A 57,671-nucleotide genomic window follows, 5' to 3' on the forward strand; every position below is an offset into this window, starting at 1 on the left:
CTGCTGGTGTAAAACCTTTAGCTCAGGCGATGAATGAAGCAAAAGCAAAAGTTATCGACGAAAAAGCGCGTAAAGCTGTTCAAGCAAAAATTGCTACAATGCTAGCTGAATTTAAAACTCAACCAGCAGATCAAGTAGTTGCTAAAAATAAAGTAGCATTTGAATCGGCTGGCGTATTTAGTCGTTCACAAGGATTAAAGCGTGAAATTGAGCGTGCAGCATTTAGTGCAGCTACACCTAAGCCAGGTATGTGGTCTGTTACAACAGCAAATTTACCAAATGAGCTAGTTGTTGTTGCGGTTTCAAATGTAAATTCATCTGCTGCTAATGCTATTCCTGCTGATCAGTTACAGCAGTTAAAGCAACTTTATCGTCAGTCACGTGGTCAACAAATATTGGAAGATTACAGTCAATATTTAAAATCACATGCGAAAATTAAATAATAATTTGATTCAATAAAAAAAGCGCCTCGGCGCTTTTTTTATTGGCAGTTAATCTAAGCTGTGCCCAATATATTGCTGTCTATATTGTTTAGGAGATAAATCAAAAATTCGCTTAAATGCCTGACTAAATGCTGTTTCAGATGAATAGCCAACCTTATTTGATATTTGCTGAATTGATAAGTTGCTTGTTCGTAAATACTGACTAGCTAAACGGAAACGATAATGTTGTAAATAAGTTAGAGGTGGCTCACCAATAATGCTACTAAACAAATTTGCAAATTTAGAACGTGACATACAACATTGTTCAGCTAAAGATTCAACTGTCCATGTAACTTCTGGCTGGCTATGAATAGCAGATAGGGCATTGCTTAGTTCGGGATGAGTTAAGGCACTTAACCAGTTTTGTTGATCTGTCATCTGTTGAATATGATCACGAATACATTCAATGAGCAAAATACTGACTAAGTGATCAATAATTTTGTCGTGACCAGGTCGAATTTTTTGAGTTTCAATTGCTAGAAAATAAAGTCCAATTTGTAGCCATTCGGGTGGAGTGGTTTGATTTTCATGCTGAATATGCATGATCGATGGCAGGGCATTAATGAGTGGCCCAGCCATATGGGTATCGATTTGGCAGCGTAAAGATAGCAATAATGTATTATCTGGAGATGAAGTACCAAATTCGATGGCATCTTGTCTATGACCATTAAAAAGTGACGTTATATCTAAAGAATCTACCAACTTACTCGCTGTTGATTTTGAGTCAGTCGCACTATGTGCTTTCCCCGAAGGAATTAAAATAATATCGCCAGCAGTCGCAGTTATTTTTTCTGAAGTGTTAAGTTGAATATATACAGAACCAGTTAAAACAATATAAGCAAGTAAAGCAGATTGATCTTGTGTTTTAAAAGCCCATTCTCCTTGCGCTTTTAAATAGATGTATTCAGACTTATTCAGGTGAATATCATCAAAAAATTTACTTAGTGCATCCATATTTAAATGATCAATCATTATTTTAATAAAATTATAGTGAGCTATAAGAATAGATCAACATGTGTTTTTAGGACAGAAAAGTGGAAGAAAATGCCAAAGACTTTAACATAGGTTTTTTGGACGGTTACTACTGTTAACTAAACACTATTTCTTTAACTATATAGACATATAGAAAAAGGAAATATAGCTATGAATGCACCAGTAAATGTTCAGCACGAACTTATGCCAGTGCCTGCGTCTATGCGTGAAATAGATCGCAAACGCTTTTTATGGATGATTAGTCCTGCTTTACCTGCTATCGGTTTAGCTATTTTAGCTGGTTATCAGTTTGGTCCACGTCCTTTGAAGAAAGTTTTCGCATTAGGTGGTCCACTTTTATTACATGTCGTGATTCCTGCAATTGATACTATTATTGGGAAAGACGCTCGAAATCCGACAGATGAAGAAATTAAGCTTTTAGAAAAAGATCCATATTATTCACGTCTTGTGAAGAGCTTTATTCCTCTACAGTATGCTGCAAATGTTTATGCATGCTATTTAACAAGTCGTAAAACGACATCTTTTATTGATAAGATTTTACTTGGAATTTCAATGGGTGCAATCAATGGTATTGCGATTAATACAGCCCATGAGTTAAGTCATAAGCACGATCGTATAGACCATATTCTGTCTCATCTTGCTTTAGTTCCAACTGGCTATAATCATTTCCGTATTGAGCATCCTTATGGTCATCATAAGCGTGCAGCAACACCAGAAGATCCAGCTTCATCACGTATGGGTGAAACATTCTATGAGTTCTGGCCACGTACTGTGATTGGTTCTTTTAAGTCTGCAATAGAAATTGAAAAAAATCGTTTAAAACGTAAAGGTAAAGAGTTCTGGTCTTCAGATAATGAACTATTACAAGGCTGGGGAATGACTGCTGCTTTTCATGGTTCTATGGTTGGAATTTTTGGTAAAAGTACAATTCCATATTTAGCGACACAAGCATTTTATGGCATTAGTCTTTTTGAAATTATTAACTATATTGAGCATTATGGTTTATTACGTCAGAAAAAAGAAAATGGTCAATATGAACGTACAATGCCAGAGCATAGCTGGAACAATAATAACGTTGTAACAAACTTATTCTTGTACCAATTGCAGCGTCATTCAGACCATCATGCTTATCCGACTCGTCCATTCCAAGCATTGCGTCATTTTGACGAGGCACCAGAGCTACCAAGCGGTTATGCCAGTATGTTATTACCAGCATTAATCCCTTCATTGTGGTTCAAAATAATGGATAAGCGAGTTTTTGATCATTATAAAGGTGATTTAAACAAAGCAAATATTTCGTCAAAACGACGTGCAAAAATCTTTAAGAAATTTGGTGTAGTTGATAAAGCGTTAGACAGTACAACTGCCGAATAAATAAAAATGTAAATTCCTGAAATACGAAGCCCTCTAGTTTAATCGCTAGAGGGCTTTTAAGTTTTTAAATAAAAAGCTAATAAAAGAAGGGAAAATTTCCCTTAATTATTATTTTAGTTCGCTAGAGGATTTACCCAGTTCTCGGCGGGCAATGATTAATTGCTGGATTTGCTGAGTACCTTCAAAGATATCGAGAATCTTCGAATCACGTGCCCATTTTTCAAGTAACTCATCTTCGTTATAGCCAACACTTGCTGCCAATTCGACACATTTTAAAGTGATCTCATTACCCACACGACCTGCTTTTGCTTTTGCAATAGAAGCTTCCTTAGAGTTTGGTTTTTTGTTATCTGCCATCCACGTTGCTTTTAACATGAGTAGGCGAGCGGCTTCCCACTCAGCTTCCATACGGTAGATTTGAGCTGCAAGGTTAGAAGCATGTAGGTAGGGGGTAGAGTAATTAGGATCGAGTTGATCTTTAAAAATCTCTTTAATACGTTCTAGTGAAGCTTTGGCACAACCGATCGCCATTGCTGCAACTAAGGGGCGAGTATTGTCAAAAGTTTCCATTACTCCAGCAAAACCTTTAGCGACATCTACTTTAGCATTACCTAAAAGGTTTTCGGCTGGCACACGGCAATCAATAAAACTAATCACTGCCGTATCTGAAGCTTTAATTCCTAATTTATGTTCGAGGCGTTCAACCTTCATTCCTGGTGTACCTTTAGGTACCACAAATGACTTAATAGCTGCACGTCCAAGTTTGCGATCGAGTGTGGCCCAAACGACGACTGAGTCTGCACGTTCGCCAGAGGTCACAAAAATCTTTTCACCATTTAAAATATAGTCATTGCCATCTTTGGTTGCAGTGGTGCGGATCGCAGCAGAGTCAGAGCCGCATCCTGGCTCAGTAATGGCCATTGCTGCCCATGTTCCATTGAACCGCTCTAATTGCTCATCATTTGCCACAGCAGCTATTGCTGAGTTCCCAAGCCCTTGACGTGGCATACTCAGCAATAAGCCTGTATCGCCATAACACATCTCAATAATTCCAAGAGCGGTCGACATGTTGGTTCCGTTACGAATACCTTCATTGTCTATATCACTGCGCTTTCCAGCACCTGCAGCTCCAGCATTAATACCTTCGCCACCTTCATTCATACCATCAATGAGTGAAGCGAGCATATCCAGCTCTTTGGGATACGCATGCTCAGCCTTATCATATTTACGAGAAATAGGGCGTAAAACATTGATCGCAACATCATGTGCTTGATCAATCATCATTTTGAATTTTTTAGGATTTTGTAAATTCATTAAAGTATCCTCTGATTGATCATTTAAGCATGTAAGCCAGATTGTAAAATTGCAGTAGCGCGTAGATCACGGTACCAGCGTTCAACAGGATGTTCTTTTGTGAAACCATGCCCACCAAGAATTTGCACACCATCTGTACCGATTTTCATGGATTTTTCAGCACAAAGTAGTTGGGCTAGATAAGCTTCGCGGTGAAATGGCTTGCCTGACTCTGCAAGGCTTGCTGCGTTTAAAAGCAGCATACGCATTGCATCAATTTCAATAGCCATATCTGCAATCATGAAAGCGACACTTTGGCGATGAGAAATTGGCTCACCGAAAGCAGTTCGTTCATTGGCATATTTAATACAATAAGCTTTAACAGCTTCACATGTACCTACAGCCATTGCACACCACATTAAGTTACCCAAATCTAAAAAAGCAGTGTAATCAAAGTCTGTTGCGCCTAGTCTAAGAGCAGGTGTGTGATTAAAACGAAGAGTTGCAGTTTCTGTGGCTTTAAGACCCATGGCCGGAGTGTTTTTTATTGAAATTGTGTCATCGCATTGCACGACAAATACGTCTGGTTTGCCGTTAAAGTCTGCACTTACTAAAAATACATCAGCTAAATCACCTAAAATCACTAATGTTTTTTCGCCATCAATAAAAAACTGATCATTTTCAAGTGATGCTTTTGTTTTTAAAGCATAAGGATTAAATGCTGGAGTTGCCTCTTGAACTGCAAAGGTTGCTGTAATGTCTGAGTCTTCTGCAAAACAGGGTAGGTACATTGACTGAACTTCAGCAGAACCCCAACGTGTGATTGCATTGATAACGCTAAATGTACTGAGTAATCCTGCTGTGAGGCTAAAATCACCTTCAGCTAGTTTTTCAGCTATTAATAGATTACTTACAATATTTTGTTCGGTCGCGACACCGCCTAATGCCTCTGGAAGTGCATAGTAGTTAAGACCTAAATCTTCAACATATTGCCAAAGACTTTCAGGAAACTGAGCATTCTGGTCAGCTTCATGTGCTAATCCTAATAGAACCTCTTGAGCAAATTGAGACATTGCATCAGAGGTCATTTGTTGTTCTTCAGTTAGGCTTAAATCAAATAGATTTTTTTGTTGGCGAGGTAATCGCTGTTGGGAGATCTGTTTTGGTTTAAATGCTTTTTGAGTCTGGCTTAATGCTTTAAAACCAGCTTTTGAACCTTGATAAAGAGATTTTTCAACAAATTTACGCAACTTGAGTTGATCAAGTACATCGCTTCCAGCCAATCTGGTAATTAGCGATAAACCCAAACCCTGAGCTTTATTGATCATACTTGTCATGATTATGGTGTCCTAACACGTTGTTATCGTTTTATGCTGACACGCCTCATATTAAAAAACTATGTCGTTACTGACATTCAAAAAATGAGTAGATAAATGGCAAATAGAAAATAATAAAATTATAAGTTTTTGATTTTATTTGTTTAAAAATATTTGATGATTGGGTGGGTTCAGAGGTATTGACTAGAATGACATGGAATCATTCTAGTCCTTTATTAAATTAAGCAAAGTTACGAATCATACGTCGCACATTTGTTTTTGCATCAATAACTGTCATAAACGTATAGGCCCCAATAAACTTACGGCTAATAAACATAAATTCTTTTGGAGGAACTGAGAAATAACGTGACGCCATTGATTTGCTTGCTTGCTGCATAACACGGCTATGTAACTGGCTTTTCTTCCAGTCATAACGCTCATGTTCATCCATAAGGCCAGCGGGCATATCTGGATTATTTGCAGGGGTACTAAATGCTTCTGTCGCGATTAAAAACACATCGGCCATGCCAGGTTTAATACTTTCAGGCATTGCATCAAAAAATTCATATCCAGTCATGGCTTGTACCATCGCATTTTTATCATGCTGATAACCTGCCTGAATGAGTTGACGTGCAACTGCTAACAGATGTTCATCAAACTGACGGATAGCACCAAAATCTAATAGCACAATTTTGTCTTGAACGTCTTGGCCATTACCCAAACGAACAAGGTAATTACCAAAGTTAGGGTCAGTCTGCATTTCACCCCATTCAAAAATTTCACGAACTGCAATTTCAAGTGAAGCTTCGCCGAGCTGATTACGACGTTCTTGAGGCAAAGACAACATCACAGGGCTATTGATTGGAACACCGCGCTCGAAAGTCATGCAAAGTACTTGATTGGTGCAGTATTCATCTACAATTGTCGGAACAATATAACGCTCGTCATCTTTTAAGCGTTCACCGAAACGACGGGTAGTGGCAGCTTCAACATCATAGTCAACTTCGCGATGCATCATTTCACGTACTTCATCAAACCACTGATCAAATTCACGGGTTTGTGGCACCATACGTGTCAGTTTAAGCATGTTTTTAAACAAGCTCATATCTGAATCAATTGCATTTGCAACGCCAGGATATTGGATTTTTAAAACTAACTCTAAGCCGTCTGATTTACGTGTTGCACGATGTACTTGTGCGAGAGATGCAGTACCAATTGGTTCATGATCAATCGTTAAATCATTTAATTTAGCACCCAGTTGCTCTTGTAGATGTGGCTTAATTGCAGGCCAATCTAAGGCAACGGTTTGGTTATTTAGGGTATTTAATGCTTGTGTAATCTCTTCTGGTAAAAAGTGTTCACCATAAAGAGCCATCATTTGGCCAATTTTAACAATAGAACCCTTAAGTTTACCTATTTCAGAAACCAGATAATTAGCTTGTTCGCTCATCGCTTTTTTGCGTTTCTTTTCTTTTTCTTCTTCATTAGAAAATAAAGAAGAGGCACTTGCAGTTGCCCAACGTGTTCCTGCAAGTAAAGAAGCTTTCGCGATTGATAAGCGTCGATCCATGGAAGAAGTTTTTAAACTCTTAAGCTTATCTTTCTGATTTGACATGAAAATAGAATCCTATGCGCATCATGCAGCCAAACGCTGGTGATCTAAAATTGTAACGAATATTACATGTTTTGAGCGTATTAAAATAGTTCTCTCAGACTGAATGATAGGCCGAAATGGTCATCTTTATTCCAATAATTCTTAAATAGCCTAAGCAATTTGGAAATTTAAGAAATTAAAACAATTCAGATGAGTAAAACTAAGATAAAACAGATCTTTGATAACAAAATGGATTACATTTTAAATTGAATCTTTAATTCAGATTTCTGCATCAAATGCAGACGATTGGTCTGAATATGTTGCAATAACATCTGTTTGACTGAATCATGCATAAAACCAAGTGCATGAGCTTTTACAATAATGATGCTAGGAAGGGTGTAAAAGAAGTACTTAACATCATCAAGAGTTGCATTATTAAAAATACCTTGTTCAATTAACGTCTGCTGCAAAAACTGCTTTTCGTTTAATACAGAATCTGAAGATTCATCCCAAAAACGGTGACGCATCGCCATCAGATTGTTGTGTTTATAACTCATAAAATTGTCAGCTCAGACTTCAAATCTAAATAAAATATATGGAGTCGAGCAACGAATATCAAGTTGAGATTATTTTTTCTTCAGTTGCTGTTTGAATTTTTATGTAACTCTTGTAAATAGCCTAAGCAAATTTAAAAATTTTTCTAAAAAAACTATAATCGAAACAATTTCATCTATAACACCACTTATCATGACTCCTGCATGTAGATTGTTAAAAAGTAATAAAATCGAATTTTCTATTCATGAATATGAACATGATTCAAATGCTAAAAGTTTTGGATTAGAAGCAGCCGAAAAATTAGATTTAGATGTAAACGAAGTATTTAAAACTCTAATGGTAAGTGACGATAAAAATTATTTCGTTGCTGTCTTACCAGTTAATCATCAATTAAATTTAAAAAAAGTAGCTACGGCGTTTGGATGTAAAAAATTACAGATGGCTAATCCTAAAGATGCTGAACGTTTAACAGGATATTTAGTAGGAGGGATTAGTCCTTTAGGTCAAAAGAAACGATTAAAAACGGTCATTGATGCATCAGCTCAAAACTTTAATAAAATTTATGTAAGTGGGGGAAAAAGAGGGCTAGATATTGGTTTAAATCCAAAAGATTTAGCTCAGCTTTTAAATGCTCAATTTGTTGATGTACTTGATCAATAATAATGGCTTAAAAACTTACTTTAAGAACTAACCATGATTCTCTATCTATATTGAGAAAATACTTTGTACAGATCTTTTTTTAAAAGAGAGAAGCACAAATAATGAAGAAAAAGCTTGAACTGTTAAATGAAAATGATTATCATTATTGATAATGGCGGTGTAGCTATTTTCTAATAAGGAGCAAAGACATTGGTTGTAATATCAATCTTATATTCTATTCGTTCATGCTCATTTTCTTATGAATTTTAGAGTTATACCAGAAGCACCAACAATGAGAATAGCGAAAGGTGAGTTGATTTCTGGTATGTGACACCTGCGAGACATTATAAAAATATGCAGGTTCAAGTAGCGGTAAATGGAACTAAGAAAAATAAATACTATCAGCGCAACAAAAAGAATAAATCAAGAACGGCAAGCGAGGATGGCTTGCCGCTCTTGCATTTACACTTAGCTTCATACTTATTCATATTGTTCAACCTTTTTAGAGTATTAACGCTACTCAGTAACAGATCTCTTATATTTTTGATTGAAAAATAACCACTAATGTTTCATTTATTAATATCCTGTCTTTTTAACCAATTTTTTGTATACCCTGAATAAAACATGATCAAAAAAGAGGTAAAAGCGTGCTTATTTTTCATGGAAAACCTGTTCATGGAGCAATTTTTGATATGGATGGGACAATGTTTGATACTGAGAGGTTGCGGTTTCAAACATTGCAACATGCATCTCAAGAACTCATTGGACAGGAATTTTCACACGAATATTTAATGCAATGTTTAGGTTTAAGTGCAACTACTGCTGAACAATTGGCTCAACGTTTATATGGCGTAAATGTTCCCTATAAAGAAATACGAAAAAGAGCCGATGAGATGGAACTCGAATATATTCGAAAACACGGCGTACCGATTAAAAAAGGTTTAGTTCAAGTTTTAGAACGTTTACGAAAATCTGGCTTAAGAATGGCTGTTGCGACTTCAAGCCGTAGAGCAATTGCCGAAGAATATTTAATTAATGCGAATGTTTATAAATTTTTTGATGTGATTACCTGTGGTGATGAAGTCGAACAAGGAAAGCCGCATCCTGAAATCTTTTTAAAAGCTGCTAGTCAACTTCACTTGGATGCTAACCAGTGTCTTATGTTTGAAGATTCTGAAAATGGTTTAACTTCAGCTCACACCTCAAAAGGTTTAACCATTTTATTAAAAGATATTAAAGAACCAAATGACGAAATGCTGGACAAAGCACATTTTTATTATGATCAGATGTATGACTTGTTAACTGATCTCGACCAATTTATTCCTGTTATGGATATGCCAGAGATGCAGGAGCCTTTTCCGCAAAGCCTAAATCAACTGACGGTTGGAATACATGGTTTCGGCGCTATTGGTGGTGGTTATATAGCGCAAATTTTGTCACATTGGGATGGGTACACAAAACCAAAGAGAATTATTGCTTCAACACGTAATAGTCTTTTTCGAGAAGCTGTGAATGCATTTGGAACTTATAGTATTCGCTATGGACAGTTTTCTTATGATGAACGTATTGAGAATATGACCATTGTTGATTCTGACAATGAACAACAAATGTTAGAGATGTATACACATTCAAGTTTGATTGCACTTTGCTTACCTGAGCAAGCTATAGAGGCTGAGTCAAAAATAATTGCAAAAGGATTATATGGACGTTTTAACTCGCCCCTTGAAACATGTATTGAACCGCTAACTTTTCTAATTATTTTAAATAAAGTCGGTGCGAAATATTTGGTTATGAAGCATCTTAGAGAAGCTCTACTAGAGTTAACTAACGATGAAGACGTAACTGAGCATATTTTAAAAGAACATTACTTTTGCGACACCGTTGTAAACCGCATGGTTTCAAAGCTATCTAATCAAAATTTATATCGCCAACTTCGCATTAAGCATCACTTTCTTGAACAGCATTTATCTGATGTCGAGCATGAAGAACAAGTCGAAATTGAAGATTGCAATAAACTGTCCCAAGATCAGCAAAATCAGGCATCTTTATATGTTGATAACATGCGCCGTAATTTCCAGCCAGGTCATATATTACAAAGTATGGACCTAATTCTGTTTCATAGCGAAACGGATATGCCAATTTATGTAGAAAAAGGCAGCCCTTTACTCGAAAAGTTACGTCAAGTTGTCTTGGTTAATCAGATTACAGATATTCAATTAATCAAAAACCGACTATGGAATGGCGTGCATGCCATGCTTGCTTGGTACGCATCTTTACTAGGTTATGAATCTATTGGTGTTGCCATGGGTGATCATTCAGTTAAAGCCTTTGCAGAAAACTTAATTAGAGAAGTAAAGCAAGGGCTTGCAATTGTATTACCTAACTATGCAAAAGATTTGGATCGTATGGCACAAAGCTTTCTAGACTCATGTGAATATGCTTTTAAAGACCCTTGTCAACGAGTTGCTAGAGATCCACTTCGCAAATTAACTCATAATGAAAGAGTAATTGCGTCAATTGGGGTGAATATAGGTCATGATTTGCCTTATAAAAACCTATTAAAAGGCGCTGCGCTAGGGTATGCCTATGCGATTCAATATTTAGAAATTGAAGAGGCTGATGCGATTAAACATTTACAGCAGCAAATTCAGAAATTGGATATGAGTACTGCCCAAAAAAGACAACTTGAAGTTGAGTTAACGCAATTAGTTCAATATTTATTTTCTGAACAAGGCAAACAGCCTTTAAATATGAATATTACCAACGCCAAAAGTACGCGTACTCAGTATGCTTAAGTTCGTTTAAATAATTAATGTTCTACAACGGAAAGGTAAACATGCTTTAATACGAAAATTGAATGATTTTGAATTAAAGCTGTGCTGCTAAAACCTTCCACGTTCATGATGCCAACATCTATACGGGATTATCCCGAATGGCATCTTGGGCGCCAAAATTATGCTTTATGGTATTTAGAAATTAATGATCAAAAAGTAGTTGATTATTTAGATACCTTGCGCGCGCATTTTTCAGAATTCTTATTAGAACCCAATAGCCGTCAATATCATATCACGCTGTTTATATGCGGATTTTTAAAACACGAAACCAAAATCTATTGTGATGACTTTATTTTTAGTGAATTTGAGCAGCAAAGGGAAATTTTAAGAAAAGAAGATTTTGCTCCGTTTCATTTAAAAATTGGTTTAGTCGATAGTTTTAGTAGTGCTTTATTTGTAGAAATCCAAGACACCGAAAATATTTTATCTCTAATACGGCAAAAGTTAGGTTTAGTTTCTAATGAAATTGCGGCTTTAGAATATTGTCCGCATATTACATTGGGGTTGTATAAAAAAGACTATAGTAGTGATTTGATTTTACATAAAATTTCTGAATTACCTGTACAATACAAACACGCTGAATTTGATCTTAAGATCGAGCATTTAACTTTTGGTTGTTATCAAGCTCAAACTTTACAAGGTAAGTTATATCCATCTCAGCATTTGTTCTTAGGTGATTCATGTTGCAACTGATTTTGGGTGGAGCCCGTTCTGGCAAAAGCCGACTGGCTGAACAAACAGCAATAAATACGCAATTAGCTGTGACTTATGTTGCTACGGCGCAAGCGCTTGACTCAGAAATGCACAGTCGAATTGAACACCATCAAAATCAGCGTCCTGCTCACTGGTCTTTGGTTGAAGAACCATTATTTTTAGCAAAAGCTATGCAAAAAATTGATCGACCTAATCAAATTATTCTGGTGGATTGTTTAACACTTTGGCTAACCAATTTGTTACTTTTAGATGATCAAAGTGTTCAACAACTTGAGTGTGAGCAACTATTAAAAGTTTTACCTACGCTTGAGTCAGAAGTTATTTTAGTAAGTAATGAAACGGGTTTAGGCGTTGTGCCACTCGGTGAGATAAGTCGACGATTTGTCGATGAAGCTGGCAGACTACATCAAGCTCTAGGGCAAATTGCAGATAAGGTTGTGTTTTGTGTGGCGGGTTTTCCAATGATTTTAAAAGGTGAGAAATAAAATGAACTGGTGGTTAGAGTCTGTACAGCAACCAAATTTGGACGCAAAACAACAAGCAGAGCAACATCAACTCCAACTCACAAAACCTACTGGTGCCTTAGGTGATTTAGAACTGATAGCAGTTAAACTTGCCAGTTTACAGTCAAATGCACATCCACAAGTTAGCCATCCCTGGATTACGATTTTTGCGGGCGATCATGGCGTGGTTGAAGAAAATATCTCTGCATACCCTCAAGCCGTAACTCGTCAAATGCTGCAAAACTTCACAACTGGCGGGGCAGCAATTAGTGTCATTGCCAAATATCATCAAGCTCATTTGCAAGTGATTGATTGCGGAACCGTAGGTGAAGCGTACGAATACGCAGGCGTTGAACGTCATTGTATTCGTGCTGGTACGGCAAATTTTGCAAAACAAGCTGCAATGAATGCAGATGAATGTCGTGCTGCTTTAGAGTTAGGTAAAAATAGTGTAGACACAGCTAAAGCCGACGGTGCAGATATTTATATTGCGGGTGAAATGGGAATTGGAAATACTTGTTCTGCTTCTGCCGTAGCATGTCTTTTATTAAATGATACTGCCGAACAATTAACTGGAGTAGGGACAGGAATTGGTGCCGATCAGTTAAGACATAAAATTGAAGTAATCGAACAAGCAATTGAACTTCACCATAAACATGTTACTGGTGATGCATTCAAAACATTGTGTGCTGTAGGTGGATTGGAAATTGCAGCAATTGTAGGTGCTTATATTCGATGTGCACAGATGGGCTTACCTATCATTGTAGATGGTTTTATTAGTTCAGTAGCTGCTTTATGTGCGGTACGAATGAACCCTAAAGTACGTGACTGGATGTTGTTTGGCCATCAATCGGTAGAGTATGGTCACCGCCGTATTTTACAAGAACTCAATGCAGAGCCGATTTTAAAAATGAATTTGCGGTTAGGTGAAGGCAGTGGTGCAGGTACCGCCTTAGCATTAGTTAAAATGGCATGTGTATTACACAACCAAATGGCTACCTTTGCTCAAGCTGCCGTAAGCGGGGATAAAATTGGGTAAATTCAGAATTGATTTGCTCAGACATGGCGAGAGTCAATATAGCCATACTTTACGTGGCCATTTGGATGATGAGTTAACGGAAAAAGGTTGGCAGCAGATGCAGTCAACCATTGAACAAGTTGCAAATCAGTCATGGGATGTCATTATAAGTTCATCATTAAAACGTTGTGCTTGTTTTGCTGAGCAACTTGCAAAGACAACTCAGCTATCTTTACTTTTAAACCATGACTTAAAAGAAATGTATTTTGGTGAGTGGGAAGGTGTCTCAACTCAGCAAATTTATGAAACTTCACCAGAATTACTGGCAAATTTTTGGCAAAAACCGAGTCAGTATTGCCCACCTCGTGCAGAAACATTAATGCAGTTTCAAACAAGGGTTCTTAAAGGTTTTCAGGAACTACTCGTAGAAATGCAAAACCAAAATTGGCAAAATGCATTGGTTGTTACACATGGTGGTGTGATTAAGCTATTGGCTTGTTTGGCTGGGCAATACCCTTTAGATGATTTACTGAAAATGCCGGCAGAGCTTGGGAAATTATATTCATTCGAATTTTCTGAAACAGGTGGTCAATTAACTTTCATGTTGAGATAGCACTTTTATACTTCTATACACATGTAAGTTATTATTTTTATAAAGATATTTGAGTGTTTGTAATAGAACTGTCATTGCTAAAAATTAAGCTATTGGCATTTCTTATTAATCACTCATCTGGCTTATGAATATTTTATTTAAAACGACTGTGCTCGCAGCATCATTATTACTTGTGGCTTGTAACAATAATTATGATCAAGACATTCAAACAACTGCCCCAACAAATTCATCAAAATATTATCAAACTAAAACACCTTACCAGCCACAACAAGAAATAAAAAACTATGAACAAGCACCCAATGGGTTCCAGCCAGTTTTTACAGAGTTAGTGGCACGTCACGGTTCAAGAGGCCTCTCAAGTCTAAAATATGATTTGGCACTTTATAATTTATGGAAACAGGCAAAAGCAGAAAATGCCTTAACACCATTAGGCGAACAACTGGGTGCAGATTTAGAAGCAATGATGAAAGCCAATATCTTATTAGGCTATGGCGTGGAAGGAATTCGCCAGTATGGTTATGGAAATGAAACCATGACTGGTATTTTAGAACACCGTGGCATTGCAGATCGTTTATTACAACGCTTACCAAGTCTTTTAAATTCGCAAGGATCTATATTGGTACAAAGTTCTGGAGTGGATCGTGCAGTAGATAGTGCTAAATTCTTCACGGCTGAACTCATTCAACAACAACCGCACCTTAACGATAAAATTGTGCCAACGTCTTATATTGATTTATCGAGTGCAAGCGTTCCAAGTGTTGAAGATGGTGGGGTTGATCGTTTTAAACTTTATTTTCATAGTTTGAATGCAGATGAAGATTTAACTCAGCCATTGAGTCCTAATCAACAAAAAATTTATGATGCTAGTCAGGCCTATCAAGATTTTGAAGAAAATAATAAAGATTTAGCCCAAAAGTTAGATGAGTTATCAAAAAATACAGCAGCTGAAAAAACTGCCCAAACTGTACTTAATCCGATTTTTAAAGCAGACTTTATTAAAAAAATGGGTACAACAGGTTATAACTTTAGCAATACCGGATCCTTTACGGTAACTTCACCAAAAGGTGAGCAAATTACAGAAAAAGGTAAGGGTAAAAATACAATTGCCAGTGCAGTTGATGCAGCAGCTTATATTTATGAGCTCTATTCAATTTCTGGTGGCATGAAAGATGAGTTAAAGGGTATCGATTTTGATAAATATATGCCGTTATATGCTGCAAAATTCTACGCTGAATTTAATGATGCAAACGATTTTTACGAAAAAGGTCCAAGTTTTACAGAGTCAAATCAAGTCACAAGTGAAATTGCTCAAGGACTTAAACAGGATCTGTTCCAACAAGTTGACGCCGTAGTGAATAAAGCTCAGCCTTACAAAGCAGTTTTACGGTTTGCCCATGCTGAAATTATTATTCCTTTGGCAACGAGCCTAGATTTACATAATATGATGCAGCCTTTACCACTACGTCAGACTTATAATTACTCAACCAGCGCATGGCGCGGTGAAGTAGTTTCACCTATGGCGGCAAATGTCCAATGGGATATTTACCAAAATAGCCAAGGCAATACTTTGGTTAAAATGCTTTATAACGAAAAAGAAACTTTGTTCAAATCTGCATGTAACTATGCACGTTATACACCAACTAGTTTTTACTACGACTACATTAAATTGAAACAGTGCTATCAAATTCAATAGATTTTCAGTTTTTGGAGTCTTTAATGGGAATAGGGATTGCTATTCCCATTTTTATTTATTCATAATCCAATTTGCTTTTAAATATAGATCAGTTAGAGACTTGGATATGACACCTTTTTGGATTGCATTGCAATTTTTAACTGTTCTGCCTATTGAGTTAAAGACAATGCCGACGGGGCAACAAAATGGTCGAGCTATTTTGTTTTATCCACTGGTTGGGCTGATTATTGGTGGGATTCTATTTTTTATTGCCTTTCTTTTTGCCAAATTACCCGTTCTTTTGCTTGCTGCCATCATAATGACTTTATGGATTTGGCTGACAGGGGGATTACATTTAGACGGGCTAGCAGATACGGCAGATGCATGGGTAGGTGGTTTTGGAGACAAACTACGTACTTTACAAATCATGAAGGATCCAAGTTGTGGTCCAATTGGCGTGCTAAGTTTAGTTATTATTTGCTTGCTCAAGTTTGTACTGATTTATGTGTTGATTGAACAACATCAAACGTTATTTTTAGTCTTTGTTCTCGTAGTAGGTCGTGTTGTGCCATCTATTCTGTTTTTAACTACACCATATGTCCGTGAAAAAGGTTTAGGTCGTTCGTTGACTGATCATTTACCTAAAACGACTTCTTGGATAATAGCTGGGTTGGTTCTGCTATTGGCTTTATATTGGGAATGGCAAGGGCTTATTGGCATCATTGTGTTTTTAATTAGCCTTGTTTATTTAAGGCATCTCTTTATTAAAAGAATTGGAGGTATTACAGGTGATACAGTGGGGGCAGCGATTGAGCTTAGCGAAACCGTGCTGCTTTTTGCTTTTGTCGTGAGTTATTTTTATTTATAGCTAGATAAAGGTTTGTGGCCAAATTGATGACCACAAACTTAAAGTTGATTAATCACCAAAGTGATAGCGTAGACCTAATAAATAAGTACGTGGTGCAGCTGGTGTATAGCTCACTTCATTATTACTAAAAGAAGTACTTTCAGCATAATGAGTATCTGCCACATTTAAAATCTGACCATATACCTCATAAGCTTTTTTACGATAGTTCGCACGAAGATTGAGTACTGTGTGTCCGTCATATTTTTGTGTATTAGCATCATTAATCCAATATGAACCTACATAGATACCTTCTGCTGAAAGTAGTAGTTCTGGAATTGGTTTAATTTGATATTCCAGCGTACCAAAAGTTTTTGGGGCACTCGGCATATCATTACCACTATAGTCGATAGTGGATGATGGCTGAAATTGTTCATAACGATGGTGAGCCCAGCTACCTGATAGTTTCAGTTTTTGGTCAAGCTGATCGGAAATTTGCCAAGTTGCACCCACTTCAATACCTTCGTGACGAGTTTTACCCGCATTCCGTGGTTCACGGCTATTATCTGGCTTGGTATAACTAATTACTTCATCTTCACCATTTAAACGATAAAGCGTAATTTCACCGTCCAAACGATCATTCAATGTTTTAAAGCGAATACCTGTATCAATATTGGTAAAAGTTGCTTCAGTCAAATTTGGTGTGACTAAATTTGCGCCGTAAAGGCTACTAACTTCTGGTGGGACAAAGCCTTGTGACCAGTTTGTATAGAAGTCAATTTGTGGTGTTACGTTCCAAATTGCACCTAGTTTCGGACTGGCCTTATGAAAGTTTCGCGTTTCATCAGGTGCGCCCGTAACATTAGATGGAGTTAAATTATTTTGATAATCATAACGAATCCAGTCATAACGAGCGCCGCCGACTAAGTTTAAAGTAGGTAGAGCTTGCCAGTTAGCTTGGGCGTAGATTGCTTCATTATCAACATCGACATCAAAATCACGTAAAAGTTTTCGCTGTTTAAAACCGGTATAAATACGGGTAACTGGATCTCGAAAAACTTCAATGTCATTGGTTCGACCTTGGGTCGGAGAATGCTCAGCCATGCCACCGACAACTAACTTAACTTGGCCTAGCGTTGCTGAATGCTGTAAGTTAAGCCCATAGGACTGAAAACTATTGTATGTTGTTTGTCCGCTGTATGTTCCTGTTGCAACTCCATCTTTCTTATCTGTTTTTATGTTATAGCTTGGGTTTTGCTCAGTTGTATTGTCTCGATAATATAAAGTAATTTGGCTTTGCTGCTGATCATTCCAGTCATGGCTAAGCTGGGAAGACAATCGAGTTGCATCTACTTCACGGTAGGTAAATGTCTGATAGCTATAGCCAGGGCGTTGACTATAATCTTCAGCATTTAAAATACCTGTCATATCTGCATATAAGTGGTTATAACTAAAAATGTTTTTCAGTTTAGTTGTGTCTGAAATTTGCCAATCATGACGTAAGGTAATGCTTTGTTTATCTGATGCGGCATGATCTTGCCAGCTATCACCGCGATCACTGGCATAGGCAGAAATTCTTAAACCATGTGTTCCGTTGTTTGTATTAAAAGTATCAGATGCCCCTACATCTACACGGCGATAACCTTCGCTACTCGCACTCAGGCCAATATCAGCTGTTGGTGTTGTACTTGGCGCCTTTGTTAAAAAATTAATAGTTCCGCCAATGGCATTGCTCCCATAAACACTACTCGCAGGTCCACGCAAAATTTCAATATTGTCCACGCCAGCCATATTCATTTCGTATAGGGCATTGTGGTTAAACACGCCTACAGGGCGAATTGAAAGACCATCTTCTAAATATTGATATACAGCTGCGGTTGTCATGGGTTGGCGTATGGACATCATGTGCTGCTCATTACCAAGGTCATTCATTAAAACCCCTGGTGTCTGGTTCACAAGTTGTCCAATAAACATGGCATGTTTATTTTCAATTTGCTCGTTATTAATTTGGCTAATAGCTGCTGGTGTTTTACCGAGTGTTTCACCTTCACGGCTTGCTGTGACTACAATCGTTGCTAAAGTTTTTGTGTCACTATTTGCTGGTGTTAAATCTTCAGCAAAAATAATAGAGCTGGTTGAGGCAGAAAAGCACGCCACACTTAAAACAGATAAGCGGAATTTGAGGGATAACATATTTTGACCCTATAAAAAGCAATAAGTTTTGAGTCCTTGAAAATCAAGGATGGTAAAAGTTGCGTTTTACAGAGCAGCAGGTGGAGCGTGTTTAATCGGTAAAATATAGAACGTAGGGGGAAGTTCTAGCTGTATTGTCCATGTATGGCACAGGCATCGTACACGGGTAAACCAACGTAAAATTAAAACAAAAATCAAAGCAATTAAAGGAATTAAAATTGCTGCATCTAGACCATGCGTACAAAGTGGACAATGCTTCATGATTTGAGTAGCTAGAGCAAAGACTTCTTGAGCATGCGAACTATGAAATTTATCTTGAACAGATTCCATCTGGTGATGGGCATGTGAAGAGTGATGCTGCTGAGTATTGAAATTTTGCTGGTGAAATGGATGCTCTAGTGTGACTGGCTGACAGTGACTAGGCATGGTGTATAACTCAGGTACGATGCCAATTTGCACTAAAGTAGGCAAAAAAATGTGCCATAGTAAACACAGCAAAGTGATAGCACTTAAAAGCGTGCGCCACTTCAGCAAATGTTGACGAAAACTCAGCACCATATTCTAGGCGGTCGTAGTGGAAAAGCTCGCCGAAGTATAATCAAAAAAGAAAAGTCATCATAGCTAAATTCCGACAAAGAAAAATAAAAAAGCCCTCAAAAATGAGGGCTTAATTGATTTTCTTAAAAAGATGTATTAACGATTTGGTAAAACGTCTTTTAAAGATTCATGCATTTCAAGTAATGTTTTTTCAGTCGTTTCCCAGTCAATACAGCCATCAGTCACTGATTTACCATATTCGAGATCACAAAGATTCTCAGGAATATCTTGGCGGCCGCCTTTTAAGTGACTTTCAACCATAAGACCAACAATTGACTTATTACCATCTAAAATTTGTTCAGTAATATTTTTAAGAACAAGTGGTTGTAAGTACGGGTCTTTATTTGAGTTTGCGTGGCTCGCATCAATCATGATTTTAGTGCTAACTTTTGCTTTTGCTAAAGCATTTTCTGCTTCTTCAACAGAGCCAGCATCGTAGTTTGGCTTGCCATTACCACCACGTAATACTACGTGTGCGTAAGGGTTACCGCTTGTATTAATAATCGAAACTTGTCCGTCTTCATTAAGGCCTAAGAAGCTATGACCATATTTAACAGACTGCATCGCATTGGTTGCAACAGTTAAACCGCCATCTGTACCATTTTTAAAACCTACTGGTGATGATAGACCAGAAGACATTTCACGGTGAGTTTGGCTTTCGGTTGTACGTGCACCAATTGCAGACCAAGAAATTAAGTCTTGGTAGTACTGCGGAGAGTTCGGGTCAAGTGCTTCAGTTGCACATGGTAAACCTTTTTCATTTAATTCAAGCAAAAGCTTACGACCAATACGTAAACCTTTTTCAATATTAAAAGAGTCATTCATGTCAGGGTCGTTAATGAGACCTTTCCAACCAATTGTTGTACGTGGTTTTTCAAAATAAACACGCATAACTAAATATAGTGAATCTTTAACCTTTTCACTTAATGCTTTTAAACGATCGGCATATTCGTGAGCAGCTTTTGGATCATGAATAGAGCAAGGACCAATAACGACAAACAAACGCTTATCTGAACCATCTAAAATATTACGAATGGTATCGCGACCTTTTAGAACAGTTTGTGAAGCAACATCAGATAAAGGAAGTTCTGACTTAAGCTCAGCTGGTGTTACAAGAGTTTGAATGCTTTTAATATTAACGTCGTCGATATCTGGCTTTGAAACGGAATTTGAATGTGTAGTCATTGCTGTCACTGGTTCGATCATACTAAAGGTTGTTTTGTGTACTGAATATACCATGAAATAATTATGAAAATCCTACATCTCATGGTATTTCAGTTTGGAAAAATCTTATTGATTTTGCTATCTTTCAGTTGAGTTGCTTGTTTTTTCGGCAACTACAGCTTGTTGTTGTACCACAGGTGCTTTCGGTTTTGCTTTGACTGGGTGAACCATAAAGTTAACACCGAGGGCAAATAGGGTAATCCCTAAAATTTTTCGGATTAATCGTTCTGGCATACGAGAACTAATTAGCGTACCAACAATAATTGCAGGAATTGAACCCACCAATAACCACATAAGAAGCGTAAAGTCGACGTTACCAGCACTCATATGTCCAAGGCCAGCTACTAAAGTAAGCAATACGGCATGTACAACATCTGACCCAATAATTCGAATCATTGGTAAGTTCGGGAACATGATCACGAGTGCCATAATTCCAAATGCACCAGCACCGACTGATGAAAGCGTTACGAATACACCTAAGATGATACCCATCACCACGATAAAGCTACGTTTCTTATGGATAGCTAAATGCTCAGTCTCAGTTTGAGTGACTTCTTTACTTCTAAAACGACTAAAGAACTTCTCAATACGAGAGCGGAAAATGATAGATACACCAGTTAAAGTCAGCATAAAACCTAACACCATGGTGAGTACAGCTTTATAGTGTGTTGACTGACTTAAATAATGCTCAAGTACCCATGTAGTACCGAAAGATGCAGGAATACTACCTACTGCTAACCATAAAACAATTGGCCAGACAATATTGAGCTTTCTAGCGTGAACCATTGATCCACAAAATTTTGAAATTGCGGCATAAAGTAAATCGGTACCAATTGCGATATGAGGTTCAATTCTAAAAAGGCCAATTAAAATTGGTGTCATTAATGATCCACCACCAACTCCTGTAATCCCTACACAGAAACCAACTAACATACCCGCTAAGATAAATTCAAAAGCACCAGACATCTTTATCGCCACTTATCACGAAACGCACATATCTTATTCCTTTTAGAGATAAACAGTTGTCATGAATAATGATTTGCTTATGCAAAAAAAAGCTAAGCAATCAAAATATTGCTTAGCTTGTTCTATTTTTCATCATTTTTTAAAGAAAATCTTATTTTGAAGACTTTAGAGGATTAACTAAAAGTATAAGAAGAAAAGTTAATGGCGTTGCAAAGATCCACCAACTGACAAAACCAATTGAAAATTTATAGTGTTGAATAAGAATAAATGCACATAAACCAAATAGCATGAGTGCAGCTATCTTAATGTGTCGGTAATATTTTTGAGCTATCGATTTGAAATGTCCTGTCGATTTCGGTGATCGATATTTTTCACTCGCCATAAATAGTAAATACATCCCTAATAAGATTAAGATGAAAGCTATAAGAATCATGAGCTCACCTCAGTATTTAGTTTATTCAGCTTTTTTTGAATTTTTGCGACAGCTTTATGCTGGATAGGTTGAATTTTGCAGAATATAAAAATTGCTAAAGCTGCAAAGATCCACAAAAATACATCTACACGTGCAAAGGTCCAATAATCTCTGAGGCTTTGAACATACTCATGTTTAAGTAAATAACTTAGATTTAAGATGGGAAGTGCAATACAAAGCATAATAAAAACGCAAAGTTGAGTTCGCCACAAATGCTGCTTTTTAGTGAATAAAGCAATGATCAAGCTGACTAACCAAACTAAGAAAAAACTATAAATTTCATAATTGATCGTGGTTGATGTGACTGTAAACAATCGATTCGCGCTTAAATAGGCGACAGTTGCACAAGGTAATCCAACAAACGCTGCAACATTCAATCGGTCAACTAAGTAGTGCCCGAAATGAAACTTACTATTCTTATTTTGAATTTGTCGTTTAAGACTCCACAGTAATAAACCAGAGGCAATCATTACACAGCCTAAAATGCCTGAGAAAAAGAATCCTAAACGAAGTAAAGGCTGAGCAAATGTCGCCATATGTAGCCCATAGACACCCGCATTTAACGTTGCAATAGGACTATTATTACGTGTGTCTTCTAAGACTTTGCCGGTTGAAGCATTTAATGTAATTTGAGCCTGATTACGGGTAATAGAGCAGTCTTCTTGCTGAATAAATGTAATTTGCGCCTGGTTGGTATTCGGATTTTTTACACTAATCGTTGATAAAGGTTGATTACCCCAACTTTGTTGAACTTGACTCAATAGCTTATCAATAGCTAAGTTTTGAGCAGGCTGAATTGATTGATTCTCAAGCACAGTCTTTGTGCGTATCTCGGTAAAATATTGATAAGGGTTTTCAGGGTAAATCTTTTGCATTCCCCAAGGCAGATATAAATAAAAGAAAATAGCTAAGCCTGTAAATGTAATGGTTAAAAAGAAGGGCAGAGCAACGACTGAAGAAATATTGTGAAAGTCTAGCCATGAACGCTGAGACTTAAATGTACGTAAAGTAAAAAAGTCAGTGAATATTTTTTTATGGGTAATAATGCCCGAAACCAAAGCAATCAGCATAATAAATGCGGCAAGACACACGACTAATCGCCCAACTATTATTGGAATGCCAAAAAGTTGGTAATGGAATCGATAAAAAAAATCGCCGCCTAGAGTTGCCGAAAGTTGAAGTTCTTTTCCCGTGTTAGCATCAAGTGTGGCATTGCCATAACTGCCGTCAGCTTTTTCCCAATACATAGTGTTGACGGGACTTTCTGGTGTAGCAACTGTTAAATACCAAGATTTGGCATCTGGAGCGTTTTCTTGTAAATATTGATATGCTGTTTTAATGGCAATATCTTGTTTTACTTCATATTGTGCAAGTGCAGGCTGCATCCATAAATTAATTTCATGGCGGTAATAGGACAAACTTCCCATTAAGAAAATGGCAAATACGAGCCATCCAAATATTAAGCCAGTCCATGAGTGTAGCCATGCCATAGATTGACGTATACCTTTATGCATAACCCACCATACGCGTCATAAAAAAGAAAAGGGCACACAAAACAATTGATAGCCCAGTGAGTTTCAAAAGTGATTGAACGCAGAAACCAACAATCACAAAGATGACGTAAAATAGAATTGCTATAAATGCTGCGAGATATATAGCTTCAGCTTTGTCGAGGGTCAAAAGGAAAATTCCAATGAGTCCAAGACTTAAATACGCCATACAGGCAAAGCCCATACCGAAAACGAGCAAGAATCGATAGAAAACTTTTATACGATATGACACTGGGAGATTTACAGTTTTGGACATCTTTACTGACACATACACAAAGAATAATAAGTAAAGCCAATCCCTAAATTGGGATTGGCTACGATATTAATATTTAAACTTTACAGCAACTGTATAGTTGGCAGAAGGACCATAAAAAGCTTGGCCATCTGGAAAACTATTTAAATATTTCTTGTCAAAAATATTATTCCCATTTGCCTGAAGCGTAATATGATCGTTGACTTCATAGCTCGCCATTAAATTAACTAAAGCATATGCATCTTGTTTAATCGTACTGTTAACATTTGAATCATATAACTTTATCCCATCTTGCCATTGTAAGCCTGCACCAACTTTTAGCTTCGGTAAAACTGGTGGCGTGTAGGTGGTTAGCACGTTAAGTGTTTGGTTTGGATTATAAGTTCTTGCCTCGCCGCCATTTTTAATATCTTTAATACTAAATTGAGCATAGCCGAAAGAAAGATTCACATTATTTGTGATTTGACCTGATAAGCCGACTTCTACACCTTGTGACTCTAAATCACTCGTTGGTACTTTTCGATTAAGTGGATTTCCATCAGAGCTGCGTAGAGGGTAATTATTTTGTTCAGTTTTAAATACTGAAAGTGTTCCTGTTAAACGGTCATCTAGCCATGAACTTTTTACGCCCATCTCATAGCTTTTACCATCAATAGGTTTTAAAGCTTGATTGGTATCTTTATCAATACCAGTTTGAGGACGGAAAATTGAGGTGTAACTCATATAACCTGTATATTCAGGTGTAAAGTTATAAGTTAGTCCAACATAGGGTGAGACTTTACTTTCACTATATGACATTGGGGAACCATAACTTTCGCCTTTACTTTCAGCTTGGACATAGTTTGCACCAAGTAAAAGTTTTAAATCTTCATTAAGATGTAAGCGTGTCGCAGCATAGATGGAATTAATATTCTGCTTATAGTTTGCAGCTTCTGTGAAATCTGACCAAGTTACAGATTGCGGTGTCCAACTTGACCAATCAGTAGTGGTTGATTTTATAACGTTACTATCGTTAATCGTTCCTGTAGATTGTTTATCTTGCTGATGATTACGTACATAGCTGTAGCCTAAAGATGCTTCATGTTCTCGATTGAAAAGTTTATATGTTCCTTCGAGATTAAAATCGACAGCATGTTTTTCTTGGTGCTCTTGACCACCCCAAGGAGTTAGAGAAACACCTGATCCATCAGCTTTTGGATAACCATAATAATAAAGAAGACGACTATTATGCTTGGTATCAAGATAGTTATAGGTCAGCTTAGCGGTCCACTGATCATTAATTTTTTGCTTTAATTCAACAAAAGCATTTTGTGTTTCATTATCCCAGTGTGCCCAGTCAGGGTTAGGGTTATATGAGCGGTCATATGAAATTTGTTTACCATTGGCATCTAACAAAGGCAGAGCACCCCAGTTGTTTGCATTGGGTTTATTTTGTTCTTGGCTATAACCTGCGGTCAGTAAAGTACTATCTGTCAAATCAGCTTCAATAATACCTGCGAAACCATTTCTCTCTGATGAATATCGATCAAGGTAAGAATCACCAGTTTGCTCATAGCCCATAATACGGCCACGTACTTTTCCACTCGGTATTATTGCGCCAGAGACATCAGCTTCATAACGCTGCGTATCCCAAGAACCATAACTTACACCGCCACTTGCTTGGAATTCTTGAGTCGGACGTTTTCTAATATTGTTGATTGTTGCGCTCGGATCACCGAAGGCGTTAGTTAAAGAATCAGCACCTTTAACGACTTCTACACGATCATAGAAATAAGTATCAGGATTCGTATTGTTATAGTTATAACCTGAGAGGGGAAAACCCACGCCGTCAGTTAATATATTTGAAATCTCGAAGCCGCGAGCCATATAAGTAGTTCGCTCAGTTTCTTGATTAGATACGGTTACACCAGGAGTATTTTTTAAAACATCTCGTGTACTGGTAAGTCCGAAATCTTCAATTTGCTGACGAGTAACGACATTAATAGTTTGAGGAGTTTCTTTAGCCTCAATATTAAGCTTGGTTGCGCTACTTGAGTTCTTAACATTATATGCTTTGGTTTGTTCAGAAGACTGCTCAGCATTTGATGCTTTAACTTGGATCGTCTGTAAAGATTGTACCTCTGAGTCTTGAGCATAAGAGAGGTTCGCATAACAAATCGCACAGGCGATTACAGTAAGCTTAAATGGTCGAGGTGGGATATTCATAAGATTAAGGATAATGTAAATAATTCTCATTTATTTTATTGTTTGTAAATGTAAGCTACAATTCAAATTGCATTGTTAATTTAGATTAAAATATGGTGAATGAATGTAATTTTAGATAGCTTGTGCTGTAGCTGCTCTTGATAAGTACATATAGATCAAGTTCAAGATTGATAAACCTCTATGCTAGAATGCATTATTTCAAATTCTTGGGTAAATCGCCTTGGCAAACCGAAAACTTAAAATAGGCATTGTAGTTGGGGAAGTTTCTGGAGATACGCTTGGTGTGAAACTTATGCGTAGTTTTCGAGAACAAGGAATCGATGCCGAATTTGAGGGAATCGGTGGTCCTCAAATGATTGCTGAAGGTTTTAACAGTTATTACCCAATGGAAACTCTGTCTGTGATGGGGATTGTTGAGGTATTAAAAGACTTAAAAAAATTATTCGCCGTGCGGGATGGTTTAATCAATCAATGGACTCAAAATCCAGTTGATATTTTTATTGGTATTGATGCGCCAGACTTTAACCTCAGACTTTCTAAAAGTATTAAAGAAAAGAATCTTCCAATAAAAACAGTTCAATATGTCAGTCCTTCAGTTTGGGCATGGCGTCAAGGACGTGTTCATGGCATTAAACAGAGTATAGATTTAGTACTTTGCTTATTTCCTTTTGAAAAAGTTTTTTATGAACGATATGAAGTTCCAGCAGCATTTGTAGGCCACCCGTTAGCTAAACAATTGCCACTTGAAAATCCAATTCAAATTGCTAAACAGCAATTAGGTCTTAATGAAAATCAAAAACATATTGCTTTGTTACCAGGTAGCCGAAAAGGTGAGGTAGAACGACTTTTGCCTATGTTGCTTGGAACTGCCAATATTCTGCACAAGAAATATCCAGACATTCAATTTTTAATTCCCGCAATTAACGATGCCCGTAAGCAACAGATTGAGCAGGGTGTTGAACAATTAGCGCCTAATTTAGAAACTGTAATTCATATTTTAGAAAATACAGATAGCGAGTCTAAAGTTGGTCGTATGGTCATGAATGCAAGTGATATCATTGCTTTAGCTTCTGGGACTGCAACATTAGAAGCCATGTTGATGCATAGACCAATGGTCACTTTCTATAAATTGCATTGGTTGACCTATATAATTGCTAAGCTTTTGGTGAAAATTCCTTATTATTCTTTGCCTAATATTATTGCGGGTAAGAAAGTCATTGAAGAGCTGATTCAGGCTGATGCAACACCAGAACATTTAGCCGCTGAAATAGAAAAGCTAATGAATGTTGAGACAGCTCAAATTCAGGTGATGCAACATTTAACCATGCATAAACAACTTATTTCTGGAAATACAGAAGATCCAGTACAGGCAATTTTGCAATGTTTAAATAGCTAATTTTTAAGATTTGATTGGCTAATTGCTTTTAAGCCAGCTAAAGAAAATTTCTTAAAATGCTCAACTAAATCGTGTAATGGCATCTGAGCAATATTTTTAAGTGGCTCAGGTGCTTGAGCATTAGGTCCTGCAATAATGAGCATCATGCAAGGTGTCATCACGCTTAAAATACAAGGCAAAACAGCCGGATCATTTTCATCTAAACCAGCAACTTGACTAATGAGCTTACGAATAAGAAAAAATTTTCTCATGCCTGCAAATTCAATAAAATTTAATAAATGCTCAGAAGGTGAAAAGAGTTCACGAATAAAGACTTTGCCATGCCAAACATCTTTTTCGGTTAATTTATGAAGCAAGGTCTCAAGTAATAAGCTTAGCTTTTCTTCTGGTGACTGAGTGCTTTCAACAAGTTCTAGTAAATATTTTTCATCTAAATAGTGAGCTTGGGCTTCCACTAACACAGCTTGATATAATCCGTCTCGACCATCAAAGTGATAATTAATTGCAGCCAAATCAACATTCGCAGCGTTAGCAATTGTTTTGTTCGCTGTCTTTGCAAAACTATATTGGGCAATTAAAGGTCCTGCTGCCTCAATAATTTTGGACTTGGTTAAGTCACCATCACTTCGTCTAGATCTGGACATATTTAACCCTAATTTTCGTTCACCATAAAAGTATATCTTTTATTCAAAGATTGGAGTAATTTAAATTTAAATTGAATTTAAACTAATAAAATTTGAATTTAATAAGAAGGCCAATAAGATGAATAAAAAAGTGATTGCCGTTGTCTTGGTTGTTATAGCTGTGGTTATCATCGGCTTTTGGGCATGGAAATATAACAATAAAAATCAAAAAGATAATGTATTAACTTTATATGGAAATGTTGATATTCGCCAAGTTTCACTTGCATTTGAACAGTCTGGTCGTATAGAGAAACTGTTAGTACAAGAGGGTGATAAAGTTAAAGCTGGTCAAGTACTAGCGGCTCTTAATACCAATGCACTACACATTCAGGCAAAGCAAGCTCAAGCACAGCTTAAAGCTCAACAAGAGACAATTGTTAAACAAGATGTGGGAGCTCGCCCAGAAGAAATTAGTCAAGCAAAAGCACAACTTGCATCTGCCCAAGCCGAGCTTGATAAAACCAACAAAAACTTGCAACGCTTACAAATTTTGGTAAGTAGCACTGATGGTCGGGCCATTAGCCAACAAGAGCTAGACTATGCCAAAAGTAATAAAGATAGTGCTGAGGCAGCAGTCCGTGAAAGACAAGCTAATTTAGAATTGATCATTAAAGGTGCTAGACAAGAAGATCGTGAGGCGACCAAAGCACAGTATGAAGTAACCAAAGCTAATTTAGATCTAATTAACTATAACCTTACTCAAGCTGAACTAAAGTCTCCTGTAAATGCAGTGGTACGAGCTCGGTTACAAGAAGTTGGCGATATGACAACTGCGCAAAAGGCCGTTTATACATTGGTTTTGACCGATCCAAAATGGATTCGTGTGTATGTAAACGAACAAGATTTAAGCTCTATTAAAATGGGTGGGATGGCCCAAGTTATTCGTGATTCTTATCCCAACCAACCTATCAATGGAAAAATTGGTTATATATCTTCAGTGGCTGAGTTCACGCCCAAAACAGTACAGACCGAAGAGATTAGAACAACACTAGTTTATGAGGTTAGGGTCTATGTAAATGATCCGAATGATCAATTGAAAATGGGTCAACCTGTGACTGCAAAAGTGCCACTTGCTTCAGGTGAGAAAGCTCATGACTGATGAAAAAGCAGTGGTTCAAGTTAAAAATTTGTTCATGACTTTTAAGGCTGAGAATAATAAGGCAGAAGATATTAGTGCAATTGTTGATTTGAATATGCAAATTAACAAAGGAGAGCTTACAGCTCTAGTTGGTCCAGATGGTTCGGGAAAAACAACTTTATTAAGATTAATTGCAGGGCTATATAAAGCCACTTCGGGTTCATTAAATGTACTTGGAATTGATGTGAGTAAAAATCCGCAGGCTGTACAAGACCGTATTAGCTATATGCCACAACGCTTTGGACTCTATGAGGATTTAAGCGTACAAGAAAATTTAGATTTATATGCTGACTTACACGGCGTTTCAAAGGATGTACGGGGGCAAAGGTTTAAGCGGTTATTGGAAATAACGGATCTTACTCAGTTTACTCAACGCCTAGCTGGGCAACTTTCTGGTGGGATGAAACAAAAACTAGGGCTGGCATGTACTTTAGTTCGGTCCCCAGAATTGCTCTTACTTGATGAGCCTAGTGTTGGGGTGGATCCTCTATCGAGACGAGATTTATGGATCATTATTGAACAACTTGTTCAGGAAGAAAACTTAAGCGTAATTATAAGTACTGCTTATATGGATGAAGCAGAAAAATGTGCCCAAGTTTATATCATGCACGAAGGCAAAATTTTAAAACAAGGTTCACCTGAACAATTAAAAGAAATAGCACACGGACAAACATGGAGTATAAAACCTTCAGAACAAATTAAAGCTCGGACCTTACAAGCCCAGTTACTTGATAACGATGTAGAGATTATTGATGCTGTTCCAAAGGGTGAACAAGTGAACTTTATTAGTCGTCAAAAAGAGCTATCAGTCGATACTTTACCTGAAGGGCTAAAAGCAAATACAAGACCACCTGAACTTGAAGATGCATTTATGATGCTGTTGCAGCAGACTCAAAAGCAATCAAAACATATACCTATTTCTGAGCAAGCTTTTCAATTAGCACAAAACGATAATTTAAAATCAGAGCAACCTATCATTGTAGTTAAAGATTTAGTCCGAACTTTTGGAGATTTTACTGCTGTTGCCAATACATCATTTACTGTACAACGTGGCGAAATATTTGGATTACTTGGACCAAATGGTGCGGGTAAAACTACGACTTTTCGAATGTTGTGTGGATTGCTACCAGCAAGTAGCGGGTATTTAGAAGTTGCTGGCAAAAATTTACGGACAGCTCGTGCTGAGGCAAGAGCCAAAGTGGGGTATGTCTCTCAAAAATTTGCACTGTATAGCAATTTAACTGTCTTGGAAAACTTGAAGTTTTTTGGTGGAGCCTATGGGTTATCTGGCAAAAAACTAAATCAACAAATTGATAAAGCCTTACAGCAATACGATTTAAAACCTCATAGTAAAAGTGGTGATTTACCGGGTGGGTATAAACAACGGCTATCGATGGCTGCTGCACTATTACATGAACCAGAAATTTTATTTTTAGACGAACCCACTAGCGGAATAGACCCGCTTGCACGGCGATCATTTTGGTACAGCATTGATGAACTGGCAAATCAGGGCATTACCATCATTATTACGACGCATTTTATGGAGGAGGCAGAATATTGTGACCGCATTGCCATACAAGATGCTGGAAAGTTATTAGCCTTAGGGTCTCCCCAACAAGTCCGTAAATTGGCAAGTAAAGATAAACATATTGGTGACATGAATGAGGCTTTTATAGCAATTGTGGAACAAGCACGCGCGTTAAGGCACGCTGGTTAGGAGGTCTACAATGAGCTTTGGATTTTGGAATCGGCTGACAGCATTAGTTCGTAAAGAAACTAAGCAGCTCATTCGTGATAAAAGCAGCCTCGGGATTGGACTCGTTTTGCCTGTTATTTTAATTCTACTATTTGGTTATGGACTTTCCTTTGACTTAAATCAGGCCCGAGTCGGAGTTGTAGTTGATCAGTCTTCACCACAGATCAATCAGGCTTTAGCTGGTTTAAATGGCTCACGATATTTAGCCAGTCAAGAGTTTCATAATTTGCCTGAAGCAAAGCAGGCCATTCGAGATGGCGAAATTGATGCCATTTTGCATTTTCCTTCAGATTTTGCTAGTCAGGCACAACAAGGTAATGCCAAGGTTCAACTACTATTAAATGGGACATCTACTACAATAGCAACAGCTCTAGAGGGATATGTTACAGGTGCTTTAGCTACCGCGCCGTCTATACAGTTTGACCGTAGCCCAATATTAGCAACGTCAAGCGCCGTTAATATTGAACAAAGAATATGGTTTAACGAATCTGGTAACAGTACTTGGTTTTTAGTCCCTGGCTTAATGGTGCTCATTTTAACTTTAATTGGCGCATTTTTAACGGGGCTGCTTATTGCTCGTGAAAGGGAACGGGGAACTCTAGAAGCTTTATTTGTTACCCCTGTACGGCCTTTTGAAATTGTATTAGCAAAGCTCATTCCGTACGTTGTGGTCGGCATGATTGATATTGTGATCTGTATTGTTGCTGCTTATTTTATTTTTGAAGTGCCTATGCGCGGTTCATTATTCTCAATTTTGTCGGCTTCATTTTTATATTTAATAGTCTCGTTATTACTTGGTCTAACTATATCAGGCTTTGCTCAAAGTCAGTTTCAAGCAAGTCAAATTGCTTTGTTGGCAAGTTTTATGCCCGCACTTATGCTGTCAGGATTTGTTTTTGATACCCGTAACTTACCTTTAGTGGTGCAAATTATTAGTCAGTTACAACCGGCTACACATTTTATGATTTTAATTAAGACCTTATTTATGGGAGGTGATGATTGGAAGTTATGGTTTAAAGAATGCGGTTTTCTTTTGGGATATATCGTTGTTTTGATATGTGCTGTGAACTTTTCACTGAAAAAACGGTTGAGATAAAGTTATGTGGCAGCAACTAATCGCTTGGCTAAAACACTTAAGTTTTTTGGTCAAAAAAGAATTTTTAACCATTTTTAGTGACCCTGCAAATAGAGTCATTCTATTTGTACCAGCCCTCATGCAAGCGCTTTTGTTTGGTTATGCTGCAACTTATGATGTTAACCGTGTGGATTATGCAATTTTAGATCAGAGCAATGGGCAGGTCTCACATGAACTCATCTCAAAACTAGATGGCTCTGGTATTTTTAAGCGTGTTGCAACCCTTGAATATACTGGTCAAATCAAGCAAGTTATTGATAATCGTCAGGCACTGGTTGTAATTACGATACCGTCTGACTTTGAGAGTAAATTAAATAATAACCAAAGTTCATCTATACAAGTGATTGTTGATGGCAGGAACTCATCAACTGCTGTAGTGGCAGGTTCATATCTGAATAAAATTGTTGGTCAGTTTAATCAGCAAAAATTTAACTCAGCTTTACCCATTAGCCTTGAAACAAGAACATGGTACAACCCAAATCAAGAGTCTCGATGGAGCCTCATGCCATCATTAATTGCGGCCTTAAGTATGATGCAAACATTACTTTTATCCGCTTTATCAGTTTCGCGTGAACGTGAGCAAGGTACATTTGATCAGTTATTAGTCACACCGTATACACCATTACAAATTATGATTGGTAAGGCCTTGCCGCCAATTTTTGTAGGCTTGATGCAATCAACCATTATTTTATTGATTATTTTATTCTGGTTTAAAATTCCTATGAATGGCTCTATTGGGCTGCTTTATTTTGGTTTATTGAGTTTTAACGTAGCTGTAGTTGGTGTGGGCTTATCTATTTCAGCATTATCTTTAAATATGCAACAAGCCATGCTTTTTACTTTTTTATTGATTATGCCTTTGATGTTGCTTTCCGGCTTACTTACACCAGTAGAAAACATGCCTAAAGCACTTGAAATAGCAACTTACGCAAATCCATTGAGGTTCGGAATTAACTTGGTACAACGAGTTTATTTGGAAGGTGCAAGCTTTACACAAGTTAAATTCAACTTTATTCCAATGATCATACTTGGACTAGTTACTTTACCTTTGGCAGCTTGGCTATTTAGAAACAGATTATCTTAATTAAAAAGCCCCATTTTAGGGGCTTTAAAACTTACTTAAGCACGTACGATCAGCTCGTAACCCGTATATTTACGGACATTGATGACACCAATATCAAAAATTAAATATTGACCTTTAATACCTTGTAATACACCACGAATTTTTGGTGTTTTATCTAGATTTAGAGACTTAATTTTTTCAGGATATTGTTCAACCGGGTACACAAACTCACGTGGTAACTCATTTTCTAGTAGTTCAACCGTTTCGTTAAATTCAAGATTTTGACTAAATTCTTCACGAATAGATTGAATTTTTGGTGCAAACTCTTCGATTAACTGATCACGTTGTTCTGTCAGTTTCAGAGGTTCAGCTTCACCCTTAAGAAGTTTACGCCAATCAGTTTTGTCAGCAACCAAAGAACCAAACATAGTTTCAAGTTGACCAGATAAACGGCGGGATCCAACTTTTAAAATAGGTAAGGCTTGAGTTGCACCTTGATCTAACCAACGGCTTGGCATATGGCTAACACGAGTAATACCCACTTTTAAAGCACTCGAATTTGCCAAATACACAATATGAGGTTGGAAACAAACATTGTGGGCAAAGTCATCTTCACGACATGTACCTAAATGATAGTGACATGTTTCAGGTTTCATAATGCATAGGTCACATTCTGCTTTAGTTTTAAAGCATTTAAAGCAGTGGCCTTGAGAATAAGATTTTGGTGTTTTAGTGCCACAAGAAGTGCAATAAATATTACCTGTCCATTCGATTTCTAGTTCTTGTCCTAAATTAAAAGGAAGATCAATTTCTGAACGGTCTAATACAAATTTGTATTCAACATTTGCCTTGGTTGTCTGTTGATCAGTTACACTAGCATCTTTTAGGCCTGCATGCATTTTATGGCAAATGCCTTGTAGTTCCATAAAGTTTAAACTCACATCTTTCAATTAAGGGTTGCAGTTATGGCTGAACAAAATGTCATCACTTCTATGCTAGACGATTTATCAAACGAACAGCCCATTCATACTGCACTTTGTATTGGCCAGAAAATTGACCAGAATAACGCAATTCAATGGCACTATTTTACCGTAACTGAGCTTTTAAGTCTGCCTTTTACTCAGCGTTATGATTTGGGTTTTGTATTGTTTGATACAGATGAAATGCAGAACATAACTGAACTACAAAAGTCACAATTGTTAGTGAAGCTAAGAGATTTATTAGCAAAGCGAATTGTTGTAGTAAGCAAACGCAGTGATGAACAGTTATTACGTTCTTTAGGTTTCACGCAACTCATTGATAAAACTTCACATGATAGTGATTTTGCTTTATGGCAATTTAACATCTTGACCTATAAGCATGTTCCAGATTGGTTTAATTCAAAGTTCTGGGCAAACCCAGAGAACTGGAATAAATTCCGCTGGTAAAAAGAGCACTAAATCTCTTTCAAAATTTAACAATTTGGCTTTTGCTGTCTTAACAAGAATCCGCGTATGCTCGTGTATAAACCATACATAAGAGTTACACATGACAAATTTAAGCAACATTGTAGAAGTTTTGGCTCAGCAGGCTTTAGGTGGGAACCAGCAAGCATCAGGTCAAGGTGGTTTAGGTGGAATTTTAGGTTCAGTACTCGGGCAAATGGGGGGCAATACTTCTTCTGGCGCACAAGGTGGTCTTGGAGGCGTACTAGGTTCTGTATTAGGTCAAGTGACTGGAAATAATAATAACGCACCTCAAGCAGGTGGGGGCGTACAAAGTTTATTAATTGCAGTTGTACCTTTAATCTTAGGTTGGGTTCAACAACAAGGTGGTTTGCAAGCTGCTTTAGAAAAGTTAAAAGGTGCGGGTTTAGGTAACCAAGTTCAAAGCTGGGTTGATCCAAATCAAAGTAATAGTGAAGTTCCTACTCAACAATTGCAGAGTTTATTTAATCCAGCTGACATTGAGCAAGTTGCTGCACAAGCTCAAGCTCCAAAAGAGCAAGTTTACGGTGCAATTGCGTCAGTCTTACCTCAAGTCATTGACTCATTAACACCTCAGGGTGAAAGTACCGATCATCAAGAAGCAAACCAAGACATTCAAAACGTTATGAATCTTGTAAGTGGTTTCTTAAAATAAGCTACCAAGTAAAAAAAGCAGATATAAAAATATCGGCTTTTTTAATCTGAATAATAAAATAAAAGGGCATTAGCCCTTTTATTTTAGATATGAATCAAAGATAACTAATTAGAAGTTATATTCGATACCTGTACCTACAACAGTTTGCTTGTCATCATCACTTAACCAGTCGCGTTTTTGTTGAGCAACGATACCGTAGAAGCGAGCTTGTTTGTTGATTTGGTAATCAAGACCTAAACCGTACAAGTCGATTTTACGATCCTGTTTCCCACTTACTTGGGTTTCCGCAGAAGAGTATTCTGCTTTCACTTTAAGTTTAGTGTTAGGAATTTTATAAGCAGCTGTTACAGCATATGCTTCTTCTTGTAAACCTTTGTAGTTTGTATAGGTATCAGTAGTTTTATCTACACCATCTACACGAGAGGTTTTTGATGTTTTATAAGCTGTTAACTCATCAGTAGGTTCAGCATGTTGCCATAAAGCACCTACAACAAAGCCTGATTTTGCAATATCATAAGAACCAGTTACACGGTAAGCATCTGTATAAACATCTTTCAGACTATAAGCTGCATATTTACCTTTAATACCAAAGTCACCAGCAGCAGCAATTGCTAAACCAAGGTCTTTATTTTCATAACCAAGCGAAGTAGACACAGAGTCAAAGCTATCATTCTTGCTATCTTTACCAGTTTCACCTTGTTTATTATCAGAAGTGTTTTCGCCAGTTTGAGCCATGATGTTGAAAGTTAAACCAGCTAATAATTTAGGGTCTAGTTCAAAACCAACTACGTTATCTAAGCGGTTTTCACCATACATGATATTAGTAATATCTAAACGTGTATCGTCATTAAAGATGTCTTGGTTACCACCAGCAGCAGTTTTAAAATAAGAGTCGTATTTACCTACTTTTAAAGTACCAACACCTTCAGTTTTTAAACCAATGAAACGGTTACGAGCGCTAAGGTCAGTATCAGAACCTGAACCATCAGTAGAAATTGCCCATTCAGCTAAATAAACAGCAGATAACTTGTCAGTTAATTTCTCTTCGCCTTTTACCCCAATGCGAGAAGAGTTTGAGTTAATTTCAGTAACGTCACTTTTACCATCGAAATTTTTATTATCAACTTGGTTAATAGAAACATTTAGTTTGCCATACAAAGTTGGCGCTGCTTGCACCGCGTTTATGCTCAAAGTTGCAACTGCGGCAGCGAGTAGCAATTTCTTCATTGAGATTTCTCCAAAAGGTATTTAAAAATGGCGTATGCCTAGTTAACTATTTATTTTGTAGTTGACTTATGTACAAAAAGTTACAAAAGCTCACCAACTTGCTAAGCAGTATCGGCAAAGTTTGTGACAGGGGCGTGAAAAATAAATGACAGTTTTATGACGATTAAAATTTAGAAATAAATTAATTATTTTAATTTTTTATAGTTTTTAGACGAAAAAAAGCGGAGTCAAAACTCCGCTTTAATATATTAAAAATCAAAGAGCTGCTTTAATTTTCTCAGCTAAAGCTTTAATTTTTTCTTGATCTCCTAACTCTACAGCATGTTTTCCAAGTTGATGTACATTTGTAGGAATAAGGTGAAAATGAACATGTGGAACAGTTTGTCCTGCCGCTGCTCCAGAAAGTTGCATCAAGACGATACCTTCTAAATTGAGGGCTTTTTCCATTGCTTTCGCAATTTTCTGAACAATTTGGATGGTATATGCGGCTGCTTCTGGGGGGAGATCAAGGAGCGTTACAGCAGGTGTTTTTGGAATAACTAATGTATGACCATCGGCTTGAGGCATAATATCCATAAAAGCTAGAACTTGATCATCTTCATAGATTTTTATCGCTGGAAGTTCATTGCGTAAAATTTTGGCGAAGATATTTTGATCATCGTATGCCATGTATTATTCCTTTAAAATTATTTACATTTCAATTCTTTCTGACGCTCTTTAATAGCATCAAGACGTTGTTGCTCTTTGTCAGAAAACTTTGGTTTTGTCGTATGACAGTTTTCATTACCATATTTTTCTTTAGCATCAGGATCTTTAAAACAAAAGCCTTTTGATGCATAAATCAAATTATAGTCATCTTGCAATTTCTGACATTCTTGCTCAGGCGTTGCAGCTTGAACGCTTAAACCAGCAATGCTCACCATGCCAGTAAAGACTGCAACCATAAATTTATTCATGAGCGTTTCCTCAGTTAAAGGTATGAACCTGTACTCAATATAAGGTTTATTACCAATATTTCAATGATTATTAATTACTCAAATGTCATTTTGGGTGATAATTTGTTCATAAAACAAATAAAAACTTTAGATATCAATAATTTATAAAAATCAAATAAAAACATAAACTTAAGAGGAATTATATATTTTTTTTTAGAATTTGATTCTTTTTAATTCACTTTTAACTTTTATTGGCGATATAAAAATAAGCCTATGACTGAGGTGATCAGATATAAAAAATTTTAGCAAAAGATGAGATCTTATAGCCTTTTCATTTGCTAAATAGACAAATGAAGTTTGAAATTAGGTCAATGAAAAACGGGAAGAGCAGTGACATTATCAAAAACATAAAACGTGATAATTATCACAGTTTGTGTTTTTAGGATTAAGTGGAATTCACTGGGCCCATTTTAATTTAGACGGAAATGGGCTTTTTCTTTTAAGCTGTAAAATATAAATAAGCCAAAAGTAATCTTATTTTACACTTCAAATGAAAGATGTATTGATTTTGCATGTTTTAACTTCTATTATATAGTCCTTAAATTGCTGCGTTTGATAGTTTTTTGTTTTTGTAGCCCATTTCTAAAATTGAGATGGGTTTTTTTTATTTAAGTTATTTCGAAATATATTAATTTAACCCCACTCTTGTGAGTGGTAATTAGCTATATGTTTAATTAGTGTGATGCATTAGGCATACAACTTTCACTTTTACTGTTGTGGTTACTTTTTAATCTAACTAACTTACATATAGCAATGTTATATTCATCATACTTCCTTAAAGGATCTGATTATTCATCGGAGACAAGATTAAAAGGAAATAGAGAATGCCACAATTTTTACTCATTGCTGAAAGCATTTATGAGAAATCTGAAGAAGAAAAGCTTTTCTCAGAGGATATTATTGAGCACTTGAATCGCTTAGTTAGTATGATTCGACAAGAGATAAAAGATACTTCATATAAATTAAAATATAACTTTATTGATTTTGAAGAATGTTTAAATAAGCCAGCAAATGAATGTTCAGCTAAACTCGATATCAGTTTAATGCCAACATATAAAAATAAAGGTGAATATATTATGTGGTTGGCTAGTTTTATTGAAAAGATTACTTTGGGAGGAAGAGAAAAGTTCCCACCACTTGCTAATACTTTGCTTCCTAGCTGTATGCTTGCCAATCCTTATTCAGCAAAAATGGAACAGGCTAAGGTTGTATCCGAAAAAAGTGCACAAATGATTGTAAATTATTTTAGATCCTCCGATTATAAAAAGGTTAATAAAGTACCTACGTAGTATAAAAATAATAATCTTTCAGATACTTAATGTTTTTATATAGAAAAATTTTCGTAATGAATGACATGAGTTTGCCATGTTTAAGGTTTCATAATATTCCTTAGGGAGCCTATTAAAATTAAGTTTAATAGGCAGTCATCTAAAAGATTAAATTTACTCTAATGTAATCTTTGTCCACGCTTCATACATTTTAACTGCCGCAGAGAAGTCACTGTTGTCTTCAGCAGTTAAATGAGCAGCTTGGATTAAACTTTGTGTTAATGACAAAAGCGGGGCAGGAAGCTTTGCTTGCTTGACTAAATCTAAAGCAATTCCTGTGTCTTTGGCAAGAAGAGGTAAGCCAAAGGTTACTGGAAATTCACGACTCAATACACGCTGTGGGAAGATAGTTTCTGTTACCAGACTTTTACCACTTGAAGCGTTAATACACTCTAAAGCTTCGTTCAAACTTACCCCATGCGCTTTTAAAGCACTGAAACCTTCTGCAACAGACCAAAGGTTGACCGCAAGTAGCATATTATTAACTGCTTTTACTGCAAATCCAGCGCCAGACTCACCAACATGTTTAATTAATTTTCCTACCGCTTGTAGAGCTGGTAATGCGCGTTCGAAAGCTGCTACATCACCACCCACCATTACAGTCAAAGTTGCGTTTTCAGCTCCTATGGTTTGACCGCTTACTGGAGCATCCAGAAAATCAACATTTAATTGCTTTAATGAGCTGGCTAAGGCGAGGGCAGAGTCAGGAACCCCGCTGGTACAGTCTATCCAGACTGCTCCAGATTTAATTTCTACACTACTAATAAGCTCTTCTACATCAGTGCTTGTCGGTAAGCATGAAAAGATAATATCTGCTTGTACGGCTTGCTCTAATGAGACAGCCTGAGTGCCATAGTCTGCTGCATGTTGTTTGGCTTTTTCAAAATTTCGATTCCATACATAGACAGTATCGAAGCGTTTTGGTAAATGCGCCGCCATACGGTAGCCCATTGCACCCAAACCAATAAATGCAACAGATTGACTCATGACCTTATCCTTAAATTTGTGTTGAACGTTCAGCGAGCCATGTAGCCAGCTTCGGCCAAAACTCCAGAGCACTTGCTTGACTCGACATTAGGCCTAAATGACCACCGGGGATGAGAGTAAACGTGACATCCTGGCTGCTTGTCAATTGACTTAATGGCGAAGCAGCGTCAGCAGTGACCAACTGATCACTACTCCCCGCGCCAACTAAGAGGGAACAGTCTATATTTTTTAATTCGATTTTCTTATCTTTTAACTGAATAAAGCCACGTTTTAACGGATTTTGTAGCCAGACATTAAACAACATGTCCTGATTAATGCCACCCGGATAGTCAATCATATTATTTAAAAAGTTACTTAGGGTGGCATGCTCTTGTACAAATTGCAGGTCATCAAGATTTTTTAGCAATTGTACATGTCCATCTAACCAACCTTTAGGATCAAGAATTTTGAAACCTAATGAATTTAGAATTCCAGGACTGTGGATCAGACGTTCTGGCAATCCAGAATAAATACGTTCCTGAATTTTCTTATTGCGACTAATTAAATGGTTCATTGTTCGATAGAGCTTGCCAATATGGCCAGATGCATAACTATCTATTGGACTACCAAGAACAATTAAATTTTTAATGTAGTTGGGTTGGTTCAGAGCAGCATATAAAGTAACGAATATGCCTGCCATACTCCAGCCATGGAGCGAGATTTGCTCACTTCCTGAATGTGTACGAACGAGTTCTATTGCTTTTGGAATGAAATCTTCAATAAATGATAAAAAGTTAAGATGTCTATCTTTAAACTTTAAGCGTCCCCAATCGACTAAATAAACATCAAAACCTGCATTTTGAAAGTATTTAATAAGAGAGCGATAAGGATATAAATCATAAATCGCCATATTAATTGCGAGTGGTGCAACAAACACTAATGGTTCTTTAAATTTTTTTTGTGTTGCTGAGTAATAACGAATACGGGTTTGATTGAATTCGCCAATCACCTCAAAGGGGGTGCTTTGAGATAGTACTAATGTTTTTGAATGAAATAGTCGGGCAGAAAGGTGCTTGATTTGGCTTTGTTCTGAGACAAGGGACTTTAAGCGTTTCATCTTGCTTTACCAACTATTTACTAAAATTAAATAAAGTCTAAGCGATAATTTTAAGGTTTACCTTGACCTTAAATACCTTAGACACTCAAAATGATGATAGTTTTTTAGTACATGACCAGTAAAGGCGAACATTTAATGAACCAGTCTGATGATTTAGAATACCAACTTGATACTTTAGCCATTCGTACCGGACATACTCGTAGTTTTGAAGGTGAGCATGGCGAACCGATTTTTTTGACATCATCTTTTGTATATGAAAATGCAGAAGAAGCTGCAGCAAAATTTTCTGGTCAAGTTCAAGGAAATATCTATTCTCGTTTTACCAATCCGACTGTATCGATGTTTGAAAAACGTTTAGCAGCTTTAGATGGTGCTGAACGTGCTGTTGCGACAAGCTCTGGAATGGGCGCGATTTTGTCAGTTACTATGGCATATCTCAAAGCGGGTGATCATGTTATTTGCTCAAGAGCAGTATTTGGTTCAGTTGTTGCCTTGTTTGAAAAATATATTGCCAAGTTTGGTGTAGATATTACATTTGTCGATTTATGTGATTTGGACGATTGGAAAAACGCAGTACGTCCAGAAACTAAACTTTTATTTGTTGAGTCGCCGTCTAATCCTCTAGCCGAGATTGCAGATATTCAAGCGCTTGCAGATATTGCTCATGCGAATGGTGCATTACTTGCGGTTGATAACAGCTTCTGTACGCCTGTTTTACAGCAACCATTAAAGTTTGGGGCAGACCTTGTCATTTACTCTGCGACTAAATATTTAGATGGACAAGGGCGCGCACTAGGCGGTGCTGTTGTCGGTAATCATCAGTTATTAGAAGAAGTTTTTGGTGTTGTCCGTACGCTTGGACCATCAATGAGTCCATTTAATGCATGGGTTTTCTTAAAAGGTTTAGAAACTTTACGTTTGCGTATGAAGGCACATTGTGAGAGTGCCCAAATTCTTGCAGAATGGTTATCTACTCATGAAAAAGTAGAAAAAGTTTACTATGCTGGTTTACCAACTCAAGAAGGTCATGAACTTGCCGCTAAACAGCAAACTGGTTTTGGTGGGATTGTTTCTTTCGTTGTTAAAGGCGAACGTGAAGGTGCTTGGAAGGTTATTGATAATACTAAGTTTATTTCGATTACTGGTAACCTAGGTGATGTGAAGTCAACAATTACCCATCCTGCAACGACTACACATGGCAAACTTTCTGTTGATGCAAAAGCTGCGGCTGGTATTCAAGAGGGGTTAATCCGTGTATCTGTAGGCTTAGAAGATATTAATGACATTATTCGTGATATCTCACGTGGTCTTGATCTGATCTAATTATCCTTATTGAAATAATTCTTTTGGGTTATTTTTTCATGAAACCATCTCTTTAATCGAGATGGTTTTTTTATATTTAAATGTTACTCAAATTTCAGAATTACAATAAAAAACCTACATTTTTGTTCAAATGAGAGCTAAGAGTACAAGGTATAAAGACTGTAAATTTAATTAAAAGAAATGTGAGTTTTAAAATGCTTAAGCCTATTGCTATTGTCGTTGTAGTGGGGGTAATCGGGGTAGTTGGATACAAATTGCTGACTAAACCGAGTCAGAACCCAGTGAATGAGACAACTTTATTAATCAACAATGCAGAGAAGTCTGTTCAAGAAGCAGATAAATCTATTCAAGAAGCAAATACCTCCTTTAAGAAAGTTCCCTTAAGTGAATATAAAACAATTGATAAAGGTCTACAGGCATCTCAATAGTGCTATGAGTTTTTATTAGACTTTAACGTATTCCATCTAAGTATTTAGGAAGTGTACCTAAATATGAGCATGTTACTCATGTCGCTACGTAAAATAGAGCTAGAGATACTGATAGAAAACATTAGCCTATTGTGTCAGAATTACGGATTAATTTGAGTTCAATGCACTAATCTGTATGTGTTTTAATCGCATAGGTTGGTTCAATGAGATTAAGTTTTTATAAAGTATTACCAGATAACGCATAATGCTTTAAAGATTTGATAGAGATACGGAGTAAAGTTATGAATATCAATATGCTCATGCAGCAAGCGCAGCGCATGCAAAAAGATATGGAAACAAATATAAAAAAGGCGAAAGAAGAGCTTGCTCAAACTGAAGTTCATGCAGAAGCTGGTGGCGGTTTGGTTAAAGTAACCATGACTGGGCGCTATCTTGTAAAACGTATCGAAATTAACCCTGAATTACTTCAAGATGAACCAGATATGATTGAAGATTTGATTGCTGCAGCGGTAAATGATGCTGTACGTCAAGCAGAAGTTATTTCTGAAGAAAAAATGCAAAAAGCGAATTCTGGTATGGGCTTGCCACCTGGCTTAGCGGGCATGTTCTAAGGAAATTCTGTGTTTAGCGATAGATTTGAACAACTCGTTCAAGCTTTACGTATATTGCCTAGCGTTGGTCCGAAATCGGCTCAACGTATGGCATTACATCTTTTGATGAAAAATCGAGAAGGTGCGTTTGCATTAGCCCATGCTTTACATGAAGCTTCAAGTTATATTCATGAGTGCAGCGTTTGCCATTCTTTAACTGAACATGAAATTTGTGATATTTGCGCCTCAACTGAGCGAGAAGATCAACTATTGTGTGTGGTTGAATCACCAGCAGATGTGATGGCGATTGAGCAAAGCGGAAGTTTCCGTGGTAAATATCATGTTTTAGGTGGGCATCTTTCACCTTTAGATGGTATTGGTCCAGAAGAAATTGGTATTCCTTATCTGATTCAGCGTTTAAGCCAAGGCAAAATTGAAGAAGTGATTTTGGCAACAAATGCGACTGTAGAGGGACAGGCAACCGCTCATTATTTGGTAGAAGCGACTAAGCACTTACCTATACAAATGACACGTATTGCTCAAGGTGTACCGCAAGGTGGTGAACTTGAGTATGTAGATAGCCATACATTAAGTCAGGCAGTTCATAATCGTATGAGAATGAAATAAGCATTTCGATGCTTATTTCATTGATGTCATATAAAATTGAATTAGATTTATTAATTTAGTTATAAAAGATGAATGTTATTTTGTCTTTAATTAAAAAAGTTTAAATAAAATATGAAAGCCCATAAGAATGAAAAAGATCTTATAGATTTTAAACAATGAATATTTGGAGTTAACTTTAAAAATATAAATAAAAGATCAAAAAATTATCTATTTTCGAAAAATTGTTCAAAAATAGAGTATTCATAAAGGTTTAAGTGGTAATTTCCTACTTCTATGTTATATATACCAGAGTTCTAAGCACTCTTTGCATTTACTTGAGAAAGCATGTTTCAGTTTATCCAACAGCAAACCGATTTGGTTGATGTTCTTCAAAAAATGGATCAATGTTCGATATATGGACTTGATACAGAATTTATTAAGGTTGACACACTCTGGCCTAAACTTGGAGTATGCCAAGTTAATGTAAATGGCAATGTCTATCTGTTGGATGGTGTTTCATTAGATCTAAGTCAGTTTTGGAAAAAAATATTTCTCGCTCAGCAGAACATTTTTCATGCGTGTGGGGAAGACATCGATTTAATCTATCATTACGCTGATCAAGAAGATCTGCTTAATGTGTTTGATACTCAAGTGGGGCTTTCTTTCTTAGGCCATGGGCTGCAAGTAAGTTACCAAGGCGCGTTGAAGCTTTGCCTCGATATTGATATTGAAAAAGATCAAACAAGATCTGATTGGTTAGCTCGACCTTTATCGCCTCAGCAACTTTGTTATGCGGCAAATGATGTTCTATATATAATGAAGTTAGCGCATCATATTCAAGAACAGCTTAAGCAGAAAGGGCTTTATGACTATGTTCTTGAAGATTGTAGTAGTTTAACTAAAGAAATTATTAGTGAAACGCCGACAGAGTTGCTTTACACCGATGTTGGTAATTATCGCCATTCGCGTCGTCAATTGATGCAACTGCAAAATTTAAGTGAATGGCGCGAATACATTGTTAAAGCAACGAATCAGCCACGCAGTTTTATTCTTAGAAACTCAACCATGATTGATATGGTTGAAAAGAATCCACGTAATAGTTTTCAACTCTCGCAAGTTAAAGATATTCGCCCAAACGTAGTTCGTGAATATGGAAAAACTATTTTAGAATTACTTAAAGATTTGCCGATTGAAAGTGAATGGCCAACAAGAATTGCCAAACCTTTTAAAGTAACATCTAAAGAAACTTTGCATAAAATGGATATGGTACTTGCCCATGCAATAAGTGAAACTTCTATTCCTAAAGAAGTATTGCTTAGAAAGAAATGGCTAAATGCAATTCATCAACATGTTCTTTCTCAAGGGGATGAACAAGATTTACCTGATTATCTTTTGGGTTGGCGTTACGAGCTATTAACTCAACCATTAATTCAGTTATTTCAAGAAGAAAAAAAAAGTCTATCCATTTAAAATGATGTGATAGTTCAAATTTAAAAGCTCATCTTCGTGATGGGCTTTTTTAATGAAGAGTAATGAATAATTTAAATTGAGTAGTTTTTATTTATAAATAATAGATATTCAATATTAATAGTTAATAAAGTAAATGTTTATGTTAGTTATATTAAATAATTAACTTTATTAAAAAGCTAGTAAAGTGATGGGTTGAAGTAATTTTAATTTGTAAAATTGATAATGAATTAAATTAACTTCTTCAATGAGAAAAATTCAATTGATTAAACATACAGGTCTGTATATTCTTGATTGTAAGAAAAACAATTTCAATATAAATAATATATAACTATAAGTTTGTTTCGGTGCAGAAATAAAAAAGCCAACCCAATTGGGTTGGCTTTTTATTTTTAATCATATAACTCAGTTAAAAGTCAGTAGGTCATTAAATTTGAAAAATTTAAGGATTCATATTTTACTAACTTTCTGTATATGAAGCGGAAAGTTCAGCTACGAGTTTCTCTGCTTTTTGAAAAGCATTTTCTAATGATTTTATATGTCGTGCATCTCCAAATTCTTGATATTCTGAAGCAATTTCATAAATTTTCTCTACCCCTAAATATTTGCTGAGTGTGCGAAGGTGAGGCATGAGATGATTCATATGATGGCGGATGCCATCTTTCTCAAAACCAAACTCTCCACTAGAGGTGATAATGATTAAAATTTTTCCAGATAGAAGAGGTTGTAAAGGAAAGTCGCCACGAGCAAGATCAAAATCAAATGTTTTATTAATCCGAATAATTTGGTCGAACCATGCTTTAAGTTGAGCTGGCATACCATAATTGTACATAGGGGAAGAAATTAAAATGATATCTGAACTCGAAACTTCTGCTATTAACTGATCCGATATAGATAAAACATCACATTGAGCTTGAGTTCTTTTATTTTCAGGTGTGAATACAGCATCAATCCAGTCTTGAGTAATAAATGGTGGCGGATTCATTCCTACATCACGATAGATATACTCATCTATAGCCAGTTGCTTTTTCCATGAGCTGACCAATCGGCTGGCAATATTTTTAGAAATCGAATTATGGTTTGGATTGGGGTTAATCGCAGCTCTTACACTAGCATCTATATGTAATATTTTACTCATCATAAATTCCAAAAAAGTTAAGGTTTAATTTATTTTGAGTTTTAAAAGATAAGTAGACAAACGAGAAAATTACATTTATAGATGAGTTTAGATCACCTATAAATATAACTTTGGAGAAAGCATGCAAGTCTCTTTGCAAGCACTTAAGGCATTTGAATCAGCCGCTCGATTGGGGAGTTTTAAATTGGCTGCTGAAGAACTTTCGCTAACACCAACTGCGATTTCACATCATATTACTAATTTAGAAAGCAGATTAAATGTTGATTTATTTCATCGACAAGTAAGAAAAATAACGCTTACAACCACGGGAGAGAGACTTGCTGGGGCAATTTCTGAAGGGTTTCGTAAAATTGAAGATGCATTAGATGAAATAACAGTAAATGGAAATGTAGTGAGAGTGGCTAGTACGTCTTCACTCGCTGCAATGCTGTTAATTCCTTCTATAAATGAATTTTATCAATTGCACCCCGATATCTCAGTTGAATTCTCTACAGGCGAAGCTTTAGAAAGTCACTTATATACATTGCCTATTCGATATGGTGATGTATCTTCAGTACCTTCTAAAGATGTCCTTAAATATGAGTCTTTTAATGTATTTAGTGCATCTAAACTTGCTCTGACCAAAGATGCTAGTGAGCCAATAACGTTATTCACCACTGAATGGAAAAATAAAGCATTACCAAGTCCACCATTAGACACATGGCTTGAAGTGAATGGATGGAAAAAGGAGAGGGTGATAATTAAGAAATTTGATCAGGAAATTTTTGGCATACATGAGGCTTTATCTGCCAATGGATTAGTATTTTGTTCTGCTACACTTACCCATAGGTTCGTTAAGGCGAATCTTTTACAGGAGTTTAAAACCAAACCCATTCAATCAGAGCTGTGTTACTACATTCCAAATAAGGAAGATTTTAAAAATAGAAATGCGAGAAAATTTATTGAATGGGTAGAAAGTTTATTCAACCAATAAACTTATATCTTTGATTGGTTTTAACTACACAACACTAAAACTCATATAGCCTTTTTATGCTATAAACTTAGATAAATTAATAATTAGAGAGATAAATATGCTTAACAACTTTAATGCTGAACAAGCTCGTCAAAATGCTAAAAACTTTAAAATAAACCAAGACGTCATATTGGAAAAAATTTTAACTGGTACTGAGTCTGAATCTAAGGAGGGAAAGAGAAAAGCAACTTTCTGGTTTCCTGTTGATGCTATAAGCCCTGATCATCTTACTCTGGTTGAAGAGGAGCTTAAAAACAGAGGGTTTAATGTCTCAACTGATATTGAGCACTCTGGTACCACGATCACAATTGAAATAAGCTTCTAATTATTGCTGCGTTTTAAGCAAACCATCCTTAAAACAAGGGTGGTTTTTTATGCATGATTTTTCGTGATTTAAGGGAAGTAAATATAAATTTATTTACAATTAAATTTATATTAATCAGGATATTATTTGACAGCTTCCATCTTCTTCTGTAGCTTTACTTTTTGAGTGGAATATGGATATGAACTTCCAAACAATACTTTTATCTTTCAAAAATCAATCTACTGGTACAGACGCATTTAAAGAGTTAAAAAATGCTTGTGAACAGTCTCTTAAAGAACCTCAAAATACAAAAGAAAAAGCAGCCGTCTATTTAATCTATGGTTTTGCGCGTAGCTACGTGATCTTATATGAAGATGAAGCTGTAACTTCTGAATTTGCCAACACCTCTAAGTCTAAGCTTATAGACTACATGGAATGTTTAAATGAAGCCTTATTAAGTCAAAATGATAGTGCTATTTTGAATGCCTTAAATCAAGTAAGTGATGACTATATAAAGAGCTCTCGAGTTTTCTAAACACTATTAATTTATTTTTGATTAAAATACTTCTTTAGCCCAAGCTAAAGAAGTATTTAATATTTGTTTTAGTGAGACTTTTTCTTACCGCCACCATCTTGTTTATTGACAGTAGACCATGCAATTCGTTCAGCTTCTTCTTGAGAATGACCTCTATCCACTTCACTCTCAACAATATGTTTAGCCTGACGTTTTTGCTTTGCTGTGTAAGCTGTTTTATCACCGCGAGGCATAGGTTCATCCTCCATATCTATGATTAAGATACTTAATATTTAAACATGCTGAGAATTTAAACCAGTTAAGTAATGTCTCCCAATGTGTATTAAGTGGTTAGAAGTTTTACTTAAATGTGAATTTTAAAATTTAATAGCTCACTTTAATGTCATAAATTTCATAGTATTAATGTGTGGAAGTATTAAAAATAGATCACAAAAAGTACTCAGTAACGAACATTTTTTCTTTTTTCCTAAAAATTGTTTTTATTTTATTAAAGTTGAAAATTAGGTTTAGTGTTTAAAATCAAATATTTATTAATTTGTTGTGAAAGCCAGTTTTTATCTGGAACAAAGTTATTATCGACCTTAATCAATGTTGTAGGTTAATATTTCCTAAGAATTAAAAAAACGACTGATGCGTAAACAAACCTGCGTGTGTGAGTCGTTTTTTTTCATGTATGCTGTCCTTAGTTCAAGAGTTGATTTGAAATGCACTGTGATATTTATAGATCGAGCAAAAAAGATGAAATGTACATGTATATTGCTCGTCCAAACTATCCTGACGATGCGGAACAAGCTGATCCGTTTGAAAATGTTCCTGAAGCTGTTTTACAAGCGTTTGGTCGTGCAACGTTTGTCATGCATTTAGAATTAGCTCCAACACGTAAATTGGCGCGTGCTAATGTTTTACATGTTTTAGACTCATTACAAACAAAAGGTTTCTTTATTCAGATGCCGCCAGAAGGGTTAATTAACCCAAATGCGGTTGAACCAGAGGGCTTACGTGGTGCGTGAAGATCAAACTGGAATAATGAATCAATTATTCTCTTTTTTGGATGTTGTTCCTGAAGGTGTTATTGCTTTAACAGCTTACGGAATAGGCGCTATTATTGCTTTATGGTGTTGGTGGCGATTAATGCGTCGCCTTCCTACAACTTTTGGTGCAATTAGCTGGCTTATTGTATTTGCTATTTTAGTTACCCCAACAGTGTCTGAAGGACCAAATGCATCGGTAGCACCGGCTATTTTTGGACTTCTATTTGGTGTTTTAACCAAAGATAGCCCTCTAATTTGGTCAAATTTATCTTTAATTCTGTTTGTAGTTGGTCTAGGTTTGGTTGTTGGCTATTGTTGGTCAAAATATTCAACAAACAAAAGCATGCGTTCCATCTAACCATTGAAATAGAAAAATAAGGTCTTTACATGTCTGCTGATACCCAACATTTTACCGGTACAGATCAATATATCGCGACTGATAGTCTTAAGCTCGCTGTAAAAGCAGCTCGTGCTTTACAAAAGCCTTTACTAATTAAGGGTGAACCTGGCACGGGTAAAACTTTACTTGCTGAACAAGTAGCACAAAGTTTGGGTTTAAAACTGATCACTTGGCATATCAAATCGACAACCAAAGCGCAGCAAGGGTTGTATGAATATGATGCGGTTTCTCGTTTACGAGACAGCCAGTTGGGTGATGATCGAGTTTACGATATTAAGAACTATATTAAACCCGGTAAACTGTGGGAAGCTTTCACGAGTGAAGAGCGTTGTGTTTTGTTAATTGATGAAATTGACAAAGCCGATATCGAGTTTCCAAATGACTTGCTGCATGAACTCGATAAAATGTCTTTTTATGTTTATGAAACCAATGAAACAATTACGGCAACACAGCGCCCAATTGTAATTATTACTTCGAATAATGAAAAAGAATTGCCAGATGCTTTCTTGCGTCGTTGTTTTTTTCATTACATTGAGTTTCCAGATGAAGCTACAATGCGAGAAATCATTGCAGTTCATTTCCCAAATATCTCTGCAACACTAGTAAACGAAGCTTTACAGGTTTTCTTTAAACTACGTGAAATCCCTAATTTGAAGAAACCACCATCAACCTCTGAGTTAATTGATTGGTTAAGCTTACTCATGGCAGATGATATGCCAGAGGATGTATTACGCAATCGAGATACATCAAAAGCGATTCCACCTTTATATGGTGCGCTGATCAAAAACGAGCAGGATGTGCAACTCCTCGAACGTTTGGCTTTCATGTCTCGACGTTAAAGGAGGGAATAACCCATGTTTGTGCGGTTATTTTACACCTTACGTAAATACGGTGTTCCAGTTACAACTCGTGAACTCATTGACTTAAACCGTGCTGTGAGTGAAGGCTTAGTTTTTGCCGATCAAGAAGAGTTTTATCAACTTGCTAAAACAATTTTAGTTAAAGATGAGCGCTTTTTTGACAAGTTTGATCGTGCCATGAAAGATTATTTTGACGGCATTGAAACCTTTGATCTGGACGAGTTACTCAAGCAAGTTCATAAGTTGCCAAAAGACTGGTTTGATTTAGAGCTTCTAGAAAAGCATTTAACTCCTGAACAACGGGCAGAACTCCAAAAAGCAGGTTCCTTAGAAGAACTGATGAAAATGCTGGAAGAGCGGTTACGCGAACAGCATAAAAAACATCAGGGTGGTAACCGCATGGTGGGTACTGGTGGTACTTCACCTTTTGGGGCTTTTGGAGATCATCCAGAAGGTGTCAGAATTGGTGGACCAGGGCGTAAACGTTCGGCAGTTAAAGTCTGGGAACAACGTAAATATCAAAATCTGGATGATGACCAAGTTCTTGGTACTCGCCAAATGCAAATTGCTTTGCGCCGTTTGCGGAAATTTGCGCGCCACGGTGCAGCTGAAGAGTTGGACGTTGACGGTACAATCCGTGAAACAGCTAAGCAAGGTATTTTAGATGTTCAAATGGTACCTGAGCGTCGAAACCGAATAAAAGTGCTGATGTTGTTCGATGTGGGCGGTTCGATGGATGCTCATATTGCACAATGCGAAAAACTGTTTAGTGCCGCTAAAAGTGAGTTTAAGACACTCGAATACTTCTATTTCCATAATTGTCTCTATGACTATGTCTGGAAAGATAACTACCGAAGAACTGCAACCCGCATGAACACATGGGATTTGTTTCACACCTATGGACGCGACTATCGTGTAATTGTAGTGGGTGATGCCAGTATGGCACCGTATGAGTTGAAATCGGTGGGTGGCTCGGTTGAATATATGAATGATGAAACAGGCGAGGTTTGGTTACGTCGCCTACGTCAACATTTTGATAAAACAGCGTGGTTAAATCCTGAAACAGAAGGGTATTGGCATTACACTCAAACCATTGGTTGGATTAAAGAGATTTTTGAAAATCATATGTATCCAATGACGCTAAAAGGCATTGAGGATTTAACGCGTTACCTTTCTCGATAAGCTTAATAACTTTAATAATTTAAAAAAGAGGGATGATATGCAACATCAAATTAACGGTATTGCTTTGCCGAATGAACAAGGATTTTTTGGTGAATATGGCGGACAGTTCATTCCTCCACATTTAAAAGAAGCAATGGATGAAATTAATGTTGCCTATGAAGAAATTCATCATACAGCTGAATTTCAAAATGAACTATCAGACCTCTTTACGAATTATGTAGGCCGTCCAAGTCCGTTATTTCATGCGAAGCGTTTGTCTGAACAGTTAGGTGGCGCACAAATTTACTTAAAACGTGAAGATTTGAACCACACTGGTGCCCACAAAATTAATCACTGCTTAGGTGAAGCTTTACTTGCTAAATATATGGGCAAAAAGAAAGTTATTGCTGAAACAGGTGCTGGTCAGCATGGGGTCGCTTTGGCAACAGCTTGTGCATTAGTAGGAATTCCCTGTGAAATTCACATGGGTCAAGTCGATATTGAAAAAGAACATCCAAATGTGGTCAAAATGAAAATTTTGGGTGCTCATTTGGTGGCAGTTACACGTGGTACAGCAACATTAAAAGATGCTGTAGATAGTGCATTTGAAGAATATTTAAAAGACCCTAAAAACTTTATATATGCGATTGGTTCTGTTGTGGGTCCACATCCATTTCCTAAAATGGTTCGTGATTTTCAATCGATTATTGGTAATGAAATTAAAGATCAAACGCATCAACGATTTGGAAAAAGTCCAGATTATGTGGTGGCATGTGTAGGTGGTGGTTCAAATGCAATAGGTGCATTTACTGCATTTTTAAATGACTCAGACGTAAAACTTGTTGGGGTTGAGCCAGCTGGACATGGTTTAGAAACCAATATGCATTCAGCAACGCTAACTTTAGGTAAGCCAAGTCAAATTCATGGTATGGCGTGTTATGTGCTTGAAAATGAGGCGGGTGAACCTTTACCCGTGCATTCTATTGCTTCAGGACTAGACTATCCGGGTGTTGGGCCACAACACAGCTTTTTAAAAGATTTAGGGCGTGTTGAATATAGCACTGCAACTGACCAAGAATGTTTAGATGCTTTTATGACACTTTCTCGTGTTGAAGGCATTGTTCCTGCACTTGAAAGCTCACACGCTGTCGCATGGGCAATTCGTGAAGCACCAAAACTGCCGAAAGAAACCATGATTGTGGTGAATCTATCAGGTCGTGGAGATAAAGATTCTGATTATGTTGCTGAAAAGCTTAAGCTTAAGCTTTAAGCCGACTAATCTCGAAAAGCGGTCAGTATTTAAAGGCCGCTTTTTTATTTTAAAAATTTAAATCAATCTCTAGTTAAAAGTTCATTATTTCTTAATTAAAACAAAGTATTCTGATTTTAACGTGTGATTGTTAGAGATAGGCATGTAAAACTCCTGTTCACAAGGCAAAGCGTTGCTTTGCTGTACCTCACTCAGTAGAATAGTCACTTTGCAAAATTTGCCTTTGGAGACGCCTAAGTGGAGCGACCGACGATTAGCCCTGAAAATTTACAGGAAGCGGCTGAAAATTTATCAACAATTCGAGATTTTATTCGTTTTGGGGTATCAGCATTACGTCAACATGATGCACATTTAGGACAAGGTACTGAAGATTATTTTGCAGAAAGCTCTGCATTAGTTTTACAAACCTTATCTCTTGAATGGTCAGCAGACGCAGAAATTCTAGATGCGAAGTTATTACCAAGCGAAAAAGCAGAATTTTTAAGCTTATTGGAACGTCGTATCAATGACCGTATTCCAACATCTTATTTATTAAATCTTGCTTATTTCTTTAATAAGCCATTTTATGTAGATGAGCGTGTACTCATTCCACGTTCACCAATTGCAGAATTAATTGAGCAACGTTTTGCACCATATTGTTTAGATGAAAATGGTCAAATGCGCGAAGCTCTTAATAATTTGCCAGAAAATGCAAAACCTAAAACGCCACAACGTATCTTAGATATGTGTACAGGTTCTGGTTGTATTGCGATTGCTTTGGCTTATGCATATCCAGACGCTGAAATAGATGCAACTGACATTTCTAAAGAAGCTTTAGAAGTTGCTTCAATTAATACTGAACACCACAATAAGCAATATCAAGTTGCATTACTTGAATCTGACTTGTTTGCCAAGATTCCAGCTGAAAATCAGTATGATTTGATTGTAAGTAATCCGCCATACGTTGATGCTGAAGATATGGCTGACTTACCAGAAGAGTTTTTACATGAACCTGAACTTGCATTGGCAGCAGGCCAAGATGGTTTAGATTTAGTTCGCAAAATGCTTGCACAAGCGGCAGATTACTTAACTGAAGATGGTCTTATTGTCATTGAAGTTGGTAATTCTGAATGGTCGATGCGTCAGAACTTTAATACGATTGATTTCAACTGGCTCACTTTCCAAAAAGGTGGTTCAGGTATTTTTGCTTTGACTGCTGAACAATGTCGCCGTTATAGAAAACTATTTGAAGAGCAAATATAAGGAGTTGGGCATATGGCAGGGAATAGTATTGGACAACTCTTTCGTGTAACCACTTGTGGTGAGTCTCATGGCGTTGGCTTAATGGCAATTGTTGATGGTGTGCCACCAGGCCTTGAGTTAACTGAAGAAGACTTACAAAAAGATCTTGACCGTCGTAAACCGGGAACTTCTAAATTTGCGACTCAACGTAAAGAGCCAGATCAGGTTAAAATCATTTCAGGTGTTTTTGAAGGTAAAACGACAGGCACACCAATTGGTTTATTGATTGAGAATACTGATCAGAAATCAAAAGATTACGGTAATATTGCCCAAACTTTTAGACCTGGCCATGCTGACTATACATATACGCAAAAATACGGTTTCCGTGACTATCGTGGCGGTGGCCGTTCAAGTGCTCGTGAAACTGCTATGCGTGTTGCAGCGGGTGCAATTGCTAAAAAATATTTGGCAGAAAAATTTGGCGTCTTGATCCGTGGTCATGTTACTCAAATCGGCAATGAAGTTGCCGAAAAACTGGATTGGAATGAAGTTCCGAATAATCCATTTTTCTGTGGTGATGTAGACGCTGTTTCACGTTTTGAAGCTTTGGTGACTTCTTTGCGTGAACAGGGAACAAGCTGTGGCGCGAAGCTAGAAATTTTAGCTGAAAAAGTTCCTGTAGGCTGGGGTGAACCGGTTTTTGACCGTTTAGATGCTGATATTGCTCATGCAATGATGAGTATTAATGCGGTTAAAGGTGTTGAAATCGGTGATGGTTTTGCAGTTGCTGGACAGTTTGGTCATGAAACACGTGATGAATTGACCAGTAATGGCTTTTTAGCGAATCATGCTGGTGGGATTTTGGGTGGTATCTCAAGTGGTCAATCCATTCGAGTTGCTATTGCACTAAAACCAACAGCAAGCATTACAACACCAGGTAAAACGATTAATTTAAATCGTGAAGATACAGATGTGTTGACTAAAGGCCGTCATGATCCATGTGTAGGTGTACGTGCAACACCGATTGCAGAAGCAATGCTGGCTATTGTTTTAATGGACCACTTCCTACGCCATCGTGCTCAAAATGCAGATGTTATTCCGCCATTTGCGCCAATTGAACCTTAATCATATTTTTTGATTATAGTACTTAAAACCCCATATTTAATTTAAATATGGGGTTTTAAGTTTTTATTACACCGAAGTTTGATTAAATTTTAAATTATTGTCTTGTCTTATAATATTTATATAAATATAATATTCTGCGATTTATTTTTGAATATATTCATCTGTAAAATCAGCAATTAAAAATTGTTAATTTTTACTACACCAGATTTTTATATTTATCAAATAAAGTTAATTTAATCAAATTGCTTTTATATAAGCTTACTACACATTTAAATTTTTATTACTTTAAACAAAGAATTTTCAAAGTCATCATTGAAATTGGGGAAATATCAATGAATCAATGCACATATAGAATTGGCTGTATGTCAAAGGATAGGCTATTGCCTAAAAATTTAGAGGCAATGATAAAAGTTATTCATGACTTATCTTTGTCATCTCATCTTTTAGGGAATTGGATATACAGCGAAGACAATCCAGACATACATATTATTGATTTAGATAGCGGTTACACCAATATACTTATTCCAAAAAAAATTAAGATCGTATTAAGTAATAATCCTGAACTTTTAAAAGGCTACCAATATGGTTTGAAGAGACCAATAAGGTATCAGGAGCTTCTAAATATTTTACAAGATATTGAGAAGAATGAATATTTTAAAATTAGTCATCAAGAACGTATAACAAATAATGAGAATATCGTTTCTAAAGATCATCTAGAGACAAAGATTCTTTATAAACTTGTTTGTTATCCAAACTTTAAAAACATTCATGCAGAGCAGATTGTTAATGTTACTAGAGTTTGTGCTTTATTATCTATTGAGTCAAAAACAGCTCAAGAAATTAAGAGGTTTTTGAATTTATCCCTTGATGAAATACAAAAAATTATAGAAATAATAAAAAAAGAAGCTTATCCAAATTATGAAACAATACATGAAAATATTGTTTCGATTTTACCATTTTCGACTGAAACTATTTCTAATGTGCCGCAGAGAATAGAACAAAATTCTTTTTTTTATTTTTTAATTAAATTTTGGAAGAAACTAAGGGGTGGGTTCTAATGAAGTGGAGTTTTTCTACATTATATTGGCTGAAGCCTGTAATTTTTTATTATTTAAAATAGAATGTCGATTAATTGAAAGTCGCTAAATTTGTTAAGTTTATATAAGCCATTTTTAACGGATGGTTTAAAACTTAAATAAAAGAGATTTTTGTATGTAATGATTCTAAATTGTTTTTTAGCTTTGCCACGGATGGAAAAGCTAATTATTTATATTGAGTCATTTCAAATGGAAGTCAGACTTTTTAAGTTAAATCTACAATTTGTTCTTCGTTTACAGCAATCTTATATTGATTACGGCCATTCGTTTTTGCCTTATACAAAGCATGGTCAGCGCGAGCTACGAAAGCAGAAATTGAATCATTTAGACGTGGAATCGTGGTTGCCACACCAACACTAATAGTGACTTGTGGTGAAACATCACTACATGGGTGTTTAATTGCAATTTTATCAATAGCATTCATTAAACGTTCAACTTGAATCAAGGCTTGCTGAGAATTTGTCATTGGAAATAACAGTAAAAATTCTTCACCACCATAACGAGCAACCAAATCACCACTGCGTGCAGCAATAGAAGAAATAGCAATTGCGATTTCTTTTAAACATTCATCACCCTTTAGATGTCCTAAAGTGTCGTTGTAAGCTTTAAAATAGTCGATATCGACCATCATGATGGTAAGGGGTGTTTCATGTCGTAAAGCACGGCGCCATTCGTTATCCAGTGTTTCATCTAGATAGCGTCGATTGGCTAAACCAGTGAGTGCATCTTGCTGGGAAAGCAAAGATAATTGCTGTGCTTGCTGCATCAGTTCAATGCGATTCAACTCGATCATGCAGTTTTGTAAGTAGTTTTCTCGATGTTGGCGGTCAGTTGCATAGGCAAGGGTCATGCCCAAGAAACTACTGAAGGTGTAAGTTCGGTTCAAGAAAGTCCAGTCGATCACCCCATTTAAGTAGTTACTTACCAAAATTCCAACAAGTCCTCCAACCCATCCAGCAAATATGGCGGTATAAAAACGCATACCTACTGCACCATAGATAATCACAATCGCATACATCATCGCCGCATGAAAAAGAACGTTCTCTTGGCCATTTTCTATAACGTTAATTAAAATAAAAGTAATTGCTACCGCTAAAGCTGAGCCAATTCCTACATAATAATCAAAATACTGATTTAATTTTTTAATAAACGATAAAATCCAGGCAAGGAAAATAATTACACCCACCCAAGAATAATAACTAAACCAGGGTAAAACTTGTTCAGTTGGCAATACTTGATATATACCAAAGCTTAAAAATATATATAATATTAAA

58 protein-coding genes (2 of these 58 running past the window's edge) are annotated in these 57,671 nt (G+C 36.6%); 35 read left to right on the forward strand and 23 right to left on the reverse strand.

The annotated features are described in order from the left end of the window. Positions 1–443 carry the 3' end of a SurA N-terminal domain-containing protein gene (locus ODQ17_RS00845; protein WP_107880057.1) on the forward strand. 1,423 nt of this gene lie to the left of the window's left edge, so the window shows 443 of its 1,866 coding nt (coding positions 1,424–1,866); its start codon lies off the left edge, out of view; the stop codon is at positions 441–443. Positions 444–491: 48 nt separating this feature from the next. Here ODQ17_RS00845 and ODQ17_RS00850 read toward each other — a convergent pair whose 3' ends face one another. Next, a complete protein-coding gene (locus ODQ17_RS00850) occupies positions 492–1,436 on the reverse strand; it encodes an AraC family transcriptional regulator (RefSeq protein ID WP_013198047.1) in 945 nt (314 codons plus the stop codon). 189 nt (positions 1,437–1,625) lie between these two features. Here ODQ17_RS00850 and ODQ17_RS00855 point away from each other — a divergent pair, with 189 nt between their 5' ends. Next, positions 1,626–2,849: an alkane 1-monooxygenase gene (locus ODQ17_RS00855; RefSeq protein WP_144730539.1), complete on the forward strand. Its 1,224-nt coding sequence runs from the start codon at positions 1,626–1,628 to the stop codon at positions 2,847–2,849. Between the two features lie 108 nt (positions 2,850–2,957). Here the strand turns inward: ODQ17_RS00855 and ODQ17_RS00860 are convergent, their stop codons facing one another. From ODQ17_RS00860 to ODQ17_RS00875, 4 genes are all read right to left on the reverse strand, one after another. Beyond that, on the reverse strand, positions 2,958–4,163 hold the full coding sequence (locus tag ODQ17_RS00860; protein ID WP_322901093.1) for an acyl-CoA dehydrogenase family protein: 1,206 nt from the start codon (positions 4,161–4,163) through the stop codon (positions 2,958–2,960). A gap of 23 nt (positions 4,164–4,186) precedes the next feature. Further along, a complete protein-coding gene (locus ODQ17_RS00865; RefSeq protein ID WP_322901480.1) occupies positions 4,187–5,470 on the reverse strand; it encodes an acyl-CoA dehydrogenase family protein in 1,284 nt (427 codons plus the stop codon). A gap of 229 nt (positions 5,471–5,699) precedes the next feature. After that, entirely contained in the window at positions 5,700–7,073 is a 1,374-nt protein-coding gene (locus tag ODQ17_RS00870; protein ID WP_005304840.1) for an ABC1 kinase family protein, read from the reverse strand. Positions 7,074–7,306: 233 nt separating this feature from the next. After that, entirely contained in the window at positions 7,307–7,609 is a 303-nt protein-coding gene (locus ODQ17_RS00875) for a hypothetical protein (protein ID WP_004792622.1), read from the reverse strand. A gap of 190 nt (positions 7,610–7,799) precedes the next feature. Between ODQ17_RS00875 and ybaK the strand changes: the two genes are divergently transcribed. The 8 genes from ybaK to ODQ17_RS00915 all read left to right on the forward strand — a co-directional run bounded on the left by ybaK (position 7,800) and on the right by ODQ17_RS00915 (position 16,468). Continuing rightward, positions 7,800–8,267 (forward strand): Cys-tRNA(Pro) deacylase, encoded by a 468-nt coding sequence (ybaK, locus tag ODQ17_RS00880; RefSeq protein WP_004792620.1) that lies wholly within the window; start codon positions 7,800–7,802, stop codon positions 8,265–8,267. A 626-nt stretch (positions 8,268–8,893) separates the two neighbouring features. Beyond that, positions 8,894–11,041 carry a bifunctional mannitol-1-phosphate dehydrogenase/phosphatase gene (mtlD, locus tag ODQ17_RS00885; protein ID WP_322901097.1) on the forward strand — a complete coding sequence of 716 codons (2,148 nt, stop codon included), beginning with the start codon at positions 8,894–8,896 and terminating at the stop codon, positions 11,039–11,041. A gap of 105 nt (positions 11,042–11,146) precedes the next feature. Beyond that, on the forward strand, positions 11,147–11,773 hold the full coding sequence (locus ODQ17_RS00890; protein WP_322901099.1) for a 2'-5' RNA ligase family protein: 627 nt from the start codon (positions 11,147–11,149) through the stop codon (positions 11,771–11,773). Continuing rightward, complete coding sequence (cobU, locus tag ODQ17_RS00895) at positions 11,761–12,279, forward strand: bifunctional adenosylcobinamide kinase/adenosylcobinamide-phosphate guanylyltransferase (protein WP_322901100.1); 519 nt, start codon at positions 11,761–11,763, stop codon at positions 12,277–12,279. Before ODQ17_RS00890 ends, cobU begins: the two co-directional genes overlap by 13 nt. A gap of 1 nt (position 12,280) precedes the next feature. Then, positions 12,281–13,336: a nicotinate-nucleotide--dimethylbenzimidazole phosphoribosyltransferase gene (cobT, locus tag ODQ17_RS00900; protein WP_322901101.1), complete on the forward strand. Its 1,056-nt coding sequence runs from the start codon at positions 12,281–12,283 to the stop codon at positions 13,334–13,336. Further along, the gene (locus ODQ17_RS00905; protein WP_322901103.1) at positions 13,329–13,928 is read left to right on the forward strand and encodes a histidine phosphatase family protein; all 600 of its coding nucleotides are present in this window, start codon (positions 13,329–13,331) and stop codon (positions 13,926–13,928) included. Before cobT ends, ODQ17_RS00905 begins: the two co-directional genes overlap by 8 nt. Positions 13,929–14,052: 124 nt before the next feature. Next, positions 14,053–15,621, forward strand: a complete 1,569-nt coding sequence (locus ODQ17_RS00910; RefSeq protein WP_322901105.1) for a histidine-type phosphatase — start codon at positions 14,053–14,055, stop codon at positions 15,619–15,621. Positions 15,622–15,727: 106 nt separating this feature from the next. Beyond that, positions 15,728–16,468 carry an adenosylcobinamide-GDP ribazoletransferase gene (locus ODQ17_RS00915; protein WP_322901107.1) on the forward strand — a complete coding sequence of 247 codons (741 nt, stop codon included), beginning with the start codon at positions 15,728–15,730 and terminating at the stop codon, positions 16,466–16,468. Between the two features lie 48 nt (positions 16,469–16,516). Here the strand turns inward: ODQ17_RS00915 and ODQ17_RS00920 are convergent, their stop codons facing one another. From ODQ17_RS00920 to ODQ17_RS00935, 4 genes are all read right to left on the reverse strand, one after another. Next, positions 16,517–18,637 (reverse strand): TonB-dependent receptor, encoded by a 2,121-nt coding sequence (locus tag ODQ17_RS00920; protein ID WP_322901109.1) that lies wholly within the window; start codon positions 18,635–18,637, stop codon positions 16,517–16,519. A gap of 66 nt (positions 18,638–18,703) precedes the next feature. Next, positions 18,704–19,195 (reverse strand): hypothetical protein, encoded by a 492-nt coding sequence (locus ODQ17_RS00925; protein WP_322901111.1) that lies wholly within the window; start codon positions 19,193–19,195, stop codon positions 18,704–18,706. A gap of 135 nt (positions 19,196–19,330) precedes the next feature. Then, positions 19,331–20,440 (reverse strand): 3-deoxy-7-phosphoheptulonate synthase, encoded by a 1,110-nt coding sequence (locus ODQ17_RS00930; RefSeq protein WP_151826400.1) that lies wholly within the window; start codon positions 20,438–20,440, stop codon positions 19,331–19,333. A 96-nt stretch (positions 20,441–20,536) separates the two neighbouring features. Next, complete coding sequence (locus ODQ17_RS00935) at positions 20,537–21,424, reverse strand: sulfite exporter TauE/SafE family protein (protein WP_049836553.1); 888 nt, start codon at positions 21,422–21,424, stop codon at positions 20,537–20,539. 61 nt (positions 21,425–21,485) lie between these two features. Here ODQ17_RS00935 and ODQ17_RS00940 point away from each other — a divergent pair, with 61 nt between their 5' ends. Next, the gene (locus ODQ17_RS00940) at positions 21,486–21,584 is read left to right on the forward strand and encodes a hypothetical protein (protein ID WP_322901115.1); all 99 of its coding nucleotides are present in this window, start codon (positions 21,486–21,488) and stop codon (positions 21,582–21,584) included. On the opposite strand, the gene ODQ17_RS00945 is transcribed toward ODQ17_RS00940, so the two are convergent. The 4 genes from ODQ17_RS00945 to ODQ17_RS00960 all read right to left on the reverse strand — a co-directional run bounded on the left by ODQ17_RS00945 (position 21,576) and on the right by ODQ17_RS00960 (position 25,904). After that, positions 21,576–21,857, reverse strand: a complete 282-nt coding sequence (locus tag ODQ17_RS00945; RefSeq protein ID WP_322901117.1) for a DUF1634 domain-containing protein — start codon at positions 21,855–21,857, stop codon at positions 21,576–21,578. The genes ODQ17_RS00940 and ODQ17_RS00945 overlap by 9 nt on opposite strands. Beyond that, entirely contained in the window at positions 21,854–23,410 is a 1,557-nt protein-coding gene (locus tag ODQ17_RS00950) for a PepSY-associated TM helix domain-containing protein (RefSeq protein WP_322901119.1), read from the reverse strand. Before ODQ17_RS00950 ends, ODQ17_RS00945 begins: the two co-directional genes overlap by 4 nt. After that, on the reverse strand, positions 23,403–23,702 hold the full coding sequence (locus ODQ17_RS00955; RefSeq protein WP_004792597.1) for a hypothetical protein: 300 nt from the start codon (positions 23,700–23,702) through the stop codon (positions 23,403–23,405). Before ODQ17_RS00955 ends, ODQ17_RS00950 begins: the two co-directional genes overlap by 8 nt. Positions 23,703–23,768: 66 nt before the next feature. Next, the gene (locus ODQ17_RS00960; RefSeq protein ID WP_322901122.1) at positions 23,769–25,904 is read right to left on the reverse strand and encodes a TonB-dependent siderophore receptor; all 2,136 of its coding nucleotides are present in this window, start codon (positions 25,902–25,904) and stop codon (positions 23,769–23,771) included. Positions 25,905–26,124: 220 nt separating this feature from the next. Between ODQ17_RS00960 and lpxB the strand changes: the two genes are divergently transcribed. Beyond that, positions 26,125–27,300, forward strand: coding sequence for a lipid-A-disaccharide synthase (lpxB, locus tag ODQ17_RS00965; RefSeq protein WP_322901124.1), 1,176 nt, complete (start codon positions 26,125–26,127; stop codon positions 27,298–27,300). On the opposite strand, the gene ODQ17_RS00970 is transcribed toward lpxB, so the two are convergent. Continuing rightward, on the reverse strand, positions 27,297–27,944 hold the full coding sequence (locus tag ODQ17_RS00970) for a CerR family C-terminal domain-containing protein (RefSeq protein WP_322901127.1): 648 nt from the start codon (positions 27,942–27,944) through the stop codon (positions 27,297–27,299). The genes lpxB and ODQ17_RS00970 overlap by 4 nt on opposite strands. Before the next feature lie 118 nt (positions 27,945–28,062). Here ODQ17_RS00970 and ODQ17_RS00975 point away from each other — a divergent pair, with 118 nt between their 5' ends. The 4 genes from ODQ17_RS00975 to ODQ17_RS00990 are packed head-to-tail and all read left to right on the forward strand — an operon-like array spanning position 28,063 to position 33,096. Beyond that, positions 28,063–29,082, forward strand: coding sequence for an HlyD family efflux transporter periplasmic adaptor subunit (locus tag ODQ17_RS00975; RefSeq protein ID WP_322901129.1), 1,020 nt, complete (start codon positions 28,063–28,065; stop codon positions 29,080–29,082). Beyond that, a complete protein-coding gene (locus tag ODQ17_RS00980; protein WP_322901130.1) occupies positions 29,075–30,838 on the forward strand; it encodes an ATP-binding cassette domain-containing protein in 1,764 nt (587 codons plus the stop codon). Before ODQ17_RS00975 ends, ODQ17_RS00980 begins: the two co-directional genes overlap by 8 nt. 10 nt (positions 30,839–30,848) lie before the next feature. Beyond that, the gene (locus ODQ17_RS00985; RefSeq protein WP_322901132.1) at positions 30,849–31,973 is read left to right on the forward strand and encodes an ABC transporter permease; all 1,125 of its coding nucleotides are present in this window, start codon (positions 30,849–30,851) and stop codon (positions 31,971–31,973) included. A gap of 4 nt (positions 31,974–31,977) precedes the next feature. Then, positions 31,978–33,096: an ABC transporter permease gene (locus ODQ17_RS00990; protein WP_322901134.1), complete on the forward strand. Its 1,119-nt coding sequence runs from the start codon at positions 31,978–31,980 to the stop codon at positions 33,094–33,096. Between the two features lie 35 nt (positions 33,097–33,131). Here ODQ17_RS00990 and ODQ17_RS00995 read toward each other — a convergent pair whose 3' ends face one another. After that, positions 33,132–34,001: a DUF2797 domain-containing protein gene (locus ODQ17_RS00995; protein ID WP_322901136.1), complete on the reverse strand. Its 870-nt coding sequence runs from the start codon at positions 33,999–34,001 to the stop codon at positions 33,132–33,134. Positions 34,002–34,040: 39 nt separating this feature from the next. Between ODQ17_RS00995 and ODQ17_RS01000 the strand changes: the two genes are divergently transcribed. Together ODQ17_RS01000 and ODQ17_RS01005 are read left to right on the forward strand one after the other, a co-directional pair. Continuing rightward, entirely contained in the window at positions 34,041–34,502 is a 462-nt protein-coding gene (locus ODQ17_RS01000) for a DUF6231 family protein (protein WP_005304907.1), read from the forward strand. 100 nt (positions 34,503–34,602) lie between these two features. Next, positions 34,603–35,196 carry a YidB family protein gene (locus tag ODQ17_RS01005; RefSeq protein ID WP_151822528.1) on the forward strand — a complete coding sequence of 198 codons (594 nt, stop codon included), beginning with the start codon at positions 34,603–34,605 and terminating at the stop codon, positions 35,194–35,196. A 108-nt stretch (positions 35,197–35,304) separates the two neighbouring features. Here the strand turns inward: ODQ17_RS01005 and ODQ17_RS01010 are convergent, their stop codons facing one another. From ODQ17_RS01010 to ODQ17_RS01020, 3 genes are all read right to left on the reverse strand, one after another. After that, positions 35,305–36,423 carry a porin gene (locus tag ODQ17_RS01010; RefSeq protein WP_322901139.1) on the reverse strand — a complete coding sequence of 373 codons (1,119 nt, stop codon included), beginning with the start codon at positions 36,421–36,423 and terminating at the stop codon, positions 35,305–35,307. Positions 36,424–36,678: 255 nt separating this feature from the next. Next, complete coding sequence (locus ODQ17_RS01015) at positions 36,679–37,092, reverse strand: HIT family protein (protein ID WP_322901140.1); 414 nt, start codon at positions 37,090–37,092, stop codon at positions 36,679–36,681. A gap of 17 nt (positions 37,093–37,109) precedes the next feature. Further along, positions 37,110–37,379: a YARHG domain-containing protein gene (locus tag ODQ17_RS01020; protein ID WP_004792570.1), complete on the reverse strand. Its 270-nt coding sequence runs from the start codon at positions 37,377–37,379 to the stop codon at positions 37,110–37,112. Between the two features lie 863 nt (positions 37,380–38,242). On the opposite strand from ODQ17_RS01020, the gene ODQ17_RS01025 reads away from it, so the two are divergent. After that, positions 38,243–38,707 (forward strand): hypothetical protein, encoded by a 465-nt coding sequence (locus ODQ17_RS01025; protein ID WP_151988058.1) that lies wholly within the window; start codon positions 38,243–38,245, stop codon positions 38,705–38,707. 153 nt (positions 38,708–38,860) lie between these two features. Here ODQ17_RS01025 and ODQ17_RS01030 read toward each other — a convergent pair whose 3' ends face one another. Further along, complete coding sequence (locus ODQ17_RS01030; RefSeq protein ID WP_322901143.1) at positions 38,861–39,733, reverse strand: NAD(P)-dependent oxidoreductase; 873 nt, start codon at positions 39,731–39,733, stop codon at positions 38,861–38,863. Positions 39,734–39,743: 10 nt separating this feature from the next. Further along, positions 39,744–40,829 (reverse strand): alpha/beta fold hydrolase, encoded by a 1,086-nt coding sequence (locus ODQ17_RS01035; protein ID WP_322901145.1) that lies wholly within the window; start codon positions 40,827–40,829, stop codon positions 39,744–39,746. A 135-nt stretch (positions 40,830–40,964) separates the two neighbouring features. Between ODQ17_RS01035 and ODQ17_RS01040 the strand changes: the two genes are divergently transcribed. The 5 genes from ODQ17_RS01040 to ODQ17_RS01060 all read left to right on the forward strand — a co-directional run bounded on the left by ODQ17_RS01040 (position 40,965) and on the right by ODQ17_RS01060 (position 45,246). Then, a complete protein-coding gene (locus tag ODQ17_RS01040; protein WP_216070181.1) occupies positions 40,965–42,152 on the forward strand; it encodes an O-succinylhomoserine sulfhydrylase in 1,188 nt (395 codons plus the stop codon). Positions 42,153–42,346: 194 nt separating this feature from the next. After that, positions 42,347–42,580, forward strand: a complete 234-nt coding sequence (locus tag ODQ17_RS01045) for a hypothetical protein (protein WP_005304936.1) — start codon at positions 42,347–42,349, stop codon at positions 42,578–42,580. A gap of 281 nt (positions 42,581–42,861) precedes the next feature. Next, complete coding sequence (locus ODQ17_RS01050) at positions 42,862–43,191, forward strand: YbaB/EbfC family nucleoid-associated protein (protein ID WP_005304937.1); 330 nt, start codon at positions 42,862–42,864, stop codon at positions 43,189–43,191. A 9-nt stretch (positions 43,192–43,200) separates the two neighbouring features. Continuing rightward, complete coding sequence (gene recR, locus ODQ17_RS01055) at positions 43,201–43,797, forward strand: recombination mediator RecR (protein ID WP_004792557.1); 597 nt, start codon at positions 43,201–43,203, stop codon at positions 43,795–43,797. Between the two features lie 324 nt (positions 43,798–44,121). Beyond that, positions 44,122–45,246: a ribonuclease D gene (locus tag ODQ17_RS01060; RefSeq protein WP_322901149.1), complete on the forward strand. Its 1,125-nt coding sequence runs from the start codon at positions 44,122–44,124 to the stop codon at positions 45,244–45,246. Between the two features lie 457 nt (positions 45,247–45,703). Here ODQ17_RS01060 and ODQ17_RS01065 read toward each other — a convergent pair whose 3' ends face one another. Further along, positions 45,704–46,384 carry an FMN-dependent NADH-azoreductase gene (locus tag ODQ17_RS01065; protein WP_322901151.1) on the reverse strand — a complete coding sequence of 227 codons (681 nt, stop codon included), beginning with the start codon at positions 46,382–46,384 and terminating at the stop codon, positions 45,704–45,706. A 118-nt stretch (positions 46,385–46,502) separates the two neighbouring features. Here ODQ17_RS01065 and ODQ17_RS01070 point away from each other — a divergent pair, with 118 nt between their 5' ends. The 3 genes from ODQ17_RS01070 to ODQ17_RS01080 all read left to right on the forward strand — a co-directional run bounded on the left by ODQ17_RS01070 (position 46,503) and on the right by ODQ17_RS01080 (position 48,232). Beyond that, positions 46,503–47,354 (forward strand): LysR family transcriptional regulator, encoded by an 852-nt coding sequence (locus ODQ17_RS01070; RefSeq protein ID WP_322901154.1) that lies wholly within the window; start codon positions 46,503–46,505, stop codon positions 47,352–47,354. Positions 47,355–47,451: 97 nt separating this feature from the next. Beyond that, positions 47,452–47,718, forward strand: a complete 267-nt coding sequence (locus tag ODQ17_RS01075; RefSeq protein ID WP_005304955.1) for a hypothetical protein — start codon at positions 47,452–47,454, stop codon at positions 47,716–47,718. Between the two features lie 178 nt (positions 47,719–47,896). Beyond that, positions 47,897–48,232 (forward strand): hypothetical protein, encoded by a 336-nt coding sequence (locus ODQ17_RS01080; protein WP_322901155.1) that lies wholly within the window; start codon positions 47,897–47,899, stop codon positions 48,230–48,232. A 68-nt stretch (positions 48,233–48,300) separates the two neighbouring features. Here ODQ17_RS01080 and ODQ17_RS01085 read toward each other — a convergent pair whose 3' ends face one another. Then, positions 48,301–48,465: a hypothetical protein gene (locus ODQ17_RS01085; protein ID WP_002113596.1), complete on the reverse strand. Its 165-nt coding sequence runs from the start codon at positions 48,463–48,465 to the stop codon at positions 48,301–48,303. A gap of 471 nt (positions 48,466–48,936) precedes the next feature. Here ODQ17_RS01085 and ODQ17_RS01090 point away from each other — a divergent pair, with 471 nt between their 5' ends. From ODQ17_RS01090 to ODQ17_RS01125, 8 genes are all read left to right on the forward strand, one after another. After that, positions 48,937–49,242, forward strand: coding sequence for a YcgL domain-containing protein (locus ODQ17_RS01090; RefSeq protein ID WP_005304960.1), 306 nt, complete (start codon positions 48,937–48,939; stop codon positions 49,240–49,242). Continuing rightward, positions 49,235–49,621, forward strand: a complete 387-nt coding sequence (locus ODQ17_RS01095; RefSeq protein ID WP_013198006.1) for a hypothetical protein — start codon at positions 49,235–49,237, stop codon at positions 49,619–49,621. Before ODQ17_RS01090 ends, ODQ17_RS01095 begins: the two co-directional genes overlap by 8 nt. Positions 49,622–49,650: 29 nt before the next feature. Further along, on the forward strand, positions 49,651–50,502 hold the full coding sequence (locus ODQ17_RS01100; RefSeq protein ID WP_002113662.1) for an AAA family ATPase: 852 nt from the start codon (positions 49,651–49,653) through the stop codon (positions 50,500–50,502). Positions 50,503–50,517: 15 nt separating this feature from the next. Beyond that, positions 50,518–51,705, forward strand: a complete 1,188-nt coding sequence (locus ODQ17_RS01105) for a vWA domain-containing protein (protein ID WP_322901158.1) — start codon at positions 50,518–50,520, stop codon at positions 51,703–51,705. A 37-nt stretch (positions 51,706–51,742) separates the two neighbouring features. Next, complete coding sequence (gene trpB, locus ODQ17_RS01110; protein ID WP_322901160.1) at positions 51,743–52,954, forward strand: tryptophan synthase subunit beta; 1,212 nt, start codon at positions 51,743–51,745, stop codon at positions 52,952–52,954. Positions 52,955–53,191: 237 nt separating this feature from the next. Further along, positions 53,192–54,196: a 50S ribosomal protein L3 N(5)-glutamine methyltransferase gene (gene prmB, locus ODQ17_RS01115; RefSeq protein ID WP_174766025.1), complete on the forward strand. Its 1,005-nt coding sequence runs from the start codon at positions 53,192–53,194 to the stop codon at positions 54,194–54,196. Between the two features lie 12 nt (positions 54,197–54,208). Continuing rightward, positions 54,209–55,300, forward strand: a complete 1,092-nt coding sequence (gene aroC / locus ODQ17_RS01120) for a chorismate synthase (protein ID WP_322901163.1) — start codon at positions 54,209–54,211, stop codon at positions 55,298–55,300. A gap of 332 nt (positions 55,301–55,632) precedes the next feature. Next, positions 55,633–56,358 carry a hypothetical protein gene (locus tag ODQ17_RS01125; RefSeq protein ID WP_322901164.1) on the forward strand — a complete coding sequence of 242 codons (726 nt, stop codon included), beginning with the start codon at positions 55,633–55,635 and terminating at the stop codon, positions 56,356–56,358. Positions 56,359–56,602: 244 nt separating this feature from the next. Here ODQ17_RS01125 and ODQ17_RS01130 read toward each other — a convergent pair whose 3' ends face one another. Then, on the reverse strand, positions 56,603–57,671 hold the 3' portion of the coding sequence (locus ODQ17_RS01130) for a GGDEF domain-containing protein (protein WP_005304984.1). 161 nt of this gene lie beyond the right edge of the window; 1,069 of the gene's 1,230 nt are visible here — the last part of the coding sequence; its start codon lies beyond the right edge, outside the window; its stop codon occupies positions 56,603–56,605.

It is taken from the genome of Acinetobacter sp. IRS14, assembly GCF_034650275.1.
Taxonomy (GTDB): domain Bacteria; phylum Pseudomonadota; class Gammaproteobacteria; order Pseudomonadales; family Moraxellaceae; genus Acinetobacter; species Acinetobacter oleivorans.

Bases quoted from the DNA above. Each gene is read 5' to 3' on its own strand.
- ODQ17_RS00850 (WP_013198047.1), bottom strand. From the start codon at position 1,436: ATGGATGCACTAAGTAAATTTTTTGATGATATTCACCTGAATAAGTCT.
- ODQ17_RS00855 (WP_144730539.1), top strand. From the start codon at position 1,626: ATGAATGCACCAGTAAATGTTCAGCACGAACTTATGCCAGTGCCTGCG.
- ODQ17_RS00860 (WP_322901093.1), bottom strand. From the start codon at position 4,163: ATGAATTTACAAAATCCTAAAAAATTCAAAATGATGATTGATCAAGCA.
- ODQ17_RS00865 (WP_322901480.1), bottom strand. From the start codon at position 5,470: ATGATCAATAAAGCTCAGGGTTTGGGTTTATCGCTAATTACCAGATTG.
- ODQ17_RS00870 (WP_005304840.1), bottom strand. From the start codon at position 7,073: ATGTCAAATCAGAAAGATAAGCTTAAGAGTTTAAAAACTTCTTCCATG.
- ODQ17_RS00875 (WP_004792622.1), bottom strand. From the start codon at position 7,609: ATGAGTTATAAACACAACAATCTGATGGCGATGCGTCACCGTTTTTGG.
- ybaK (WP_004792620.1), top strand. From the start codon at position 7,800: ATGACTCCTGCATGTAGATTGTTAAAAAGTAATAAAATCGAATTTTCT.
- ODQ17_RS00890 (WP_322901099.1), top strand. From the start codon at position 11,147: ATGATGCCAACATCTATACGGGATTATCCCGAATGGCATCTTGGGCGC.
- cobU (WP_322901100.1), top strand. From the start codon at position 11,761: ATGTTGCAACTGATTTTGGGTGGAGCCCGTTCTGGCAAAAGCCGACTG.
- cobT (WP_322901101.1), top strand. From the start codon at position 12,281: ATGAACTGGTGGTTAGAGTCTGTACAGCAACCAAATTTGGACGCAAAA.
- ODQ17_RS00910 (WP_322901105.1), top strand. From the start codon at position 14,053: ATGAATATTTTATTTAAAACGACTGTGCTCGCAGCATCATTATTACTT.
- ODQ17_RS00915 (WP_322901107.1), top strand. From the start codon at position 15,728: ATGACACCTTTTTGGATTGCATTGCAATTTTTAACTGTTCTGCCTATT.
- ODQ17_RS00920 (WP_322901109.1), bottom strand. From the start codon at position 18,637: ATGTTATCCCTCAAATTCCGCTTATCTGTTTTAAGTGTGGCGTGCTTT.
- ODQ17_RS00925 (WP_322901111.1), bottom strand. From the start codon at position 19,195: ATGGTGCTGAGTTTTCGTCAACATTTGCTGAAGTGGCGCACGCTTTTA.
- ODQ17_RS00930 (WP_151826400.1), bottom strand. From the start codon at position 20,440: ATGATCGAACCAGTGACAGCAATGACTACACATTCAAATTCCGTTTCA.
- ODQ17_RS00935 (WP_049836553.1), bottom strand. From the start codon at position 21,424: ATGTCTGGTGCTTTTGAATTTATCTTAGCGGGTATGTTAGTTGGTTTC.
- ODQ17_RS00940 (WP_322901115.1), top strand. From the start codon at position 21,486: ATGAATAATGATTTGCTTATGCAAAAAAAAGCTAAGCAATCAAAATAT.
- ODQ17_RS00945 (WP_322901117.1), bottom strand. From the start codon at position 21,857: ATGATTCTTATAGCTTTCATCTTAATCTTATTAGGGATGTATTTACTA.
- ODQ17_RS00950 (WP_322901119.1), bottom strand. From the start codon at position 23,410: ATGCATAAAGGTATACGTCAATCTATGGCATGGCTACACTCATGGACT.
- ODQ17_RS00955 (WP_004792597.1), bottom strand. From the start codon at position 23,702: ATGTCCAAAACTGTAAATCTCCCAGTGTCATATCGTATAAAAGTTTTC.
- ODQ17_RS00960 (WP_322901122.1), bottom strand. From the start codon at position 25,904: ATGAATATCCCACCTCGACCATTTAAGCTTACTGTAATCGCCTGTGCG.
- ODQ17_RS00970 (WP_322901127.1), bottom strand. From the start codon at position 27,944: ATGTCCAGATCTAGACGAAGTGATGGTGACTTAACCAAGTCCAAAATT.
- ODQ17_RS00975 (WP_322901129.1), top strand. From the start codon at position 28,063: ATGAATAAAAAAGTGATTGCCGTTGTCTTGGTTGTTATAGCTGTGGTT.
- ODQ17_RS00980 (WP_322901130.1), top strand. From the start codon at position 29,075: ATGACTGATGAAAAAGCAGTGGTTCAAGTTAAAAATTTGTTCATGACT.
- ODQ17_RS00985 (WP_322901132.1), top strand. From the start codon at position 30,849: ATGAGCTTTGGATTTTGGAATCGGCTGACAGCATTAGTTCGTAAAGAA.
- ODQ17_RS00990 (WP_322901134.1), top strand. From the start codon at position 31,978: ATGTGGCAGCAACTAATCGCTTGGCTAAAACACTTAAGTTTTTTGGTC.
- ODQ17_RS00995 (WP_322901136.1), bottom strand. From the start codon at position 34,001: ATGGAACTACAAGGCATTTGCCATAAAATGCATGCAGGCCTAAAAGAT.
- ODQ17_RS01000 (WP_005304907.1), top strand. From the start codon at position 34,041: ATGGCTGAACAAAATGTCATCACTTCTATGCTAGACGATTTATCAAAC.
- ODQ17_RS01005 (WP_151822528.1), top strand. From the start codon at position 34,603: ATGACAAATTTAAGCAACATTGTAGAAGTTTTGGCTCAGCAGGCTTTA.
- ODQ17_RS01010 (WP_322901139.1), bottom strand. From the start codon at position 36,423: ATGAAGAAATTGCTACTCGCTGCCGCAGTTGCAACTTTGAGCATAAAC.
- ODQ17_RS01015 (WP_322901140.1), bottom strand. From the start codon at position 37,092: ATGGCATACGATGATCAAAATATCTTCGCCAAAATTTTACGCAATGAA.
- ODQ17_RS01020 (WP_004792570.1), bottom strand. From the start codon at position 37,379: ATGAATAAATTTATGGTTGCAGTCTTTACTGGCATGGTGAGCATTGCT.
- ODQ17_RS01025 (WP_151988058.1), top strand. From the start codon at position 38,243: ATGCCACAATTTTTACTCATTGCTGAAAGCATTTATGAGAAATCTGAA.
- ODQ17_RS01030 (WP_322901143.1), bottom strand. From the start codon at position 39,733: ATGAGTCAATCTGTTGCATTTATTGGTTTGGGTGCAATGGGCTACCGT.
- ODQ17_RS01035 (WP_322901145.1), bottom strand. From the start codon at position 40,829: ATGAAACGCTTAAAGTCCCTTGTCTCAGAACAAAGCCAAATCAAGCAC.
- ODQ17_RS01040 (WP_216070181.1), top strand. From the start codon at position 40,965: ATGAACCAGTCTGATGATTTAGAATACCAACTTGATACTTTAGCCATT.
- ODQ17_RS01045 (WP_005304936.1), top strand. From the start codon at position 42,347: ATGCTTAAGCCTATTGCTATTGTCGTTGTAGTGGGGGTAATCGGGGTA.
- ODQ17_RS01050 (WP_005304937.1), top strand. From the start codon at position 42,862: ATGAATATCAATATGCTCATGCAGCAAGCGCAGCGCATGCAAAAAGAT.
- ODQ17_RS01060 (WP_322901149.1), top strand. From the start codon at position 44,122: ATGTTTCAGTTTATCCAACAGCAAACCGATTTGGTTGATGTTCTTCAA.
- ODQ17_RS01065 (WP_322901151.1), bottom strand. From the start codon at position 46,384: ATGATGAGTAAAATATTACATATAGATGCTAGTGTAAGAGCTGCGATT.
- ODQ17_RS01070 (WP_322901154.1), top strand. From the start codon at position 46,503: ATGCAAGTCTCTTTGCAAGCACTTAAGGCATTTGAATCAGCCGCTCGA.
- ODQ17_RS01075 (WP_005304955.1), top strand. From the start codon at position 47,452: ATGCTTAACAACTTTAATGCTGAACAAGCTCGTCAAAATGCTAAAAAC.
- ODQ17_RS01080 (WP_322901155.1), top strand. From the start codon at position 47,897: ATGAACTTCCAAACAATACTTTTATCTTTCAAAAATCAATCTACTGGT.
- ODQ17_RS01085 (WP_002113596.1), bottom strand. From the start codon at position 48,465: ATGCCTCGCGGTGATAAAACAGCTTACACAGCAAAGCAAAAACGTCAG.
- ODQ17_RS01090 (WP_005304960.1), top strand. From the start codon at position 48,937: ATGCACTGTGATATTTATAGATCGAGCAAAAAAGATGAAATGTACATG.
- ODQ17_RS01100 (WP_002113662.1), top strand. From the start codon at position 49,651: ATGTCTGCTGATACCCAACATTTTACCGGTACAGATCAATATATCGCG.
- ODQ17_RS01105 (WP_322901158.1), top strand. From the start codon at position 50,518: ATGTTTGTGCGGTTATTTTACACCTTACGTAAATACGGTGTTCCAGTT.
- trpB (WP_322901160.1), top strand. From the start codon at position 51,743: ATGCAACATCAAATTAACGGTATTGCTTTGCCGAATGAACAAGGATTT.
- aroC (WP_322901163.1), top strand. From the start codon at position 54,209: ATGGCAGGGAATAGTATTGGACAACTCTTTCGTGTAACCACTTGTGGT.
- ODQ17_RS01125 (WP_322901164.1), top strand. From the start codon at position 55,633: ATGAATCAATGCACATATAGAATTGGCTGTATGTCAAAGGATAGGCTA.